At 72.5% G+C, this 48,098-nt stretch carries 60 protein-coding genes and 2 pseudogenes; 16 read left to right on the plus strand and 46 right to left on the minus strand.

Annotated features, from left to right (window positions below):
• Positions 1-117: 117 nt before the first annotated feature.
• Together ACZDWJ_RS13950 and ACZDWJ_RS13955 are read right to left on the minus strand one after the other, a co-directional pair.
• Positions 118-609 (minus strand): SigE family RNA polymerase sigma factor, encoded by a 492-nt coding sequence (locus ACZDWJ_RS13950; protein ID WP_463521672.1) that lies wholly within the window; start codon positions 607-609, stop codon positions 118-120.
• Between the two features lie 43 nt (positions 610-652).
• Positions 653-1,693, minus strand: a complete 1,041-nt coding sequence (locus tag ACZDWJ_RS13955; protein WP_463521674.1) for a cation diffusion facilitator family transporter — start codon at positions 1,691-1,693, stop codon at positions 653-655.
• A gap of 60 nt (positions 1,694-1,753) precedes the next feature.
• Between ACZDWJ_RS13955 and ACZDWJ_RS13960 the strand changes: the two genes are divergently transcribed.
• Positions 1,754-2,104 carry an ArsR/SmtB family transcription factor gene (locus ACZDWJ_RS13960; protein WP_463521676.1) on the plus strand — a complete coding sequence of 117 codons (351 nt, stop codon included), beginning with the start codon at positions 1,754-1,756 and terminating at the stop codon, positions 2,102-2,104.
• A gap of 9 nt (positions 2,105-2,113) precedes the next feature.
• Here the strand turns inward: ACZDWJ_RS13960 and ACZDWJ_RS13965 are convergent, their stop codons facing one another.
• On the minus strand, positions 2,114-2,701 hold the full coding sequence (locus ACZDWJ_RS13965; RefSeq protein WP_463521678.1) for a TetR/AcrR family transcriptional regulator: 588 nt from the start codon (positions 2,699-2,701) through the stop codon (positions 2,114-2,116).
• Positions 2,702-2,768: 67 nt separating this feature from the next.
• Here ACZDWJ_RS13965 and ACZDWJ_RS13970 point away from each other — a divergent pair, with 67 nt between their 5' ends.
• Genes ACZDWJ_RS13970 through ACZDWJ_RS13980 form a run of 3 tightly spaced genes read left to right on the plus strand, consistent with a single transcriptional unit; the run spans position 2,769 to position 6,051 of the window.
• Entirely contained in the window at positions 2,769-3,713 is a 945-nt protein-coding gene (locus ACZDWJ_RS13970; RefSeq protein ID WP_463521680.1) for a patatin-like phospholipase family protein, read from the plus strand.
• The gene (locus ACZDWJ_RS13975; protein ID WP_463521682.1) at positions 3,710-5,215 is read left to right on the plus strand and encodes a flavin-containing monooxygenase; all 1,506 of its coding nucleotides are present in this window, start codon (positions 3,710-3,712) and stop codon (positions 5,213-5,215) included. The genes ACZDWJ_RS13970 and ACZDWJ_RS13975 overlap by 4 nt, the downstream gene beginning before the upstream one ends.
• On the plus strand, positions 5,212-6,051 hold the full coding sequence (locus ACZDWJ_RS13980) for an SDR family oxidoreductase (protein WP_463521684.1): 840 nt from the start codon (positions 5,212-5,214) through the stop codon (positions 6,049-6,051). The genes ACZDWJ_RS13975 and ACZDWJ_RS13980 overlap by 4 nt, the downstream gene beginning before the upstream one ends.
• A 44-nt stretch (positions 6,052-6,095) precedes the next feature.
• Here ACZDWJ_RS13980 and ACZDWJ_RS13985 read toward each other — a convergent pair whose 3' ends face one another.
• The 3 genes from ACZDWJ_RS13985 to ACZDWJ_RS13995 all read right to left on the minus strand — a co-directional run bounded on the left by ACZDWJ_RS13985 (position 6,096) and on the right by ACZDWJ_RS13995 (position 7,629).
• On the minus strand, positions 6,096-6,566 hold the full coding sequence (locus ACZDWJ_RS13985; RefSeq protein ID WP_463521686.1) for a phage tail protein: 471 nt from the start codon (positions 6,564-6,566) through the stop codon (positions 6,096-6,098).
• A gap of 80 nt (positions 6,567-6,646) precedes the next feature.
• The gene (locus tag ACZDWJ_RS13990; protein WP_463521688.1) at positions 6,647-7,063 is read right to left on the minus strand and encodes a hypothetical protein; all 417 of its coding nucleotides are present in this window, start codon (positions 7,061-7,063) and stop codon (positions 6,647-6,649) included.
• Positions 7,064-7,134: 71 nt separating this feature from the next.
• Positions 7,135-7,629, minus strand: coding sequence for a GNAT family N-acetyltransferase (locus ACZDWJ_RS13995; RefSeq protein ID WP_463521690.1), 495 nt, complete (start codon positions 7,627-7,629; stop codon positions 7,135-7,137).
• Positions 7,630-7,699: 70 nt separating this feature from the next.
• Between ACZDWJ_RS13995 and ACZDWJ_RS14000 the strand changes: the two genes are divergently transcribed.
• Positions 7,700-8,239, plus strand: a complete 540-nt coding sequence (locus ACZDWJ_RS14000) for a DUF805 domain-containing protein (RefSeq protein WP_463521692.1) — start codon at positions 7,700-7,702, stop codon at positions 8,237-8,239.
• A gap of 4 nt (positions 8,240-8,243) precedes the next feature.
• Here ACZDWJ_RS14000 and ACZDWJ_RS14005 read toward each other — a convergent pair whose 3' ends face one another.
• The 3 genes from ACZDWJ_RS14005 to nrdR form a co-directional block, all read right to left on the minus strand.
• Positions 8,244-9,638, minus strand: coding sequence for an NAD(P)/FAD-dependent oxidoreductase (locus ACZDWJ_RS14005; protein ID WP_463521694.1), 1,395 nt, complete (start codon positions 9,636-9,638; stop codon positions 8,244-8,246).
• Positions 9,639-9,731: 93 nt separating this feature from the next.
• Positions 9,732-12,605, minus strand: coding sequence for a vitamin B12-dependent ribonucleotide reductase (locus ACZDWJ_RS14010; protein ID WP_463521696.1), 2,874 nt, complete (start codon positions 12,603-12,605; stop codon positions 9,732-9,734).
• A gap of 212 nt (positions 12,606-12,817) precedes the next feature.
• Entirely contained in the window at positions 12,818-13,315 is a 498-nt protein-coding gene (gene nrdR / locus ACZDWJ_RS14015; protein ID WP_463521698.1) for a transcriptional regulator NrdR, read from the minus strand.
• 405 nt (positions 13,316-13,720) lie between these two features.
• Between nrdR and ACZDWJ_RS14020 the strand changes: the two genes are divergently transcribed.
• The 3 genes from ACZDWJ_RS14020 (at position 13,721) to ACZDWJ_RS14030 (ending at position 16,584) form a co-directional block, all read left to right on the plus strand.
• Positions 13,721-14,113 carry a hypothetical protein gene (locus ACZDWJ_RS14020; RefSeq protein WP_463521700.1) on the plus strand — a complete coding sequence of 131 codons (393 nt, stop codon included), beginning with the start codon at positions 13,721-13,723 and terminating at the stop codon, positions 14,111-14,113.
• A gap of 148 nt (positions 14,114-14,261) precedes the next feature.
• Complete coding sequence (locus ACZDWJ_RS14025; protein ID WP_463521702.1) at positions 14,262-15,413, plus strand: acyl-CoA dehydrogenase family protein; 1,152 nt, start codon at positions 14,262-14,264, stop codon at positions 15,411-15,413.
• Positions 15,414-15,441: 28 nt separating this feature from the next.
• A complete protein-coding gene (locus ACZDWJ_RS14030) occupies positions 15,442-16,584 on the plus strand; it encodes an acyl-CoA dehydrogenase family protein (RefSeq protein ID WP_463521704.1) in 1,143 nt (380 codons plus the stop codon).
• Positions 16,585-16,664: 80 nt separating this feature from the next.
• On the opposite strand, the gene ACZDWJ_RS14035 is transcribed toward ACZDWJ_RS14030, so the two are convergent.
• Positions 16,665-17,264: a class I SAM-dependent methyltransferase gene (locus ACZDWJ_RS14035; protein WP_463521706.1), complete on the minus strand. Its 600-nt coding sequence runs from the start codon at positions 17,262-17,264 to the stop codon at positions 16,665-16,667.
• On the minus strand, positions 17,261-18,082 hold the full coding sequence (gene truA / locus ACZDWJ_RS14040; RefSeq protein WP_463521708.1) for a tRNA pseudouridine(38-40) synthase TruA: 822 nt from the start codon (positions 18,080-18,082) through the stop codon (positions 17,261-17,263). Before truA ends, ACZDWJ_RS14035 begins: the two co-directional genes overlap by 4 nt.
• Positions 18,083-18,110: 28 nt before the next feature.
• Here truA and ACZDWJ_RS14045 point away from each other — a divergent pair, with 28 nt between their 5' ends.
• Positions 18,111-19,787 (plus strand): NAD(P)/FAD-dependent oxidoreductase, encoded by a 1,677-nt coding sequence (locus tag ACZDWJ_RS14045; RefSeq protein WP_463521710.1) that lies wholly within the window; start codon positions 18,111-18,113, stop codon positions 19,785-19,787.
• Between the two features lie 21 nt (positions 19,788-19,808).
• Here ACZDWJ_RS14045 and ACZDWJ_RS14050 read toward each other — a convergent pair whose 3' ends face one another.
• From ACZDWJ_RS14050 to rpsJ, 34 genes and pseudogenes are all read right to left on the minus strand, one after another.
• A complete protein-coding gene (locus ACZDWJ_RS14050; RefSeq protein WP_463521712.1) occupies positions 19,809-20,714 on the minus strand; it encodes a PfkB family carbohydrate kinase in 906 nt (301 codons plus the stop codon).
• 97 nt (positions 20,715-20,811) lie between these two features.
• On the minus strand, positions 20,812-21,405 hold the full coding sequence (gene rplQ, locus ACZDWJ_RS14055; protein ID WP_463521714.1) for a 50S ribosomal protein L17: 594 nt from the start codon (positions 21,403-21,405) through the stop codon (positions 20,812-20,814).
• A gap of 150 nt (positions 21,406-21,555) precedes the next feature.
• Complete coding sequence (locus tag ACZDWJ_RS14060; RefSeq protein WP_463521716.1) at positions 21,556-22,572, minus strand: DNA-directed RNA polymerase subunit alpha; 1,017 nt, start codon at positions 22,570-22,572, stop codon at positions 21,556-21,558.
• A 134-nt stretch (positions 22,573-22,706) separates the two neighbouring features.
• Positions 22,707-23,315, minus strand: coding sequence for a 30S ribosomal protein S4 (gene rpsD, locus ACZDWJ_RS14065; protein WP_463521718.1), 609 nt, complete (start codon positions 23,313-23,315; stop codon positions 22,707-22,709).
• Positions 23,316-23,344: 29 nt separating this feature from the next.
• Entirely contained in the window at positions 23,345-23,752 is a 408-nt protein-coding gene (rpsK, locus tag ACZDWJ_RS14070; RefSeq protein WP_179531991.1) for a 30S ribosomal protein S11, read from the minus strand.
• A gap of 76 nt (positions 23,753-23,828) precedes the next feature.
• The gene (gene rpsM / locus ACZDWJ_RS14075) at positions 23,829-24,203 is read right to left on the minus strand and encodes a 30S ribosomal protein S13 (protein WP_224128348.1); all 375 of its coding nucleotides are present in this window, start codon (positions 24,201-24,203) and stop codon (positions 23,829-23,831) included.
• A gap of 177 nt (positions 24,204-24,380) precedes the next feature.
• Complete coding sequence (gene rpmJ / locus ACZDWJ_RS14080) at positions 24,381-24,494, minus strand: 50S ribosomal protein L36 (protein ID WP_008361054.1); 114 nt, start codon at positions 24,492-24,494, stop codon at positions 24,381-24,383.
• 26 nt (positions 24,495-24,520) lie between these two features.
• A complete protein-coding gene (gene infA / locus ACZDWJ_RS14085; protein ID WP_026145687.1) occupies positions 24,521-24,742 on the minus strand; it encodes a translation initiation factor IF-1 in 222 nt (73 codons plus the stop codon).
• A gap of 303 nt (positions 24,743-25,045) precedes the next feature.
• Complete coding sequence (locus ACZDWJ_RS14090) at positions 25,046-26,089, minus strand: LLM class flavin-dependent oxidoreductase (protein ID WP_463521724.1); 1,044 nt, start codon at positions 26,087-26,089, stop codon at positions 25,046-25,048.
• A 69-nt stretch (positions 26,090-26,158) separates the two neighbouring features.
• On the minus strand, positions 26,159-27,148 hold the full coding sequence (locus tag ACZDWJ_RS14095; RefSeq protein ID WP_463521726.1) for a TerC family protein: 990 nt from the start codon (positions 27,146-27,148) through the stop codon (positions 26,159-26,161).
• A 122-nt stretch (positions 27,149-27,270) separates the two neighbouring features.
• Positions 27,271-28,095 carry a type I methionyl aminopeptidase gene (gene map, locus ACZDWJ_RS14100; protein ID WP_463521728.1) on the minus strand — a complete coding sequence of 275 codons (825 nt, stop codon included), beginning with the start codon at positions 28,093-28,095 and terminating at the stop codon, positions 27,271-27,273.
• Between the two features lie 6 nt (positions 28,096-28,101).
• Positions 28,102-28,677, minus strand: a complete 576-nt coding sequence (locus ACZDWJ_RS14105) for an adenylate kinase (RefSeq protein WP_463521730.1) — start codon at positions 28,675-28,677, stop codon at positions 28,102-28,104.
• A 2-nt stretch (positions 28,678-28,679) separates the two neighbouring features.
• On the minus strand, positions 28,680-29,993 hold the full coding sequence (secY, locus tag ACZDWJ_RS14110) for a preprotein translocase subunit SecY (RefSeq protein WP_463521732.1): 1,314 nt from the start codon (positions 29,991-29,993) through the stop codon (positions 28,680-28,682).
• Positions 29,994-30,209: 216 nt separating this feature from the next.
• Positions 30,210-30,650: a 50S ribosomal protein L15 gene (gene rplO, locus ACZDWJ_RS14115; protein WP_463521734.1), complete on the minus strand. Its 441-nt coding sequence runs from the start codon at positions 30,648-30,650 to the stop codon at positions 30,210-30,212.
• A gap of 1 nt (position 30,651) precedes the next feature.
• Positions 30,652-30,834, minus strand: a complete 183-nt coding sequence (rpmD, locus tag ACZDWJ_RS14120) for a 50S ribosomal protein L30 (protein ID WP_463521736.1) — start codon at positions 30,832-30,834, stop codon at positions 30,652-30,654.
• Positions 30,834-31,448, minus strand: coding sequence for a 30S ribosomal protein S5 (gene rpsE, locus ACZDWJ_RS14125; protein ID WP_463521738.1), 615 nt, complete (start codon positions 31,446-31,448; stop codon positions 30,834-30,836). Before rpsE ends, rpmD begins: the two co-directional genes overlap by 1 nt.
• A gap of 37 nt (positions 31,449-31,485) precedes the next feature.
• Positions 31,486-31,869, minus strand: a complete 384-nt coding sequence (gene rplR / locus ACZDWJ_RS14130; RefSeq protein WP_463521740.1) for a 50S ribosomal protein L18 — start codon at positions 31,867-31,869, stop codon at positions 31,486-31,488.
• On the minus strand, positions 31,869-32,408 hold the full coding sequence (gene rplF, locus ACZDWJ_RS14135) for a 50S ribosomal protein L6 (RefSeq protein ID WP_463521742.1): 540 nt from the start codon (positions 32,406-32,408) through the stop codon (positions 31,869-31,871). Before rplF ends, rplR begins: the two co-directional genes overlap by 1 nt.
• Positions 32,409-32,433: 25 nt before the next feature.
• Positions 32,434-32,841 carry a 30S ribosomal protein S8 gene (gene rpsH, locus ACZDWJ_RS14140; protein WP_463521744.1) on the minus strand — a complete coding sequence of 136 codons (408 nt, stop codon included), beginning with the start codon at positions 32,839-32,841 and terminating at the stop codon, positions 32,434-32,436.
• 78 nt (positions 32,842-32,919) lie between these two features.
• Positions 32,920-33,105: a type Z 30S ribosomal protein S14 gene (locus ACZDWJ_RS14145; RefSeq protein ID WP_224128370.1), complete on the minus strand. Its 186-nt coding sequence runs from the start codon at positions 33,103-33,105 to the stop codon at positions 32,920-32,922.
• 1 nt (position 33,106) lies between these two features.
• Positions 33,107-33,673 carry a 50S ribosomal protein L5 gene (gene rplE / locus ACZDWJ_RS14150; RefSeq protein ID WP_463521746.1) on the minus strand — a complete coding sequence of 189 codons (567 nt, stop codon included), beginning with the start codon at positions 33,671-33,673 and terminating at the stop codon, positions 33,107-33,109.
• The gene (gene rplX, locus ACZDWJ_RS14155; RefSeq protein WP_463521748.1) at positions 33,673-34,038 is read right to left on the minus strand and encodes a 50S ribosomal protein L24; all 366 of its coding nucleotides are present in this window, start codon (positions 34,036-34,038) and stop codon (positions 33,673-33,675) included. The genes rplE and rplX overlap by 1 nt, the downstream gene beginning before the upstream one ends.
• Positions 34,038-34,406 carry a 50S ribosomal protein L14 gene (rplN, locus tag ACZDWJ_RS14160; RefSeq protein WP_011757324.1) on the minus strand — a complete coding sequence of 123 codons (369 nt, stop codon included), beginning with the start codon at positions 34,404-34,406 and terminating at the stop codon, positions 34,038-34,040. The genes rplX and rplN overlap by 1 nt, the downstream gene beginning before the upstream one ends.
• Positions 34,407-34,520: 114 nt before the next feature.
• Positions 34,521-34,799, minus strand: coding sequence for a 30S ribosomal protein S17 (gene rpsQ / locus ACZDWJ_RS14165; RefSeq protein ID WP_463521751.1), 279 nt, complete (start codon positions 34,797-34,799; stop codon positions 34,521-34,523).
• Entirely contained in the window at positions 34,796-35,041 is a 246-nt protein-coding gene (gene rpmC / locus ACZDWJ_RS14170) for a 50S ribosomal protein L29 (protein ID WP_463521753.1), read from the minus strand. Before rpmC ends, rpsQ begins: the two co-directional genes overlap by 4 nt.
• Complete coding sequence (gene rplP / locus ACZDWJ_RS14175) at positions 35,041-35,460, minus strand: 50S ribosomal protein L16 (protein WP_463521755.1); 420 nt, start codon at positions 35,458-35,460, stop codon at positions 35,041-35,043. Before rplP ends, rpmC begins: the two co-directional genes overlap by 1 nt.
• A gap of 2 nt (positions 35,461-35,462) precedes the next feature.
• Positions 35,463-36,290 (minus strand): 30S ribosomal protein S3, encoded by an 828-nt coding sequence (gene rpsC, locus ACZDWJ_RS14180; protein ID WP_463521757.1) that lies wholly within the window; start codon positions 36,288-36,290, stop codon positions 35,463-35,465.
• Positions 36,290-36,715, minus strand: a complete 426-nt coding sequence (gene rplV / locus ACZDWJ_RS14185) for a 50S ribosomal protein L22 (RefSeq protein ID WP_463521759.1) — start codon at positions 36,713-36,715, stop codon at positions 36,290-36,292. The genes rpsC and rplV overlap by 1 nt, the downstream gene beginning before the upstream one ends.
• Positions 36,712-36,993, minus strand: a complete 282-nt coding sequence (rpsS, locus tag ACZDWJ_RS14190) for a 30S ribosomal protein S19 (RefSeq protein WP_224128385.1) — start codon at positions 36,991-36,993, stop codon at positions 36,712-36,714. Before rpsS ends, rplV begins: the two co-directional genes overlap by 4 nt.
• Positions 36,993-37,829 carry a 50S ribosomal protein L2 gene (rplB, locus tag ACZDWJ_RS14195; protein ID WP_463521761.1) on the minus strand — a complete coding sequence of 279 codons (837 nt, stop codon included), beginning with the start codon at positions 37,827-37,829 and terminating at the stop codon, positions 36,993-36,995. Before rplB ends, rpsS begins: the two co-directional genes overlap by 1 nt.
• Before the next feature lie 24 nt (positions 37,830-37,853).
• The gene (gene rplW / locus ACZDWJ_RS14200) at positions 37,854-38,159 is read right to left on the minus strand and encodes a 50S ribosomal protein L23 (RefSeq protein ID WP_463521763.1); all 306 of its coding nucleotides are present in this window, start codon (positions 38,157-38,159) and stop codon (positions 37,854-37,856) included.
• A gap of 2 nt (positions 38,160-38,161) precedes the next feature.
• Positions 38,162-38,767, minus strand: a pseudogene (rplD, locus tag ACZDWJ_RS14205) (50S ribosomal protein L4); the annotation flags it as partial.
• Positions 38,768-38,769: 2 nt separating this feature from the next.
• The gene (gene rplC, locus ACZDWJ_RS14210; protein WP_463521765.1) at positions 38,770-39,432 is read right to left on the minus strand and encodes a 50S ribosomal protein L3; all 663 of its coding nucleotides are present in this window, start codon (positions 39,430-39,432) and stop codon (positions 38,770-38,772) included.
• A 10-nt stretch (positions 39,433-39,442) separates the two neighbouring features.
• Positions 39,443-39,751 carry a 30S ribosomal protein S10 gene (rpsJ, locus tag ACZDWJ_RS14215; protein WP_008360994.1) on the minus strand — a complete coding sequence of 103 codons (309 nt, stop codon included), beginning with the start codon at positions 39,749-39,751 and terminating at the stop codon, positions 39,443-39,445.
• Between the two features lie 465 nt (positions 39,752-40,216).
• On the opposite strand from rpsJ, the gene ACZDWJ_RS14220 reads away from it, so the two are divergent.
• The 5 genes from ACZDWJ_RS14220 to ACZDWJ_RS14240 are packed head-to-tail and all read left to right on the plus strand — an operon-like array spanning position 40,217 to position 45,442.
• Positions 40,217-41,419 (plus strand): hypothetical protein, encoded by a 1,203-nt coding sequence (locus ACZDWJ_RS14220; protein ID WP_463521767.1) that lies wholly within the window; start codon positions 40,217-40,219, stop codon positions 41,417-41,419.
• A gap of 3 nt (positions 41,420-41,422) precedes the next feature.
• Positions 41,423-42,040: a DUF4129 domain-containing protein gene (locus ACZDWJ_RS14225; RefSeq protein WP_463521769.1), complete on the plus strand. Its 618-nt coding sequence runs from the start codon at positions 41,423-41,425 to the stop codon at positions 42,038-42,040.
• Entirely contained in the window at positions 42,037-43,137 is a 1,101-nt protein-coding gene (locus ACZDWJ_RS14230) for a DUF4350 domain-containing protein (protein ID WP_463521771.1), read from the plus strand. Before ACZDWJ_RS14225 ends, ACZDWJ_RS14230 begins: the two co-directional genes overlap by 4 nt.
• The gene (locus ACZDWJ_RS14235; protein WP_463521773.1) at positions 43,134-44,141 is read left to right on the plus strand and encodes an AAA family ATPase; all 1,008 of its coding nucleotides are present in this window, start codon (positions 43,134-43,136) and stop codon (positions 44,139-44,141) included. Before ACZDWJ_RS14230 ends, ACZDWJ_RS14235 begins: the two co-directional genes overlap by 4 nt.
• Before the next feature lie 8 nt (positions 44,142-44,149).
• Positions 44,150-45,442 carry a DUF58 domain-containing protein gene (locus ACZDWJ_RS14240; protein ID WP_463521775.1) on the plus strand — a complete coding sequence of 431 codons (1,293 nt, stop codon included), beginning with the start codon at positions 44,150-44,152 and terminating at the stop codon, positions 45,440-45,442.
• Between the two features lie 19 nt (positions 45,443-45,461).
• Here the strand turns inward: ACZDWJ_RS14240 and ACZDWJ_RS14245 are convergent, their stop codons facing one another.
• A complete protein-coding gene (locus ACZDWJ_RS14245; RefSeq protein ID WP_463521777.1) occupies positions 45,462-46,457 on the minus strand; it encodes a stage II sporulation protein M in 996 nt (331 codons plus the stop codon).
• Positions 46,458-46,479: 22 nt separating this feature from the next.
• Here ACZDWJ_RS14245 and ACZDWJ_RS14250 point away from each other — a divergent pair, with 22 nt between their 5' ends.
• Together ACZDWJ_RS14250 and ACZDWJ_RS14255 are read left to right on the plus strand one after the other, a co-directional pair.
• Complete coding sequence (locus ACZDWJ_RS14250; RefSeq protein ID WP_463521779.1) at positions 46,480-47,298, plus strand: RDD family protein; 819 nt, start codon at positions 46,480-46,482, stop codon at positions 47,296-47,298.
• A gap of 116 nt (positions 47,299-47,414) precedes the next feature.
• Positions 47,415-48,098: pseudogene (locus ACZDWJ_RS14255) on the plus strand (dihydrodipicolinate reductase); the annotation flags it as partial.

A 48,098-nucleotide genomic window follows, 5' to 3' on the forward strand; every position in this document is an offset into this window, starting at 1 on the left:
GGCGCCGACGCGCGGCTCCGGCGCGCAGGGCGTCGATGGGCGCCGGCGCGACGCCGGTGCGCGCGGCGGCCGACTCCAGGATCTCCTCCAGCACCTGCTCGTCCATGCTCTCCACGGTCATCGCCTCGCTCGCATCTCGATCAGTCCTGGGTCCTGCTCCAGCGCCCGCATCGCCCGCGAGAGCCGGCTCTTGACGGTGCCCGCCGCCACCCCGAGCGCGGCGGCGGTCTGCTGCTCGCTGAGGTGGGCGTAGTAGCGCAGCACGACGACGCGTCGCTGATCGGCGCCGAGCCGGGCCAGGGCCCGGGTGACGGCGTCGAGGTCGTCGACCCGTGCCGTGGCGTCGGCGTCGGCCTGCTCGGGCAGGTGCTCGGTGGGCCGCTCCCCGTGCCAGCGGCGACGCCGGCTGGAGGCGAGGGCGTTGACGAGCATGCGGTGCACGTAGGCGTCGCGGTCGTCGGCGGCGCGCACGCGGCCCCACTTCAGCAGGCAGCGCTCGAGCGTCGTCTGGACGACGTCCTCGGCCTCGGCCGGGGTGCAGCCCAGCAGCACCGCCGAGCGCACGAGCCGCGGCCAGCGGGCCTCGACGTACTCGCTGAAGTCGTCCACGCCCTCCTGACGCCGATGCCCCGCCGTTCGGTTCCGTGGAACCTCAGCGGGCGGACGCGGCATGCACCGCATCCTGCACGCCCGCGGGGCACACGTGCACCGAGACGGCCTCGAGCTGCGGCAGCGCGGCGTGCAGCGCGGTCTCGACGTCGGCGGCCACGCGGTGGGCGGCGGCGAGGTCGAGGGAGGCCGAGGCGGTGACGCCGACCTCCGCGCGCAGCCGGTGGCCAAGCCACCGCAGCCGCACCGGCTCCTGCGCCAGAACGCCCGGCACGCTCAGGATCGCGGTCTCGGCACGCGCCACCAGGGCGGGGTCGACGCCGTCGAGCAGTCGACGTCCGACGTCACGGGCGGCGCCGCGCAGCACCGCGAGGATCGCGACGGTGATGAGCAGGCCGACCACCGGGTCGGCCCACTCCAGGCCGGCCATCGCGCCGAGGGCGCCGAGCACCACGGCGAGCGAGGTGAACCCGTCGGCGCGGGCGTGCTGGCCGTCGGCCACCAGCGCGGCCGAGCCGATGCGGCGTCCGACGCGGATGCGGAAGCCGGCGACGAGCTCGTTGCCGGCGAAGCCGATGACGCCGGCGAGGATCACCGCGAGCGGGTGGCTCAGCGGCTGCGGGTCGGCGAGGCGACGGATCGACTCGTAGCCGGCCACCACCGCCGAGAGCGCGATCATCGCGACGATGAAGACGCCCGCGAGGTCCTCGGCGCGCCCGAGGCCGTAGGTGTAGCGCCGCGAGGCGCCGCGCCGCGCGAGCACGAAGGCCAGCCACAGCGGCAGCGCGGTGAGGGCGTCGGAGAGGTTGTGCACGGTGTCGGCCAGCAGCGCCACCGAGCCGGTGAGCACGACGACGACCGCCTGCAGCGCCGCCGTGGCCAGCAGCACGACCAGGCTGATCTTGAGCGCCCGCACGCCCTCCTCGCTGGCCTCGAGCGCGGAGTCGATCGCGTCGGCGGCGTCGTGGCCGTGCGGGCGCACCGCGTGGAGCACGGCGTGCCGGACCCGCGACACCAGTCCCCCGGGATGACCGTGCTCGTGGTGGTGCTCGTGGTCGTGGCCGTCCTCGTGTTGCTCGCCCATGACCTCAGCGTAGACACATGAACATATGTTCATCCAATTGCGAGCAGGTAGCCTGCCCTCATGGGTCACGGGGGCGAGGGCGGCGACCGCGCCGTCCGCACGCGCCTCGACCTCGCCACCGCACGCCAGGTGGCCACCACACTGCAGGCCCTGGCCACGCCGAGCCGGCTGCTGATCCTCTCCACGCTGCAGGAGGGCCCGCACTCGGTGGGCGACCTCGCGGTCGCGGTCGGCATGGAGCAGTCGGCGGTCTCCCACCAGCTGCGCCTGCTGCGCAACCTCGGCCTGGTCGACGGCGAGCGCAAGGGCCGCACCATCGAGTACCGCCTCTTCGACGACCACGTCGCCGAGCTGCTCGAGCAGGCGCTCTTCCACGCCGAGCACGTGCGCCTGGGCCAGTCCGACCGCTGACGCGCGGGCTCACGACGGCAGCAGCCGTCGCACCTCCTCGACGAGCAGCCGCACCGGCAGCTCGGGGTCGAAGGCCCGCTGGACGCCGAGGCCCACGCCCAGCGCGAGCAGCCGCGTGGCGACGTCGAGGGCGGGGGCCGGCAGCTCCACGCCGTGCTCGGCGGCCTGGTCGGCGAGCAGGTCGGCCAGCGCCTGGGTGACCATCCGGCGCCGCTGCGCCAGCGCCTCGCGGATCTCCTCGGAGTGCCGCGCCGAGGTGGCGAACTCCACCTCGAAGGCGGTCCAGCCGACGTCGCCGATGTTCTCCTCGGCCCAGCGGCCGAACGCCTCGACGCGCGCGCCGAGCCCGTCCGCGGTCACCAGCGCCTCGATCAGGGCGCCGACTCGCTGGTCCTGCAGCGACTCCAGCACCGCGAGTCCGAGCTCGTGCTTGGTGGCGAAGTTGGAGTAGACCGCGCCCTTGGTGAAGCCCGCGGCCTGGGCCACCTGCAGCAGCGAGGTGGCGTTGTAGCCCTCGGCCAGGAAGAGCCGCTCGGCGGTGGCGACGAGGGCGGCCCGGGTGCGGGCCTGCGTCTCGGTGCGCGTCAGCCGGGCCATGGACAGCGACCCTATCAGTCCGATACCGTCGGAATCCGGATACCACTGGTCTTTCGACGGGAGCGCCATGACGACCACCCGCGGCCTCGCGATCGGCTGCGGCGGCACGCTGGGCCTGGCCTGGACCGCCGTCGCCCTCGCCGCCGTCGAGCGCGCGCTCGACTGGGACGTCCGCACCGCCGACGTCCTGCTCGGCACCTCGGCCGGCGCCGAGGCGGTGGCGATCCTCGGCTCCGGGCGCACCCCCAGCGCCCTCCTCGCCGCGCTCGACGACGCACCGGGCGCCGACCCGCTCCTGCGCCAACACCTGCACCACCCACCCCGCGCGCTGCCGCCGCTGCCGCGTCCGGCCCTGCCGGCGGCCGGCCTGGTGCGCGCCGGCCTGCGCGAGCGCAGCGCCTACACCGCCTTGGCGGGCCTGCTCCCCCGCGGCACCGGCGACGCCGCGTGGCTGCGCGACCTCGGCGCCGGCCTCGCCGACCCGCACGGCTGGGTCGCGCACCCGCGCACCTGGATCGTCGCCACCGACCTCGCCTCCGGGCAGCGTCTGGCCCTCGGCTCGCAGGACGCGCCCCGCGTCGACCTCGGCACCGCGATCGCGGCGTCGTGGGCCATCCCGGGCTGGCTCCCGCCGGTCACGGTGGCCGGACGACGCCTCGTCGACGGCGGCACCTCCTCCTCGGTCTCCGCCGACCTGCTGCTCCCCCTCGGTCTCGACGAGCTGGTCGTCGTCGCGCCCATGACCGGGGCCGGCGGACGTCCGGCCCGCGGCGCCGCGCGGCTCGAGCGGCTGCTGCGCGGCCAGATGACCCGCGGCCTCGACCGCGAGATCGCCGCGCTCGAGGCCGCCGGCACCCGCGTCGTGCGCCTCGAGCCCACGCCCGCGGACCTCGACGCCATGGGCTCGAACCTCATGGACGCCCGCCGGCGCCCCACCACCCTCGCCACCGCCCGCCGCACCCTGCCCGCCACCGTGGCGGCAGCCCTCGACCACGCAGGAGCCCGCGCATGAGCCCCTCCCCCCAGCCGTCCGCCGACCATCACGAGGTCGTCGTCATCGGCGCCGGCGTGTCCGGCATCGCCGCGGCCATCCGGCTGCGCGAGGCCGGCGTCGAGGTGGTCGTCCTCGAGAAGGCCGACGCCTTCGGCGGCACCTGGCGCGCCAACACCTATCCCGGCTGCGCCTGCGACGTGCCCTCCGGGCTCTACTCCTTCTCCTTCGCGCCCAACCCCGACTGGTCGCGCCTGTTCGCCACGCAGCCGGAGATCCTGGCCTACGTCGAGCGGGTCGCCCGCGAGCACGGGCTCGAGGACGTCACGCGCTTCGGCGTCGAGATGACCTCGGCCCGCTGGACCGGCGAGCACTGGCGCCTGGAGACCAGCGACGGGCCGCTCACCGCCCGGTTCGTCGTCGGCGCCGCCGGGCCGTGGAACGAGCCGGCCGTGCCCGACCTGCCCGGCCTCGCCGACTTCCCGAGCACCGTCTTCCACTCCGCCCGCTGGCGTCACGACCACGACCTCGCAGGACGACGCGTGGCCGTCGTCGGCACCGGCGCCTCGGCGGTGCAGTTCGTGCCGAAGATCGTGCCCGACGTCGCCGCGCTCCACCTCTTTCAGCGCACCGCGCAGTGGGTGCTGCCCAAGCCCGACCACGCCGTCCCGCGCGCGGAGCGCTGGGCGATGCGACTGCCGCTGGCGCAGCGCCTGCTGCGCGGCGTCGAGTACGGGCTGATGGAGGCGCTCGGTGTCGGGTTCCGCCACCCCCGCCCGCTGATGGACGCCGTCCAGGCCGTCGGCCGCGCCCACCTGCGCGCCGCCGTGCGCGACCCCGACCTGCGGGCCCGCCTGACCCCCGACTACACCATCGGCTGCAAGCGGATCCTCTTCTCCAACTCCTACCTGCCGGCCCTGACCCGCGAGCACGTCGAGGTGCATGCCACCGCGGTCGAGCGCATCGAGGGCAGCACGGTCGTGGGCGCCGACGGCAGCCGCGCCGAGGTCGACACGATCATCCTCGGCACCGGCTTCCACATCCTCGACATGCCGGTGGCCGACCTCATCCGCGGCGCCGACGGCCGCTCCCTCGCCGAGGTCTGGCAGGGCTCGCCGGAGGCCTACCTCGGCACCGTCGTCACCGGCTTCCCGAACGCCTTCCTCGTCCTCGGCCCCAGCCTCGGCACCGGTCACTCCTCGGCCTTCGCGATCCTGGAGTCGCAGGTGGCCTACCTCGTCGACGCCGTGCTCCACGCGCGGCGCAGCGGCACCGTGCTCGACGTGCGCGCCGGCGCCCAGGCCGCCTACGTCGCCCAGGTGCAGCACGCCCTGGCGGGCACCGTCTACGAGGCCGGCGGCTGCGCGAGCTACTACCGCGACGTCAACGGCCGCAACAGCTTCAGCTGGCCGTGGTCCACCGGCGCCCTGCGGCGTCGGGTCAGCCGCTTCGACCCCGCCGTGTTCCGCAGCACCTCCCCCTCCCGCCCCGACCGCCCGACCCCTCAGGAGATCCCCGCATGAGCCGCTACCCCTCGATCGAGCTCGACGGCGCCCTCGTCGCCATCACCGGAGCCGCGCGCGGCATCGGCCGCGAGACCGCGCGGGCCTTCGTCGCCCGCGGCGCCCGGGTGGCCATCGGCGACCTGGACGCCGAGCTGGCCGCCACCACCGCCGCCGAGCTCGGCGAGCGCGTCACCGCCCACGCCCTCGACGTCACCGACCGCGCCTCCTTCGAGGCCTTCCTCGCCGCCGCGGAGCAGGCCCACGGCCGTCCCCTCGACGTGCTGGTCAACAACGCCGGCGTCATGCCCAACGGCGCGTTCCTCGCCCAGTCCGACGCCCTCGACGAGCTGACGATGCAGGTCAACGTCTTCGGCGTCATCCACGGCATGCGCAGCGCGGTGCCCGGCATGGTCGAGCGTGGACGCGGCCACGTCGTCAACGTCTGCTCGCTGGCCGGCAAGGTGCCGCTGAAGGGCCTGGCGGTCTACAACGCCAGCAAGTTCGCCTCCGTCGGCCTCACCGCCGCCACCCGGCTCGAGCTCGACCGCACCGGCGTCAGCGTCACCGCCGTGCTGCCCAGCGCCGTGCGCACCGAGCTCTCGTCGGGCATCGACTTCGGGATGCTGCCGGCCGTCGAGCCGCAGGAGGTGGCCGAGGCCGTGGTGCGCTCGGTTCGCACCCGGGCCGCCGAGATCGCCGTGCCCGGCTACGTCGGCCGCGCCTCGACGCTCTCGGCGCTGCTGCCCGAGCCGGTGATGCGCGGCCTGCGCCGCGCGGTGCGCGACGACCGCGCCATCACCGCCGTCGACGACGCCGTTCGCGGGCGCTACCTCGAACGGATCAGCCGCCGCTGAGCCGCGCCCGATCGGCGCCGGGTCGGTGCGCGGTCAGTGCTGGGTCAGCGCTCGTGCTCGCCCTTGATGACGAAGAACGAGCCGCGGATGGTGCCGGCGAGCTTCGAGCGCTGCCGGGCGAACTTGAACCGGTCGACGAGCTCGTCGGGCACCTCCATGCCGTCGGAGAGCTTGAACCCGACGGCCCGCTTGCCACCCGCGTCGAGGGTGTAGAGCACGTTGATGGCCAGGCCCGACTCGTAGAACACGTGGGTCCAGCGGACGCCGTCGACCTCGAGCTCGCTGACCTCCAGCGGCGTCGAGGCGATGACGAGGTCGCGCTCCTCGCGCAGCACCCGATGCACGTACTCGACGATCTCGGGGGCCTCGGCGGCCGGCGTCGTGGTGAAGGCGTGACCGTGCTTGGTGGAGAAGTAGCGCGCCTCGTTGGCCCGCAGCCCGGCCAGCGCGTCGGCCACCGGCGAGGACTCCAGCCCCACGGTCGAGACGTCCTTGAAGTCGACGACGTACGGCACGGGAACCTCCTGGCAGCGGGCGGACGGGCAGCCCCACGCTAGCGCCGCGACGCCCCCGGCGTCCCCGGTGCGCTCGGAGGTCAGACCGAGGCGCTCAGCTCGTCGGCGGCGACGACCCGCAGCTCGGAGTCGTGGGCCACGTGCACCGGCCACGGCGTGTGCGGGGCGAGGGTGCGCACCCAGGCGAGGTCGCCGTCCTCGCGCCCCGCGCCGGGCCGGGCGTAGAGGAAGACCGGCACGACGTCGGGCTCCTCGGCCAGGCTCGTGAGCAGCGGGGTGAGCCGGGCGAGGTCGTCGGCATCGGGTCGGCGCGGGAGCTCCTCGAGCTTGGCCGAGTGCTGGCAGTGGCCCTCGCGGAGGAAGAGGATCCAGATCTGCGGGGCCGCGAAGCCGAGGGGCTCCATGAGGAGGCGCCACAGGCGCTCGAGATCGGCCTGGCTGCGCACCACCGGCAGTTCCTGAGGGCTGAGGCGGGGAGTGTCGTCGTGATCGCTCATGCCCCCACCCTGCGCCGGATCGCCACCGTCCTGCAGACGCTCTCCACAGGGCCGCCGACCCAGCCTCCCGGTCAGGCCCGGAGGGCGATCCAGTACCGGCGCACCAGGCCGTGCCCGTCCTCCGCGACGACCTCCTCGAGGACGCCCCCGTGCCGCTCGATCGTCCCGATGGAGCCGAGGTTGTCGTCCAGGCACACCAGCAGGAGGCGCTTCATCCCGACGGCTCGGGCCTCGTCCAGCACCTGCCCCAGCGCCCATGTCGCGAGGCCGCGGCCCCGCGCCGAGGGTCGGACGCCGTAGCCGACGTGTCCCTGCCACAGCACGCGGTCGTCGGTGAACGGGCGCAGCACGATGGCCCCGAGCACCTCGTCGTCCTCGACGATCCACCAGAACCGGGCCGGGCGGTCACGCAGGCGCTCGATCCAGGCCGCGAAGCCGGCAGCGCTCTCCACCTCGTCGTCGGGGCCGATCCCGAAGCCGTCCTCGTGCAGACCCGGACCCCACTCGGCGTGGGACTCGCCCCAGGCGCGGTGGAGCGCGACGTCGGGCTCGACGAGCTCGGGCACTGCCCACCCCTCCTCCCCGACTCGACGTCAGGCTCTCGCGCTCGGGCGCGGTCGAGGCCAGAATCTGGCCATGGACATCTCGGGACCGCAGCCGACCAGCCGTGGCTGGTACGCCCTGGCTGATCGCCAACGCTACTTCGACGGCGCTCGATGGACCGAGCACGCGGCACCGCTGACCCCGCGCGCCGCCGGGATCAGCAAGGCGCCGGTGACTCCGCGCCCCTCGAACCCCGTGCAGGCGCTCGCGATCGCCTTCAGCCGCTACGCGGACTTCGAGGGACGCGCGACCCGACCGGAGTTCTGGTGGTACACCGTCATCCAGGCCGCGGTGCTCGTGCCCATCGCCCTCAGCGTCAAGATCGACCCCGCCACCGGCGGACCGACCAACCTCCTCTGGGTCGTGATCCCGGTGGTGATGATCGCGACGCTCGTCCCATCCGTCGCGATCACCGTGCGACGGCTCCACGATGCCGACCTGAGCGGGAGGTGGATCCTGCTCTGCGCGATGCCCGCCGTCGGCACCCTCGTCCTCACCGTCCCGATGCTCCTGCCGAGCACCCGGACCTTCAACCGCTTCGGTCCCCCGCCGACCCCGCACAAGGCCCGCTGAGGGATCAGATGCGATCGGGCGCGGCGCTCCAGCCGGTGAGCCGATCGATCGCCGCGTCGCGGTGCCGGGCGATCCGCGCGAGGGCGTCCTCGCACGCGGGCGTGCGGTCGGCGTCGGTGACCCGCGCCGGGTTGATCGCGACGCCTGAGGCCCACGCGGCGATGTCGGGCTCGGCGCCCCAGGCGGCCGCCGAGCGCAGCCCGCGGACCTGCATGGCGGCCCAGTCCTCGAGGCGGTCGCCGAAGGGCACCGGGTGGCACAGCGCGTTGCGGGTCGCGTCGTCGGTGCGCGTGGCCTCGACGTAGCCCACCAGCGCGGCGCTGAAGCACGGGAAGCCGGAGCGCACGGGCTGCAGCGTGATCCGCTCCGGCGACCACACCGGCACCAGGGGACGGTGCCGCAGGCCGTCGGCGGCGCAGTGCACCACCAGCGCGTCCGGGCCGACGTCGACGGTGCCGTCGTCGCAGACCAGGCGACCCTCCTCGACCCGCCGCACGTGCCCGAGCCGCACGACGTCGGCGATGCTGCGCAGCAGGTCCAGCTCCCAGCGACCCAGCGTGGGGGCCTTGGCCATCGTCGGACGGCGCGCGGGATCGAGGCGGAGCAGGACGCCGGCGTCCTCGAGGCGCAGCATCAGGTCGTCGAGCGAGTCGGCGCTCGCCGCGCCCTCGACGATCTCGGCGACCATGCCCTGGAAGGCCTCCGGCTCCGGCTGCACCCGGGCCCGGTCGAGCATCCACGGCTCGCGCGGGCGCACCCAGGTGATCGCGCCGGGGTCGACGCCGTGCTGCAGCAGCCACACGCACGCGTCGGTGGCGGTCTTGCCCGAGCCCACCACCACGTGACGCCGCGCGGGCCCGGCGTCCGGAAGGTCGTTGACGGCCACCACTCGCGCCCCCGGCCCCACCTCGAACGGCGGCGGCACCTGGCTGGGGATCCGCGGCGCGAGATAGCGCGCATCGACCACTCGCGCCGACGGCGCGACCGCCAGCTCGACGCCGTCCTCGAGGCGCCGCACCCGCAGGCCCGCGTCGTCGTCGAGCACCTCGTGGCCGCCGAGGAACTGCACCCGCCCCGTGGCCTCGAGCCGTCGCAGCACGCGCTGGTAGTACTCGGTGATCTCGGCGGCATCCGAGCGCACCTGCAGCCCCGCCTCGGGCCCCTCGGTCTGCAGCGCTCCCCCGCCCAGGACCTCGGAGGCGACGCCGTAGAAGCAGGCGGCCTGATGCAGCCGCACGAACGGATACGCCTGCAGCCAGTGCCCGCCCGGGGCGTGCTGCCGGTCGACGAGCACGACGCTGCCCTCGCCGTGGTCGACCAAGGTGTCGACGAAGGCCATCGCTGAGGCCCCCGCCCCGATGACCAGGTGGTCGGCCGTGATCGTCTCCCGAGCGCTCATGGCTCGATCGAACCATCCGGCCGGTGGCCACAACGCGGCCGGGCCGGCCTCCCCGAGGGGAGACCGGCCCGGTCTCGGTGACTGCGCTGAGGATCAGCTGCAGCCGGAGGTGCTGCCGCAGCCCTCGCAGACGTAGCAGGAGCCGGCGGGGCGCATCTTGGTGCCGCAGGTGAAGCACAGCGGGCTGTCGACGGCGGTGCCGGTGATCTTCTCCAGCAGCTCGGCGGAGGTGTGGGCCTCCTTGACCTCGGCCTCGGCGGCGGGCTCGGAGACCGGGAGGGCCTCCATGCGCACCTCGGGCTGCACCGGGGTGACGTCGATCAGCTCGGCGGCCGAGCCGGTCTCCTCCAGCGGCTCGTAGGAGCCGGTCTCGAGGTAGCGCTGGCGCTCCTCGGCGGAGTAGATGCCCAGCGCCTGACGCTGGTCGTAGGGCAGGTAGTCCAGCGCGAGGCGACGGAAGACGTAGTCCATGAGGGACTGCGACATGCGCACGTCGGGGTCGTCGGTGAGGCCGGCGGGCTCGAAGCGCAGGTTGGTGAACTTCGAGACGTAGGTCTCCAGCGGGACGCCGTACTGCAGGCCGATCGAGACGGCGATCGAGAAGGCGTCCATCACGCCGGCCAGGGTCGAGCCCTGCTTGCCGAGCTTGAGGAAGATCTCGCCCAGGGTGCCGTCGTCGTGGGCGCCGGAGGTCATGTAGCCCTCGGCACCGCCCACGGTGAAGGAGGTCGTGCGGGAGACGCGCGACTTCGGCAGGCGCTTGCGGGTGGGGGCGTAGACGACCTTCTCGACGACCTTGGTCTCGACCTCGGCGGAGTCGGCCGCGGCCTTGTCGGCGGCGTCCTTCTTGGCCTTGCCGCCACCGTCGGCGAGAGGCTGGCCGACCTTGCAGTTGTCGCGGTAGATCGCGGTGGCCTTGAGGCCGAGCTTCCACGACTGCAGGTAGACCTCCTCGATCTCCTCGATCGTGGCGTCCTCGGGCAGGTTGACGGTCTTGGAGATGGCGCCGGAGAGGAACGGCTGGCAGGCCGCCATCATCCGCACGTGGCCCATGGGCTTGAGCGAGCGCTGGCCCATCGCGGTGTCGAAGACCTCGTAGTGCTCGCGGCGCAGGCCGGGGGCGTCGACGACGTGGCCGTTCTCGGCGATGTAGGAGACGATCGCCTCGACCTGCTCCTCGACGTAGCCGAGCTTGCGCAGGGCCCGCGGGATGGTCTGGTTGACGATCTGCATGGAGCCGCCGCCGACGAGCTTCTTGAACTTCACCAGGGAGAAGTCGGGCTCGATGCCGGTGGTGTCGCAGTCCATCATGAAGCCGATGGTGCCGGTGGGCGCGAGCACCGAGGCCTGGGCGTTGCGGAAGCCGTTGATCTTGCCGAGCTCGACGACCTTGGCCCACTCGACGGTGGCCAGGCGGTGGGTCTGGGCGTCGGCGATCGCCAGCGGACGCACGGCGTCGTTGGCGGCCTGGTGCTTGCGCATGACGCGCTGGTGGGCCTCGGCGTTGCGGCCGTAGCCGGCGTAGGGGCCGACGATGCCCGCGAGCTCGGCGGAGCGGCGGTAGGAGGTGCCGGTCATCAGCGAGGTGATGGTGGCCGCCATCGCCCGGCCGCCCTCGGAGTCGTAGCCCAGGCCCATGGCCATGAGCAGCGCGCCGAGGTTGGCGTAGCCGATGCCGAGCTGGCGGTAGTCGCGGGTGGTCTGGCCGATGGGCTCGGTCGGGAAGTCCGCGAAGCAGATGGAGATGTCCATCGCGGTGATGATGAGCTCCACGGCCTTGGCGAAGAGCTCGGCGTCGAAGGTGTCGTCGTCCTTGAGGAACTTCAGCAGGTTCAGCGACGCCAGGTTGCACGAGGAGTTGTCGAGCGACATGTACTCCGAGCACGGGTTGGACGCGGTGATGCGGCCGGTCTCGGGGTTGGTGTGCCAGTCGTTGATGGTGTCGTCGTACTGCAGGCCCGGGTCGGCGCACTCCCACGCGGCGGTGGCGATCTTGCGGAAGAGGTCGCGGGCGTCGACGCGCTCGATGACCTCGCCGGTCTTGCGGGCGCGCAGGCCGAAGTCGGTGCCCTCCTCGACGGCGCGCATGAACTCGTCGCTCACGCGCACGGAGTTGTTGGCGTTCTGGTACTGCACCGAGGTGATGTCGGCGCCGCCGAGGTCCATGTCGAAGCCGGCGTCGCGCAGGGCGCGGATCTTGTCCTCCTCCCGCGCCTTGGTCATGACGAACTCCTCGATGTCGGGGTGGTCGACGTCGAGGACGACCATCTTGGCCGCGCGACGCGTGGCGCCGCCGGACTTGATGGTGCCGGCCGAGGCGTCGGCGCCGCGCATGAAGGAGACCGGGCCCGAGGCGGTGCCGCCGGAGGAGAGCAGCTCCTTGGAGGAGCGGATGCGGGAGAGGTTCAGGCCGGCGCCGGAGCCGCCCTTGAAGATGAAGCCCTCCTCCTTGTACCAGTTGAGGATCGAGTCCATCGAGTCGTCGACGGAGAGGATGAAGCAGGCCGAGACCTGCTGCGGGCTGGGCGTGCCCACGTTGAACCAGACGGGGCTGTTGAACGAGAAGTACTGGTGGACCAGCAGCCAGGTGAGCTCGTGCTCGAAGATCTCGACGTCGGCCTCGGTGGCGAAGTAGCCGTGCTCGCGGCCGGCCACCGTGTAGGTGCTCACGACGCGGTCGATGATCTGGCGCAGGCTCCACTCGCGGGCCTCGGAGCCGACCGCGCCGCGGAAGTACTTGGTGGTGACGATCGTGGAGGCGTTGACCGACCAGAAGTCGGGGTACTCCACGCCGCGCTGCTCGAAGACGGTCTCGCCGGTCTTCCAGTTCGTCTGGACGACGTCGCGGCGCTCCCAGGTGATCTCGTCGTAGGGGTGGACGCCCTCGGTGCTGAAGACCCGCTCGAGGCTCAGTCCGCCGGCGCGCTCGCCTGCGTCGGCCTGGCCGCCGTTCACCGTCTCGGTCATGCGCTGCTCTCCTTGGTCCCGGGGTGGGGTTGCTCGTGTGCTCGTCTGGTGGCTGGTGCTGCTGGCTGCTGCCAGGTGGTGCGGGTCGTGCTGGTGATGCTTCCTCGGAGCGCCGACATTTCTCGGGGATGACGACGTCGCGAGGGTGGCGGATGGGGAGAGGGTGGTGCGCCCGGCAGGCCGCTTCCCCACGACCTGCCGGGCGGTTCGGGTCAGCCGCCGGAGGCGGCCGAGGGGGCGAGGGCGCCCGAGGGCTCCTCGGCGGGGCGCTCCGCGCGCATCGAGGCGATCTCGGCCTCGAAGTCGGCGGCGGAGCCGAACGCGCGATAGACGCTGGCGAAGCGCAGGTAGGCGACCTCGTCGAGCGTGCGCAGCGGGCCGAGGATGGCCAGGCCGACCTCGTGGGCCGGGAGCTCGGCGCAGCCGGCCAGCCGCAGGGCGTCCTCGACCTCCTGGCCCAGGCGGGCCAGCTGGTCCTCGGTGACCGGGCGGCCCTTGCAGGCCTTGCGGACGCCGGCGACGGCCTTGTCGCGGACGAAGGGCTCGGTGGCCCCCGACCGCTTGACGACGGTCAGCTGCATCATCTCGACGGTGGTGAACCGCTTCGCGCAGGTGGAGCAGGTGCGCCGGCGGCGGATCGAGCCGCCGTCCTCGGAGACCCGGGAGTCGACGACCCGGGTGTCGGTGCCGCGGCAGTACGGGCAGTGCATCGTGGGTCCTCCTCCGGGGCGTCTGAGCGGGCGGGCGGGGTGCTGCGGGCGCGTTCGTGCCAGGCTGCGGGCGCGGGCGCTCGGACGAGCCCCGAGGGGAGCGTCCTTGTGGAGCGAGAGGCCTTCACCTGTGGACAACCAGCAGTTCGCTGTGGGTCATCCCGCATCCGATGTGAACTAGATGTGGATAACTACATCGTTGTAACTACTAGATGTTGTGCCAACCGTACGCCCGGCCCCGAGGTCGACGCAAGACGACAGACCCACTGTTTCGAGACCTGGATCACATCCGCGTAAACCCGCAGGTCAGAGCGGTCCGGACCACCACGCACACCTCCGAATCACCTCCCCGGGGGTGCGCGCGTCGGCGTGTCGGCACGACCACCGAGGGGTCACACTGGGGCGATGGGAGCGCACGGAGGACGTCGGGCCGCACCCCGGCGCGCCGTCGGCTCCCCCGCCGAGCGCCTGCGGGCGTGGGGCCCGCGGCTGGGCCTGAGCGCCGGCGTCACCGTGCTCCTCGTCGCCTGGGGCTACCTCGTCGTCCTCGCCGTCCAGCTCGGCGGCCGGGCCCGCGACGGCGCGGGGCTCGCGTGGCTGCTCCTCGCGCTCACCACCCTGGGCGCGGTCGCCTGCCTGTTCCTCTGCCTGCTGCTCGGCACCCGGCTGTGGCGCGAGCTCACCGGGCCGACGCCGAGGCCGCCGGCGCCTCCGTCCGGCACCGGGGCGAGCACCGGATCCGACGGGGACGCTCCCCCGCCTCCCCGCCCGCCCGGCGGACGCCGCGCGGCCCGCTGATCCCCGCGCGTGATCCCCGCGTGATCGCCTCGCGCGGGCGCGCGCCCGCGCTCATCTGACAGACCCCCCTGTCGAGCCTTGGGCCGACGTGGTGTGATCGAGGGTGACACCCCGATCACCCCCACCCAGGCCCGAGCCAGGAGGACGCATGCGTCTGCAGTTGTCCGAGGAGGACCGCGCGCTCCGCGACGAGCTGCGCGACTTCTTCACCACGAAGGTGCCCCAGGAGATCCGCTCCGCGGTCCTCGAGGGCCGCGAGCTCACCCGCGACCAGATCGTGGAGAGCATGCAGATCCTCAACGCCGCCGGCCTGGCGGTGCCGCACTGGCCCGTTGAGTGGGGCGGCAAGGACTGGACCGAGCTCCAGCGCCACCTGTGGCACGAGGAGCTCCAGGCCGCGGGCGTCCCGGTGCCGCTGGCGTTCAACGCCACGATGATCGGCCCGGTCATCGCGCACTTCGCCAGCCAGGAGATGAAGGAGCGCTTCCTCCCGGCCACCGCCAACCTCGACATCTGGTGGAGCCAGGGCTTCTCCGAGCCCGACGCCGGCTCCGACCTCGCCTCCCTGCGCACCACCGCGGTACGCGACGGCGACCACTTCGTCGTCAACGGCCAGAAGACCTGGACCACGCTGGGTCAGTACGGCGACTGGATCTTCACCCTGGTGCGCACCGACCCCGACGTGAAGAAGCAGGCCGGCATCTCGATGCTCCTCATCGACATGACCTCGCCGGGCCTGGAGGTGCGGCCCATCGAGCTCATCGACGGCGGCCACGAGGTCAACGAGGTCTGGTTCACCGACGTCCGCGTGCCCGCGGAGAACCTCGTCGGCGAGCTCAACCAGGGCTGGACGATGGCCAAGTTCCTCCTCGGCAACGAGCGCGTGGGCGTGGCCCCCGTCGGCGCCACCAAGCGCAACCTCGCGCGCGCCAAGGAGCTCGCCGGCGAGCAGCTCTCCGACCCGCTGGTCGCGGCCCGCTTCGCCGAGCTCGAGAACGAGCTGCTGGCCCTCGAGCTCACCGCGCTGCGCGTGGTCGCCGACTCCACCGACGGCGCCCCGCACCCGGCGTCCTCGGTGCTCAAGCTCAAGGGCACCGAGCTCCAGCAGGCCGTGGCCGAGCTGACGATGGACCTCGCGGGTCCCGCCGCGCTCGCCTCGGGCGCCGACGAGGCCAGCGCGCTGCCGGAGTGGACCCACCTGGCGACGCCCACCTACCTCAACCTGCGCAAGGCGTCGATCTACGGCGGCTCCAACGAGGTGCAGCGCCAGATCATCGCCAAGACCATCCTCGGGCTCTGAGCCCGGCGCGAGACGAGACGAGACACCCATGGACTTCACCTACGACGACGAGCAGGACGCGCTGCGCGAGGCCGTGCGCGGCCTGGTCGGCAAGGCCTACTCCGACTTCGAGAAGCGACGCCAGACCGTCGCCGCCGAGCCCGGCTACAGCGAGGACCTCTGGCGCCAGCTGGCCGAGATGGGCATCCTCGGGCTGCCCTTCGCCGAGGCCGACGGCGGCTCCGGCGCCGGCCCCACCGAGGTCGCGATCGTGGCCCAGGAGCTCGGCCGGGTCATCGCCCCCGAGCCGTTCCTGGCCAGCATCGTGCTGGCCGGCGGCCTGGTCTCCGCGGTCGGCACCGCCGAGCAGCGCGCCGAGGTACTCGGCGCCCTCTCGGCCGGCGAGCGCCTCGTGGTGCTGGCCCACGCCGAGCCCGGAGCCCTGCGCAGCGACGCCGCCACCGACGTCACCGCCACCGACGACGGCGGCTCCTGGACGCTCACCGGCGTCAAGGAGCCGGTGCCGCACGGCGCCCGCGCCGACCAGCTCGTCGTCAGCGCCGCCCTCCCCGGCGGCGGCACCGGCCTGTTCCTGGTCGACGGCGACGCCTCCGGCCTGACCCGCACCGGCTACGCCGTCTTCGACGGCACCCGCGCCGCGAAGGTCGCCTTCGAGGGCACCCCGGCGACGCCGCTCGGCGAGGCCGGGCTCGACGTCGAGACCAGCATCGCCACCATCCACGACCTCGCCCGGATCATCGCCGGCAACCAGGCCGTGGGCGCGCTCGAGACGGCCCTGCGCACCACCACGGGCTACCTCACCAGCCGCAAGCAGTTCGGCGTCACCCTCAACACCTTCCAGGCCCTGACCTTCCGCGCGGCCGACATGTACGTCTCGCTGGAGCTCACGACCTCGCTGGTCACCTGGGCCACGATGGTGCTCGCCGAGGGCGACCAGGACGCCGTCCACCAGGCCGCCGCCCGCGCCGGCCTGGGCGTGGCGCGGGCCAGCCGCCACATCGGCCAGGAGGCCATCCAGCTGCACGGCGGCATCGGCATGACCGCGGAGTACTCCATCGGCTCCTACACCGCGCACCTGCAGGCGCTGGAGCTGCTGCTCGGCGACGCCACCCACCACCTGCGGACGCTCTCGGCGAGCGTCGGCGACCACGGGGTGCTCGAGCCGGCCTGAGTCCGGTCCGACAGCACTCGGCCCCCGTCGCGCTCCGGCGCGGCGGGGGTCTGCTGCGTCCGGCCCGTCCGGGGAGCGGGTCAGCCCCGACGCACCTCGAGCACCCGGAACCCCTTGGCGCTGGCGATCCGGGTGGCGGGGTGACCCTGCTCCCCCAGCCACCGCTGGAGGGAGTCGGCGCCGAGGTTCTTGCCGACCACCAGCACCGCGCGGCCCTCGGGCGTCAGCCGCGGCAGCCAGCGCAGCAGCAGCGCGTGCAGCGCCTCCTTGCCGATGCGGATCGGCGGGTTGGACCAGATCTCGTCGAAGAGGGCGTCGTCGTCGACCTCGTCGGGCAGGCAGGCCGTGAGGCGGTCCTCGACGCCCAGGCGCGCCGCGTTCTCCCGCGTCAGCAGGAGCGCGCGCTCGTTGACGTCGACCGAGGTCACCCGGGCCGCGGGGTCGTGGGCCGCGATCGCCAGGCCGATGACGCCGTAGCCGCAGCCGAGGTCGAGCACCCGGTCGGCGCGGGGCGGAGGCGTCTCGCGGAACAGCACGGCCGTGCCGACGTCGAGGCGTCCCTGGGCGAAGACGCCCGAGCCGGAGACCAGCTCGAGCTCGAGGTCCCACACCCGCGCGGTGAGCGGGGCGCGGGTGAAGGCCACCGACGGGTCGGCGGTGAAGTAGTGCTCGTCGCTCATCGGACGACCTCCTCGGCAGTGCGGCGGGCGCGGGTCTGCACCGAGCGGGCGGCGAGGTCGGCGTCGTCGGGATAGGCGACCTCCTCCAGCGTCAGCCCGTGGGCGTGGACGACGCCGATCGCCGAGGACCGCTCGGTGACCGTGAGCATCTCCCCCGCCCAGGGCACCGGCTTGCGGCCCTCGCCGATCGCCAGCAGGCAGCCCACCAGCGAGCGCACCATCGAGTGGCAGAAGGCGTCGGCGCGCACGCGGCCCACCAGCAGGCCGTCGTCCTCGCGGGTCCAGTGGAGCTCCTCGAGGGTGCGGATCGTGGTGGCGCCCTCGCGGCGCTTGCAGAACGCCGCGAAGTCGTGGCGCCCGCGCAGCAGCGCGGAGGCCTCGTTCATCGCCGCGACGTCGAGCGGGCGCGGCCAGGCGAGCACGTGGCTGCGGCGCAGCGGATCGAGCGCGGCGGGGTCGTCGGCGACCCGGTAGGCGTAGCGGCGCCAGAGCGCGGAGAAGCGGGCGTCGAAGTCGGCCGGGGCGGCGCGCAGGCCGCGCAGCCGCACGTCGTCGGGCAGGATCCCGTTGAGCTGACGCAGCAGGGACTCCAGCGGCAGGTCGCCGAGCACGGCGTCCTCGACGTCGAGGTGCACCACCTGGCCGCGGGCGTGGACGCCGGCGTCGGTGCGGCCGGCGCACACGGTGGAGGGCGCCTCGGCGCGCAGGGCCGTGGCCAACGCGTCCTCGAGGGTGCCCTGCACCGTCCGCAGGCCGGGCTGGGAGGCCCAGCCGCGGAAGTCGGTGCCGTCATAGGCGAGGTCGATCCGGAGCCGCACGCACCCATCCTCCCGTACCGTGGCGGTCGTGAGTGCGGCCCCCGTCCCCGGCAGCGCGCCGGCCCTCGTCCTGGTCTCCGCCGAGCACGGCGAGGAGCTCGCCGGAGCCTTCGCCCGCTACGCCGCGGAGTACACCCTCCTGCACGCCTCCTCGTGCGCCGAGGCCACCGAGGTGGCCCGGGCGCAGCGCGCCGCCGGCGTCCACGTCGCCCTGTTCGTCACCACCTCGACGCTGCCCGACGCCCACGTCCTCGAGGCGTTCGGCCACTGGCGCACCCTGGTGCCGACCGCGCGCCGCGTCATCGCCGCCCACTGGGACCGCTTCCTCGCCGACGCCCCCGGCCTGCGCCCGGGCATGGCCTCGGGCAAGTACGACGCCTACCTGCTGCTGCCGCGCGGCGTGCGCGACGAGGAGTTCCACAACGCCATCAGCGACCTGCTCTCCGACTGGGGCTCCACCGTGCCCGACCCCGAGGTCGTGGCGGTGAAGATCGTCAGCCCCCACCGCGACGGCCAGGTGCTCGCGATCCGCGACTACCTCGACCGCATGGGCATGCCGCACCGCGTCTACGACCCCGACTCCGAGGCCGGCGTGGCCGTGCGCTCGCACTTCCCCGACGACCCCGTCTACCCGCTGGTGTGGTCGCCCACCCGCGCATCGATCCAGAACGCCACCGTGCGCGACGTCGCCACCTCGCTCTACGGCGTCCCCGGCGAGATCAGGGTCGACGGCGTCGTCGACGTGTGCGTCGTGGGCGCAGGTCCGGCGGGGCTCGCAGCGGCCGTCTACGCCGCCTCCGAGGGCGTCTCGTGCGTGGTGCTGGAGTCCGAGGCGATCGGCGGCCAGGCCGGCACCAGCTCGATGATCCGCAACTACCTCGGCTTCCCGCGCGGGATCTCCGGCATGCGGCTGGCGATGCGCGCCCGCAACCAGGCGCTGCGCTTCGGCACCGAGTTCAGCACCGGCTGGCCCGTCGCGGGCCTCACCACCCAGCCCGACGGCACCCACGTCGTGCACACCGACGGCGGCGACGTGCCGGCCCGCGCGGTCGTCATCGCCGCAGGCGCCGCCTACCGCTCGCTCGGCGTCGATCGCATCGACGACCTCGTCGGCGCGGGCGTGCACTACGGCGCCGCGCTCACCGCGGCCCGCGAGATGGAGGGCCAGGACGTCTACGTCGTCGGCGGCGGCAACTCCGCCGGCCAGGCCGCCGTGCACCTCGCGCGGTTCGCCCGCTCGGTCACCGTCGTCGTGCGCCGCTCGGGCCTGGAGGCGACGATGTCGACCTACCTCATCACCGAGATCGAGCACAGCCCCCGCATCCACGTGCGTCCGGGCACCGTCGTCGCCGACGGCGGCAGCGAGGGCGGCCGGCTGGCCTGGCTCGACCTCGCCCCGGTCGGCGGCGGGGAGCCCGAGCGCGTCCCCGCCGGCGGCCTGTTCCTGCTGCTCGGCGCCGACCCCTGCTCGGCGTGGCTGCCCGACGCCGTCGCCCGCGACGACGACGGCTTCGTGCTCACCGGCCGCGACGTCCCCCGCGACCACTGGAGCGGGGGCCTGCCCCCGGAGAGCCTGGCCACCAGCGTCCCGGGCATCTTCGCCGTCGGCGACGTCCGCGCCGGCTCGATGAAGCGGGTCGCCGCGGCCGCCGGCGAGGGCGCCTCGGTCGTCTCGCTCATCCACGCCCACCTCGCGCCGGAGTGAGCGGCGAGGCCTGACCCCGCCTCACAGCTCCCGGCGGTAGGGCGGGTCGGCGCCGGGACGGGAGACGGTGACGGCGGCGGCGCGGGCCGCGTGAGCCAGCAGCGACTCCACGGCGGCGGGGTCGAGCGCAGGGGCGGCGTCCCAGGGGGCGCCGAGGAGGCCGGCGTCCCAGAGGCCGTCGAGGAGCGCGGCGCCGAAGGTGTCGCCGGCGCCGATGGTGTCGGCCACCTGCACGGGGCGCGAGGCGACGTCGACGCGTCCCTCCGGGGCGTACCAGGTGGCGCCCGATCCGCCCCGGGTGACGACCACCGCGCGCGGCCCGAGGGCCAGCAGGTGGGCGGCCGCGCCGTCGACGCCGAGGTCGGGCCACAGCGCCTCGAGGTCCTCGTCGCTCGCCTTCACCAGGTGCGCCAGGCGAGCGATCCGCTCGACCGCGGCCACGGTGTCGGGGCCGGTGCCGGTGACCGCCGGGCGCGCGTTGACGTCGTAGCTCACGGTGGTGAGGGTCCGCGCGCGCTCCAGGACGGCGGCCACCTGGGCCGCGCCGGGCTCGACGACCGCTCCCAGCGAGCAGGCGTGGACGACGACGGGCGCGGGGTCGAGGGAGACCTCGCCCAGGCGCCACTCCAGGTCGAAGACGTAGCTGGCCGCGCCGTCGGGGCCGATCGTGGCGGTGGCGCTGGAGGTGCGCGCGACGACGCGGGGGTCGCTGCCCGACGCGACGGCGTCGGCGGCGAGGTGGGCGGCGATCAGGCGCCCGTAGGCGTCCTCGGCGTAGGCGCTGGCCAAGCGCACCGGCCGCTCGAGCCGCGCCAGGGCGACCGCGACGTTGGCCGCGCTGCCGCCGGGGTGCTCGCGCACCGAGCCGTCCGCGGCATGGACGACGTCGACGAGGGCCTCACCGACCACGAGCGCGTACGACTGCATGCGCAGGGTCTACCACACCGCGAGCGGGCCCGGACGCGGACGACCGGCGCCGCCCCGAAGGGCGACGCCGGTCGTCGACGTGCGGAGGGGCCTGCGATCAGGCCTTGTCCTCGGTGCTGTCCTCGGTGCTCTCCTCGGCCGGGGCCTCGGCGTCCTCGGCGGCCTCGACCACGGGGGCCTCGGTCTCGAGGGTCTCCTCGGCGTCGGCCTCGGTGGTGACGTCGGCCTCGGTGGCGACCTCGGTCTCCTCGGCGGCCGGCTCCTCGACGGGAGCGGCGGCCGGGGCGGACTTCGCCGGGCGGGCCGGCTTCGGCGCGTAGGCCTCGGTGACGAGCTCGATGACGGCCATGGGGGCGTTGTCGCCCTTGCGGGGGCCGATCTTGGTGATGCGGGTGTAGCCGCCGGGACGCTCCGCGAAGGTGGGGGCGATCTCGGTGAAGAGCGTGTGGACGACGCTCTTGTCGCGCACGACCTTGAGGACCTCGCGGCGGTTGTGCAGCGGGGCCTCGCCGTTGTGGGCGTTCTTGGCCTTGGTGATCAGCTTCTCCGCCAGCGGGCGCAGGGTGCGGGCCTTGGCCTCGGTCGTGGTGATGCGACCGTGCTCGAACAGCGACGTGGCGAGGTTCGAGAGGATGAGGCGCTGGTGCGCCGGGCTGCCGCCGAGGCGGGCGCCCTTCTTGGGAGTGGGCATGCTGCTTCTCTTCTCTCCGGCCGTGTCAGGTACCGGGGTAGACGACCCGTGCGGGCCGATTTGTCAGCCCCCGAGGCGATCTCGCGGCGGGGGGGTTCGTCCGCCGCGGGCGCTCAGGCCCGCGGCGGACGGGGATGCATCAGGGGTGGATCAGTACTGCTCGTCCTCGACGAACGCGTCGTCGTCGTCGTCGCCGTAGGCGGCGAGGGCGGCGTGCGGGTCGAAGCCCGGAGCGGAGTCCTTCAGCGAGAGGCCCATCTCGTGGAGCTTGGCCTTGACCTCGTCGATGGACTTCGCACCGAAGTTGCGGATGTCGAGGAGGTCCTGCTCGGAGCGGCTGATGAGCTCGCCCACGGTGTGGATGCCCTCGCGCTTGAGGCAGTTGTAGGAGCGGACCGTCAGCTGGAGGTCCTCGACCGGCAGGGCGAGGTCCGCGGCGAGCTGCTCGTCGACCGGCGAGGGGCCGATGTCGATGCCCTCGGCCTCGACGTTGAGCTCACGGGCCAGGCCGAAGAGCTCGACGAGGGTCTTGCCCGCCGAGGCGAGCGCGTCGCGGGGCTGGATCGACGGCTTGGTCTCGACGTCGATGATCAGCTTGTCGAAGTCGGTGCGCTGCTCGACTCGGGTCGCCTCGACCTTGTAGGTCACCTTCAGCACGGGGCTGTAGATGGAGTCGACCGGGATGCGGCCGATCTCGTTGTCGGCGCCCTTGTTCTGGACCGCGGAGACGTAGCCGCGGCCACGCTCGACGACGAGCTCCATCTCGAGCTTGCCGTTCTCCGAGAGGGTCGCGATGACCAGGTCGGGGTTGTGCACCTCGACGCCGGCCGGCGGCGCGATGTCGGCGGCGGTGACGTCGCCGGCACCGGACTTGCGCAGGTACATGGTGACCGGCTCGTCGTGCTCGGAGGACACGACCAGGCCCTTGAGGTTGAGGATGATCTCGGTGACATCCTCCTTGACGCCCTCGATGGTCGAGAACTCGTGGAGCACGCCGTCGATCTTGATGCTGGTGACCGAGGCGCCGGGGATGGAGCTGAGGAGCGTGCGGCGCAGGGAGTTGCCCAGCGTGTAGCCGAAGCCAGGCTCGAGCGGCTCGATGACGAACCGCGAGCGGTAGGTGTCGACGGACTCTTCCGAGAGGGTGGGGCGCTGTGCGATGAGCACTGGTGGTGTCCTTTCCGGGCCCGACCGCTATTTGAGGGACCCGAACTGCGAGGTGGTGGAAAGGGAGGTGCTGCAGGCCGTGCGAGTCGACGTCGTCCCCGGCCTGCGCACAGGCCGAGGACGACGTCGTCAGATCACTTCTTCGAGTAGTACTCGACGATGAGCTGCTCCTGGACCGGGATGTCGATCTGGGCCCGGACGGGGAGCTGGTGGATCAGGATGCGCATGCGGTTGGGCAGCGCCTCGATCCAGGCGGGGACGACGCGCTCGCCGTGGGTCTCGCGAGCCACGATGAAGGGGGTCATCTCCAGGGACTTCTCGCGCACGTCGATGATGTCGTGCGCCGCGACCTGGTACGACGGGATGTCGACCTTGTGGCCGTTGACCAGGAAGTGGCCGTGGACCACGAGCTGGCGGGCGTGACGACGCGTGCGGGCGAAGCCGGCACGGTAGACGACGTTGTCGAGACGGGTCTCGAGCAGCTGGAGCAGGTTGTCACCGGTCTTGCCGGAGCGGCGGGCCGCCTCGACGTAGTAGCGGTGGAACTGCTTCTCCAGGACGCCGTAGGTGAAGCGGGCCTTCTGCTTCTCCTGCAGCTGGTTGCGGTACTCGCTCTCCTTGACCCGCGCGCGGCCGTGCTGGCCGGGAGGGTAGGGGCGCTTCTCGAAGGCGGCGTCGCCACCCACCAGGTCGACGCCGAGACGGCGCGACTTGCGGGTCATGGGGCCGGTGTAACGGGCCATTTCTCAAGTCTCCTGTTCTGGGTGCCGGGTCAGACGCGGCGGCGCTTGGGCGGGCGGCAGCCGTTGTGGGGCGTGGGCGTGACGTCCTGGATGGTGCCGACCTCGAGGCCGATGGCACCCAGGGAGCGGATCGCGGTCTCGCGGCCCGAGCCCGGGCCCTTCACGAAGACGTCGATCTTCTTCATGCCGTGCTCCATCGCCCGGCGACCGGCGGCCTCAGCGGCCATCTGCGCGGCGAACGGGGTGGACTTGCGCGAGCCCTTGAAGCCGACGGTGCCGGCGGAGGCCCACGAGATCACCGCACCGGTGGGGTCGGTGATGGTGACGATGGTGTTGTTGAACGTGCTCTTGATGTGGGCTTCGCCCTGCGCGACGTTCTTCTTCTCCTTGCGGCGCACCTTCTTGGCGCCGGCCGCGGAGCGGCTCTTGGGAGGCATCAGTGAACTCCTGAATCAGCTGGTCTGTGAGTGAGATCGAGAGGCGGTGATCAACGGCTCGCCGGGTGGCGAGGGATCACTTGGCCTTCTTCTTGCCGGCGACCGTGCGCTTGGGGCCCTTGCGGGTGCGCGCGTTGGTCTTGGTGCGCTGACCGCGGACCGGGAGGCCCATGCGGTGGCGGCGACCCTGGTAGCTGCCGATCTCGATCTTGCGACGGATGTCAGCCTGGACCTCGCGACGGAGGTCGCCCTCGATCTTGTAGGAGGCTTCGATGGCGTCGCGGAGCTTGACCAGCTCGTCGTCGCCCAGCTGGTGGACGCGGAGGTCCGGGCTGACGCCGGTCTCGGCGAGCAGCTTCTGGGCGGTGGTACGGCCGATGCCGTAGATGTAGGTGAGTGCGATCTCGATGCGCTTGTCGCGCGGGAGGTCGACACCGACGAGGCGTGCCATGGTAGGTGGCCTTTCCGGGAGGGCGGCTGCCCTCCGAGTCGTTCACAGAGGTGTCGGTCGTGTCGCGTCCCGACGACGTCGGGCTCCGGCCTCTGCTCCGGAGGTGCTCACCGCCGCGGCGGTGAAGCGATCACGATGTGGAGGTGTTCAGTTGTGCGGGCCTGGCGGCCCGGGCGATCAGCCCTGACGCTGCTTGTGGCGCGGGTTCTCGCAGATCACCATGACGCGGCCGTGGCGACGGATCACCTTGCACTTGTCACAGATCTTCTTGACGCTGGGGTTGACCTTCACGAAGGTCCCCTCTCTGCTGGTGTCGGCTACTTGTAGCGGTAGACGATGCGACCTCGGGTGAGGTCGTACGGCGAGAGCTCCACCACCACGCGGTCCTCGGGGAGGATCCGGATGTAGTGCTGGCGCATCTTGCCGCTGATGTGGGCGAGCACCTTGTGGCCGTTGCTCAGCTCGACGCGGAACATGGCGTTGGGGAGGGCCTCCGTGATGGTGCCCTCGAGCTCGATCACGCCTTCTTTCTTCGGCATGTCCTCCACAATCTGTTCGTTCGGTGTCTACCGTGGTGCGACCGGGGCACGGCGTGCTCCGGGTGGCCCGGGAACCTCCGGCGACGGGTGTCGCCGGTGGACCTCGAGGATCCGTGCGGACGTCTCGCCCGACCCGGGAGCGGTCCTCGCACGGGGCGAGGACGTCGTCGGGGCGGGCAGCCGTGAGGCGACGCGCGACAGACCCACGTTGGGCCGACACGCCAGTCTATGGCGGGGACGGCGCGGAAGACGAATCGACGTCCTCCCCGGTGCCGCCGTGGGGGTGCCTGGCGGGCCCGGCGCTCAGGCGGCGAGCAGCTCGAGGGTGCGCTGACGCGCCGGCGCGGTGGCTGGCTCGGTGCCGACGAACGCGCCGGCCACCGGGTTGATCATCACCTCGTCGACGCCGAAGCGCGAGGCCAGCTCGGCGACGGCGGCGCGCCCCTCGGTGGCGTCGCCGATGATCCAGCGCTGGGCCATCCGGGCGACGATCTCGCGCTGCCCCTCCCCCAGCTCGACCTTCTCGGCCTCCTCGACCAGGCGCCCGGGGCCCAGCGGGGCGCCGGTGCGCAGGGCCAGCATGGTGAGCAGCTGCGGGAGCGCGAGGCGGCGAGCCTCGTCGTGGGTGTCCGCGACGACGGCGTTGACCGTCAGCAGGGTGCGCGGCTCGGCGAGCTCGGCCGAGGGCTGGAAGCTCGAGCGGTACAGCTCGAGGGCCTCCGCGGTGCCCTGGCCGGAGAAGTGGTGGGCGAAGACGTACGGGGTGCCGGTCTCGGCGGCCAGCCGCGCGGAGTAGTCCGAGGAGCCGAGGAGCCAGACCTGCGGGACGCCGGCGGCCTGCGGGGTGGCGCGCAGCGCCTGGCTGCGGCCGTGCACGCTCACCGCGACGCCCTCGGGCGAGAGCATCGCGCGGACCTCGTCGACGTACTGCGGGAAGCGGGCGACGAGGTCGTCGGGGACCCCGCCCGCCCCGTGGCGCAGCGCCATCGAGGTGATCGGGTCGGTGCCCGGCGCCCGCCCGATGCCCAGGTCGATGCGGCCGGGGAAGGCCGCCTCGAGCAGCGCGAACTGCTCGGCGACGACGAGCGGCGCGTGGTTGGGCAGCATGACGCCGCCGGAGCCGACGCGGATGCGCTCGGTGGCCGAGGCGAGCATGCCGATGAGGACCGGCGGGTTGGTGGCGGCGACGGCCGGCATGTTGTGGTGCTCGGCGACCCAGTAGCGGTGGTAGCCGTGGGCGTCGGCGGTGCGGGCGAGCGAGGTGCTGGCGGTGAGCGCGTCACCGCTGGTCTGGTCGCTGCGGACCGGCACCAGGTCGAGGACGGAGAGCTGTGGCGTGCGAGTCATCACCGTCTCCAACGCCACGGGCCGACGCCGGATTCCCGACGTCGGCCCGTGGTGCACGAGGCGCGGCTCTCAGGCCGCGGCGCCCTTGCGCCGATCGGCGCGGTCCTTGGCCAGGCTCGCGACGGCCGTGATCACCAGCGTGCCGATGATGACCACCAGCGAGAGCCAGATCGGGACGTCCGGCGCCCAGCCCACGTGCTCGCCGCCGTTGATGAAGGGCAGCTCGTTCTCGTGGAGCGCGTGGAGGATCAGCTTGACGCCGATGAAGGCCAGCAGGAACGCCAGGCCGTAGGAGAGGTAGACCAGGCGCTGGAGCAGGTCGCCGATGAGGAAGTAGAGCTGGCGCAGGCCCATGAGCGCGAAGACGTTCGCGGTGAAGACGAGGTACGGCTCGCTGGTGAGGCCGTAGATGGCCGGGATCGAGTCGAGCGCGAAGAGCAGGTCGGTCAGGCCGAGCGAGAGCACGACGACGAACATCGGCGTCAGCACCCGCTTGCCGGCCTCCTTGGCCGTCAGCCTGACGCCGTTCCACTCCTCGGTGAGCGGCAGGTGCTTGCGGGCGTAGCGCACCAGGCGCGGCTCGTCGTAGGACTCGCCGTCCTCGTCGTCGTCGCGGGCCAGCTTCACCGCGGTGTAGATGAGGAAGAGGCCGAAGAGGTAGAAGACCCAGCTGAACTGCTCGATGGCCGCCGCGCCGACGCCGATGAAGATGCCGCGCAGCACCAGGGCGATGACGATGCCGACGAGCAGCGCCGTCTGCTGGTACTGCCGTGGGACCCCGAGCTTGGTCATGATCACGATGAAGATGAACAGGTTGTCGACCGAGAGCGAGTACTCGGTGAGCCAGCCCGCGAAGAACTCGCCGCCGTAGCGGCCGCCGGCGAAGATCCACACGCCGATGCCGAAGACCACCGCCAGGCCCAGGTAGAGCGCCAGGTAGCGCGTGGTCTCGGCGGTGCTGGGCTCGTGCGGACGGCGTCCGATGACGAACACGTCGAAGAGCAGGACGGCGGTGGTGACCAGCACGGTGGTCCACCACAACCAGGGGGCGACGTCCACGGGGATCCTCTCGAGGGGGTCGGTCGGTGAGGCCGCACCAACCTATCCGGCGTCGCCGTGCCCGACCGAACCCGCGGGCCCGCTCCCCCACGCGCGGGTGGGGCCGCGGCGCACGACCGAGGTCAGTCGGCGAGCGGCCCGAAGGGCACGCCGAGGGCGGTCAGCCGCTCCTCGCCGCCGTCGAGCGCGGTCATCACCCAGGCGCCGGCGTCGGTGAGCACGAAGGTGTGCTCGCTGTGGGCGGCCCAGGAGCCGTCGGTGGTGACGACCGTCCAGTCGTCCTCGAGGGTGTCGGTGTGCTTGGTGCCGAGGGTGACCATCGGCTCGACGGCGAGCGCGAGGCCCTGCACCAGGCGCGGGCCGCGGCCCGGCTTGCCGTAGTTGGGCACCGACGGCTCGAGGTGCATCGCGGTGCCGATGCCGTGGCCGGTGTAGTCCTCGAGGATGCCGTACTCGCCGCGGCCGCGGACGTGGGTCTCGACGGCGTGGCCGATGTCGGTGACCCGGCCGCCGACGCGCGCGGCGGCGATGCCGTGCCACAGGGCGTCCTCGGTGACCTCGATGAGCGTGGCGACCTCGGGGCGCACCTCGCCGACGCCGACGGTGATGGCGGCGTCGCCGTGGTAGCCCTCGACGATCGCGCCGCAGTCGATGGAGATGACGTCGCCCGGCTCGAGCACGCGTCCGCCGGGGATGCCGTGGACGACCTCGTCGTTGACCGAGGCGCAGATGCTCGCCGGGAAGCCGTGGTAGCCGAGGAAGGAGGGCGTCGCGCCCGAGGAGCGGATCGACTCCTCGGCGAGGGCGTCGAGCTCGGCGGTGCTGACGCCGGCCCGCACCTGCCCGCGCAGGAGCTCGAGGGTGCGGCCCACGACGAGGCCGGCGCGCCGCATCAGCAGCAGCTGGTCGGGAGACTTGATCTCCAGACCGCGGTCACGCCAGCCCACGTCGGGTCAGCTCTCCGAGAGTCCGTCGAGCGCGTCGAAGATGCGCTGGCTGACCTCGGCGACCTCGCCGAGGCCGTCGACCTCGTGGAGGAGGCCGCGCTCGCGGTAGACCTCGATGAGCGGCTCGGTCTGCTCGGCGTAGATCTCCTGGCGCCGGCGGATGACGTCCTCGGTGTCGTCAGCGCGACCCTCGGTGACGGCGCGCTGCAGCAGACGCTGGACGATGGCGTCCTCGTCGACCGTCAGCACGACGACGGCGTCGAGACGGTGGCCGGTGAAGGCGATCATCCCGTCCAGCTCCTCGACCTGCGCGAGGGTGCGCGGGTAGCCGTCGAGGAGGAAGCCCTTCTCGGCGTCGGGCTCGTCGATGCGGTTGCGGACCATGCGGTTGGTGACCTCGTCGGGCACGTACTCGCCGGCGTCCATGTAGCGCTGGGCCTCGATGCCCAGCGGCGTTCCCTGCCCGACGTTGGCACGGAAGATGTCGCCGGTGGAGATCGCGGGGATGCCGAAGTGCTCGGCGACGAAGGTGGCCTGGGTGCCCTTGCCCGCGCCAGGCGGGCCCATGAAGATCAGTCTCATTGTCAGCGAAGGAATCCTTCGTAGTTGCGCTGCTGGAGCTGGCTCTCGACCTGCTTCACGGTGTCGAGTGCGACACCGACCATGATCAGGATGGAGGTGCCGCCGAACGGGAAGTTCTGGTTGGCACCGACCAGCACGAACGCGATGAGGGGGATCAGCGCGATGATGCCGAGGTAGAGCGATCCGGGCAGCGTGATGCGGGACAGGACGTAGGACAGGTAGTCCTCGGTCGGCTTGCCCGCCCGGATCCCGGGGATGAAGCCGCCGTACTTCTTCATGTTGTCTGCCACCTCTTGCGGGTTGAAGGTGATCGACACGTAGAAGTAGGAGAAGAACACGATCAGCAGGAAGAAGGCGATCATGTAGAGCGGGTGGTCGCCGCGCACGAAGTACTTGCTGATCCAGTCGACCCAGCCCGGCGGGTTGGTCGAGCTCTGGTTGAACTGCACCGCCATCGCCGGCAGGTACAGCAGCGAGCTGGCGAAGATGACCGGGATGACGCCGGCCTGGTTGACCTTGAGCGGGATGTAGGTGGAGCTGCCGCCGAACATGCGGCGCCCGACCATGCGGCGGGCGTACTGCACCGGGATGCGGCGCTGGGCCTGCTCGATGAAGATGACCGCGCCGATGATGACCAGGCCGATGGCGATGACGACGCCGAAGGTCCACCAGCCCTCCTGCTGGGCCACCTGCCACATGGCGGAGGGGAAGGTCGCGACGACCTGGGTGAAGATCAGCAGCGACATGCCGTTGCCGATGCCGCGCTCGGTGATGAGCTCGCCGAGCCACATGATCACGGCGGTGCCGGCGGTCATGGTGACGACCATGACGAGGAAGGTCTCGGTGCCCTCGGAGTGCAGCAGAGGGCGGTCGCAGCCCTGCAGCAGGCGTCCGGGGACGCGAGCGAGCGCGACGATGCCCGTGGCCTGCAGGAGCGCGAGGCCGAGGGTGAGGTAGCGGGTGTACTGCGTGATCTTGGTCTGACCGGCCTGGCCCTCGTTCTTCAGGGCCTCCAGGCGCGGGATCACGACCACCAGCAGCTGCAGGATGATGCTCGCGGTGATGTACGGCATGATGCCGAGCGCGAAGATCGTCAGCTGGAGCAGAGCGCCGCCGGAGAACAGGTTCACCAGGTTGTAGAGCCCGGCGTTGTCGCCGTTCTTGGTGATGTCGAGACACGCCTGGACGTTGCCGACGTTCACGCCGGGCGCGGGGATCTGCGAGCCCGCCCGGAAGATGACGATGATCAGCAGGACGAACAGCAGCTTGCGCCGCAGGTCGGGCGTCCGGAAAGCGTTGGCGAAGGCGCCTAGCACGAGCAGATCCTCTTTCTCCACACGAGTGAGAAGCCCCCTGGGTCTTGCCCGGCTGGGAGCCTCGGGAAGCCTAACAGGAGCGACGCTGCAGGTTCGCTGCGCGGTGCTCCGAGAGGCCGGGCCACACGACGACGACCGGGTCCCGGTGACGCGAAGGGCGCGGGGGCCCGCCTCTCGGCGGCGCTCCCGCGCCCTTCACTCGTCGTTCGACTGGCCTCAGACCAGGGTGACCGAGCCGCCGGCGGCCTCGATCTTCTCCTTGGCGGCGTTCGAGACCGCGTTCGCGGACACGTCGACCTTCACGGAGAGCTCGCCCTGGGCGAGCACCTTGACCGGCTGGTTCTTGCGGACCGCGCCCCGGGCGACGAGCTCGTCGACGGTGACGGAGCCACCCTCGGGGAAGAGCTCGCCGATCTTGTCCAGGTTCACGACCTGGAACTCGACCTTGAACGGGTTCTTGAAGCCCTTGAGCTTCGGCAGCCGCATGTGGATCGGCATCTGGCCACCCTCGAAGGCGACCGGGACCTGGTAGCGAGCCTTGGTTCCCTTGGTACCGCGGCCCGCGGTCTTGCCCTTGGAGCCCTCACCGCGACCCACGCGGGTCTTGGCGGTCTTGGCGCCCGGGGCGGGACGCAGGTGGTGGAGCTTGAGCGTCATGTCAGTCGACCTCCTCGACCGTCACGAGGTGACGGACGGTGTGGACCATGCCGCGGATCTCCGGGCGGTCCTCCTTCACGACGACGTCGCCGATCCGCTTGAGACCGAGGCTGCGCACGGTCTCGCGCTGGTTCGCCTTGCAGCCGATCGTGGACTTCGTCTGCTGGACCTTGAGCTGACCCATCAGGAGCTCACCTCCTGCGACACGCCGGCCGGGACCTCGGCCCGGGCCTTGAGGAGCGCCGCCGGGGCGACGTCCTCGACCGGGAGGCCACGACGCGCGGCGACGGCCTCGGGCTGCTCGAGCAGCCGCAGGGCCTCCACCGTGGCGTGCACGATGTTGATCTGGTTGGACGACCCGAGCGACTTGCTCAGGATGTCGTGGATGCCGGCGCACTCCAGGACGGCGCGCACCGGGCCACCCGCGATCACACCGGTACCGGGGGCAGCGGGGCGCAGCATGACCACGCCGGCCGCCTTCTCGCCCTGGACCGGGTGCGGGATGGTGCCCTGGATGCGGGGCACGCGGAAGAAGTGCTTCTTGGCCTCCTCGACGCCCTTGGCGATCGCCGCGGGCACCTCCTTGGCCTTGCCGTAGCCGACACCGACGAGTCCGTCGCCGTCACCGACGACCACGAGGGCGGTGAAGCTGAAGCGACGACCGCCCTTCACGACCTTGGCGACACGGTTGATCGCAACGACCCGCTCGATGTAGGCGGTCTTGTCCGCGCCCTGGTTGCGACCGTTGTCGCGACCTCGGCGCTCGCCACCGCGCTGTCCGCGCTGGGCTCCGCTCATGAGACTGTTCCTCTTCTCTCTTCTGCAGCTCTTGCGATCAGAAGCTCAGGCCGCCCGCGCGGGCGCCGTCGGCCAGGGCCGCGACGCGACCGTGGTACTTGTTGCCGGCCCGGTCGAAGACGACCGACTCGACACCCTGCTCCTTGGCGCGGGAGGCGACGAGCTCGCCGACCTTCTTCGCCTTGGCGGTCTTGTCGCCCTCGGCACCGCGCAGGTCGGCCTCCATGGTGGAGGCGGAGACCAGCGTCTTGCCGACCAGGTCGTCGACGACCTGGGCGGTGATGTGCTTGGACGAGCGGGTGACGACCAGACGAGGCCGCTCCGCGGTGCCCGCGATCTTCTTGCGGCCACGAGCCTGACGACGCAGGCGCGAGCGCACGCGCGACGCGGTGTGCTTGTTGTTCGACAGCGAGATGGCCATCACTTACCAGCCTTTCCGACCTTCTTGCGAACGATCTCGCCCGCGTAGCGAACGCCCTTGCCCTTGTACGGCTCGGGCTTGCGCAGCTTGCGGATGTTCGCGGCGACCTCGCCGACGAGCTGCTTGTCGATGCCCTGGACGCCGAACTTCGTGGGGCTCTCCACCGCGAAGGTGATGCCCGACGGAGCGTCGATGACGACCGGGTGCGAGAAGCCGAGCTGGAACTCCAGCTGGGTCGGGCCCTTGGACAGGACGCGGTAGCCGACGCCCACGATCTCGAGCTTCTTCTCGTAGCCGTCGGTGACGCCGACGACCATGTTGTTGACCAGCGTGCGGGTCAGACCGTGGAGCGACTTGCTCACACGCTCGTCATCGGGCCGGTTGACGTTCAGGACGCCGTCCGTCTGCTCGACCGTGATCGGTGCGGCGACGGTGTGGCTCAGGGTGCCCTTGGGCCCCTTGACGGTCACCGTGGCGCCGTCGATGTCGACGTTCACACCGGACGGGACCGGGACGGGGAGCTTGCCAATGCGCGACATTACTCGTTCTCCTCTCGGTCTCTGATCACCAGACGTAGGCGAGGACTTCCCCACCCACGCCCTTCGAGTTGGCCTGACGGTCGGTCAGCAGGCCCTGGCTGGTGGAGATGATCGCGACGCCGAGGCCACCGAGGACCTTGGGCAGGCCGGTGTGCTTGGCGTACACGCGCAGACCGGGCTTGCTGATGCGGCGGACGCCGGCGATCGAGCGCTCGCGGTTGCGGCCGTACTTGAGGGTGATGGTGAGCGTCTTGCCCACCTGGCCCTCGGCCGGCTCGGCGACCGCGAAGGAGGTGATGTAGCCCTCCTGCTGAAGGATCTCGGCCACGCCCTGCTTGAGCTTGCTGTAGGGCATCGACACCGAGTCGTGGTACGCCTGGTTGGCGTTGCGCAGACGCGTGAGCATGTCTGCGATCGGGTCAGTCATCGTCATGAGTGGGTGTTCTCTCTCTTCTGCGGTTTCCCGTGGCGCGAGGCCGTCGGGACCTTCAGCGGTTGGAATCGGGGCTGGTCACCAGCTGGACTTGGTGACGCCGGGCAGCTCACCGCGGTGAGCCATCTCGCGCAGGCAGATCCGGCACAGGCCGAACTTGCGGTAGACGGCCTTGGGCCGGCCACAGCGCTGGCAGCGGGTGTAGGCCCGGACCGCGTACTTGGGCTTGCGCGCGGCCTTGACCTTCAGAGCGGTCTTCGCCATGTCAGTTCTCCTTGAACGGGAAGCCGAGCTGCTTGAGCAGCGCGCGGCCCTGGTCGTCGGTGGTGGCCGTGGTCACGATGGTGATGTCCATGCCCCGCGAGCGGTCGATCTTGTCCTGGTCGATCTCGTGGAACATGACCTGCTCGGTCAGACCGAAGGTGTAGTTGCCCTGGCCGTCGAACTGCTTGGGCGAGAGGCCCCGGAAGTCGCGGATGCGCGGAAGCGCCAGCGAGAGCAGACGGTCGAGGAACTCCCACATGCGGTCGCCGCGCAGGGTGACGTGCGCGCCGATCGGCATGCCCTCGCGCAGCTTGAACTGCGCGATGGACTTGCGGGCCTTGGTGACGGTGGGCTTCTGGCCGGTGATCGCGGTGAGGTCGCGGACCGCGCCCTCGATCAGCTTGGAGTCGCGAGCCGCCTCGCCGACGCCCATGTTGACCACGATCTTGGTCAGGCCGGGCACCTGCATGACGTTGGCGATCTCGAACTCCGACCGGAGCGCGGGGAGGATCTCCTCGCGGTAGCGGGTCTTGAGCCGCGGGACGGCGGGGAGCTGGGTCTCGGTCATCAGATGTCCTTACCGGTCTTGCGCGAGATGCGGACGCTGCGCTCCGCGGTGTACTCCGAGCCGTCGGGGCGACGCTTGGTGACCTCCTCGCGGCGGAAGCCGACGCGGGTGACGCCGTCGCCGTCGACCAGCATCACGTTCGAGACGTGGATGGGCGCCTCGGCGGTGATGATGCCGCCGGTGTTGCCCTGGCCCTGGTTGACGACCTTGGTGTGCTTCTTGATGCGGTTGACGCCCTCGACGACCACCCGCTGCTCCTCACGGAGCACCTGGATGACCTTACCCTCGGCGCCCTTGTCCTTGCCGGCGATGACCTTGACGGTGTCGCCCTTCTTGATGTTCACCGACGGGTTCTTCTTCGACATCACAGCACCTCCGGGGCGAGCGAGATGATCTTCATGAACTTCTTCTCGCGCAGCTCGCGGCCGACGGGGCCGAAGATGCGGGTACCGCGCGGCTCGCCGTCGTTCTTGAGGATCACCGCGGCGTTCTCGTCGAAGCGGATGTACGAGCCGTCGGGACGACGGCGCTCCTTGACGGTGCGCACGACGACCGCCTTGACGACGTCACCCTTCTTGACGTTGCCGCCGGGGATCGCGTCCTTCACGGTGGCGACGATGACGTCGCCGATGCCGGCGTAGCGCCGACCCGAGCCACCGAGCACGCGGATGCAGAGGATCTCCTTCGCACCGGTGTTGTCGGCGACCTTGAGTCGCGACTCCTGCTGGATCATTGAATATCTCCTGGTTGTCGAGCCGGTTCTCGTCGTCTCAGCGGACGGCGAGCCTGGCCGAACTGGTGGTGGACTCCCCTGAGGCCCCGGCGGACCGGGGCCTCAGGGAGGGTGCTACTTGGCCTTCTCGAGGATCTCGACGACGCGCCAGCGCTTGGTGGCCGACAGCGGACGCGTCTCCATGATCAGGACGCGGTCGCCGATGCCGCACGAGTTCTGCTCGTCGTGGGCCTTGAGCTTGCTGGTGCGACGCAGGACCTTGCCGTAGAGCGGGTGCTTCACGCGGTCCTCGACGCTCACGACGATGGTCTTGTCCATCTTGTCGCTCACGACCAGGCCCTCGCGGGTCTTGCGAGCGTTGCGCTCGTCGGTGGTCTCGACCTGCTCGCTCATGCGGCACCGTCCTCGTTGCTCTGGCCCGGGGCGGTCCGGATGCCGAGCTCGCGCTCACGCACCACGGTGTAGATCCGGGCGATGTCCTTCTTGACCGAGCTCAGTCGGCCGTGGCTCTCCAGCTGACCCGTGGCGGCCTGGAAGCGGAGGTTGAACAGCTCCTCCTTGGCCTCACGGAGCTTGGACTCCAGGTCGACGTCGTTCAGATCGTCGAGCTCGTGGGCGGGGGTACCCGTCGCCATCAGAACTCACCCGCCTCTCGCGTGACGAACCGGCACTTCATGGGGAGCTTGTGCATCGCACGGCGCATCGCCTCACGGGCGATGTCCTCCGGGACGCCGGACAGCTCGAACATGACGCGACCGGGCTTGACGTTGGCGACCCACCACTCCGGCGAGCCCTTGCCCGAGCCCATGCGGGTCTCGGCGGGCTTCTTCGTGAGCGGACGGTCGGGGTAGATGTTGATCCAGACCTTGCCGCCACGCTTGATGTGACGGGTCATGGCGATACGAGCGGACTCGATCTGGCGGTTGGTCACGTAGTGACCCTCCACCGCCTGGATGCCGAAGTCACCGAAGGCCAGCTTGGTGCCACCCTTGGCAGCGCCGGTGCGCTTGGGGTGGTGCTGCTTGCGGTGCTTGACGCGACGAGGCATCAGCATGGTCAGGCCTCCGATCCTGCGGTGTTCTCAGCGGGGGCCGCCGCGGTGGCCTCGGCCGGAGCCTCGGTGGCCTCGGTGCGGTCGGCACGACCGGGACGCTCGCCGCGCGAGGAGCGACCGGGACGGTCGCCACCGCGGGTCGGGCGACCCGAGCGGCCGGGGACGCCGGCGCGGGCAGCGGCCTGGGCCTGACGCTCGGCACGGGAGCCGGCGACCTCGCCCTTGTAGATCCAGACCTTCACGCCGATGCGGCCGAAGGTGGTCTTGGCCTCGTAGAAGCCGTAGTCGATGTCGGCACGCAGCGTGTGCAGCGGGACGCGGCCCTCGCGGTAGAACTCGGTGCGCGACATCTCGGCGCCGTTGAGGCGGCCCGAGCACTGGATCCGGATGCCCTTGGCACCCGAGCGCATCGTGGTCTGCATGGCCTTGCGCATCGCGCGACGGAACTGCACGCGACCGGCGAGCTGCTCCGCGACGCCCTGGGCGACGAGCTGGGCGTCGACCTCGGGGCTCTTGACCTCGAGGATGTTCAGCTGGACCTGCTTGCCGGTCAGCTTCTCGAGCTCGGTGCGGATGCGGTCGGCCTCGGCGCCGCGGCGGCCGATGACGATGCCCGGACGCGCGGTGTGGATGTCGACGCGGACGCGGTCACGCGTGCGCTCGATCTCCACCTTCGAGATGCCGGCCCGCTCCATGCCCTTGGAGAGCAGCTTGCGGATCGCGACGTCCTCGCCGACGTAGGACTTGTACAGCTTGTCGGCGTACCAGCGCGACTTGTGGTCGGTGGAGATGCCGAGACGGAAGCCGTTCGGGTTGATCTTCTGGCCCATCAGGCACCCTTCCCCTTCTTGGCGGCCACGACGGAGGCCGGCTGGACGGCCAGCGTGATGTGGCTCGTGCGCTTGTTGATGCGGGTCGCGCGACCCTGCGCACGCGGACGCCACCGCTTCATCGTCGGACCCTCGTCGACCATGGCGACGCTGACGACGAGGTCGTCGCGGCCCAGGCCCTCGGTGGTCTCGGCGTTGGCGATCGCGCTCTCGAGGATCTTGTAGACGGTCTCGGAGGCGGCCTGCGGGGCGAACTGCAGCAGGGCGAGGGCGTCGTCCACGGGCAGGCCGCGGACGAGGTCGACGACCCGGCGGGCCTTCATCGGCGTGATGCGGACGAAGCGCGCGCTGGCGAACGCACCCGGCTGGTCGCCGAGCAGCGACTCGCGACGGGCGCTGACGCGCTGACGCTCGGTGGTGCTCATCGACGACGTCCCTTCCGGTCTTCCTTCACGTGCCCGCGGTAGGTGCGGGTGGGGGCGAACTCGCCCAGCTTGTGGCCGACCATGGAGTCGGACACGAAGACCGGGACGTGCTTGCGACCGTCGTGCACCGCGATGGTGTGGCCGATCATGTCGGGCACGATCATCGAGCGGCGCGACCAGGTCTTGATGACGTTGTGGGTGCCCTTCTCGTTCTCCGCGTCCACCTTCTTCTGCAGGTGGTCGTCGACGAAGGGGCCCTTCTTCAGGCTGCGAGGCATTACTTACGGCCCTTTCCGGACTTGCGGCGACGGATGATCTGGGCGTCCGAGGCCTTGCGCTTGCGCGTGCGACCCTCGGGCTTGCCCCACGGGGAGACCGGGTGGCGACCACCGGAGGTCTTGCCCTCTCCACCACCGTGCGGGTGGTCGACCGGGTTCATGACGACACCGCGGACGGTCGGGCGCTTGCCCTTCCAGCGCATGCGGCCGGCCTTGCCCCAGTTGATGTTCGACTGCTCGGCGTTGCCGACCTCGCCGATCGTGGCGCGGCAGCGCACGTCGACGAAGCGCATCTCGCCGGAGGGCAGACGCAGCGTGGCGCGCGAGCCCTCGCGGGCGACGAGCTGGGCGCTGTTGCCGGCCGAGCGGGCCAGCTTGGCGCCGCCGCCCGGACGCAGCTCCACGCAGTGGATCGTGGTGCCGACGGGGATGTTGCGCAGCGGCAGGTTGTTGCCGACCTTGATGTCGGCGCCGACGCCGGACTCCACCGGAGTGCCCTGGGTCAGACCCTTGGGCGCCACGATGTAGCGCTTCTCGCCGTCGGCGTAGTGCAGCAGCGCGATGCGGGCGGTGCGGTTGGGGTCGTACTCGATGTGAGCGACCTTGGCCGGCACGCCGTCCTTGTCATAGCGACGGAAGTCGATGATGCGGTACGCACGCTTGTGACCGCCGCCCTGGTGACGGGTGGTGATCCGGCCCTGGTTGTTGCGGCCGCCCTTCTTGGGCAGCGGCACCGTCAGGGACTTCTCCGGCGTGGTGCGGGTGATCTCGACGAAGTCGGCGACCGACGCGCCACGACGCCCGGGCGTCGTCGGCTTGTACTTGCGGATAGCCATCAGTTCAGTCCTCTACTCGCCCGGTCAGGAGACCGGACCTCCGAAGATGTCGATGCGGTGACCCTCGGCCAGGCTGACGATCGCGCGCTTGGTGTCCTTGCGCTTGCCGATGCCGTTGCGGGTGCGACGGGCCTTGCCCTGGCGGTTCAGGGTGTTCACCGAGGTGACCTTGACGCCGAAGATCTTCTCGACCGCGATCTTGATCTCGGTCTTGTTCGCGTCCGGGCGCACGATGAACGTGTACTTGTTGGCGTCGAGGAGGCCGTAGCTCTTCTCCGACACGACCGGCGCGAGCAGGACGTCGCGGTGGTCCTTGTGCAGGGTGCTCACTGGGCGGCCTCCTTGCTGCTCACGAACGCGTCGAACGCGCCCTTGCTGAAGACGATGTCGTCGGCGGCGAGCACGTCGTAGGTGTTGACCTGGTCGACGGCGACCAGGTGCACCTGCGGCGCGTTGCGCAGCGACAGCCAGGTGACGACGTCCGAGCGCTCGAGCACGACCAGGAAGTTGGCGCGGTCGGCGACGAGCGTGGCCAGCGAGGCCAGGGCGGCCTTGGTGGAGGGAGCGTCGCCCTCGACCAGGCCCTCGACGACGTGGATGCGACCGTTGGCGGCCCGGTCGGAGAGGGCACCGCGCAGGGCGGCGGCCTTCATCTTCTTGGGGGTGCGCTGGTCGTAGCTGCGCGGCTGCGGGCCGTGGACGGTGCCACCGCCGGCGAACTGCGGGGCGCGGGTCGAGCCCTGACGGGCGCGGCCGGTGCCCTTCTGCTTGTAGGGCTTCTTGCCACCACCGCGGACCTCGCCGCGGGTCTTGGTGGCGTGGGTGCCCTGGCGGGCGGCAGCCTGCTGGGCGACGACGACCTGGTGGATCAGCGGGACGTTGACCTTCGCCTCGAAGATCTCCGCGGGCAGGTCGACCTTGACGGTCTTGACAGCCATGGTCAGGCCTCCTTGCCGGTGAGCTTGGCGGCCGAGCGCAGGACCACGAGACCACCCTTGGGGCCGGGGACGGCGCCCTTGATGAGGATCAGGCCCTTCTCGGCGTCGACGGCGTGCACCGTGACGTTCTGGGTGGTGACGGTGTCGGTGCCCATCCGGCCGGCCATCCGCACGCCCTTGAAGACGCGACCGGGGGTGGCGCAGGCGCCGATCGAGCCCGGCTTGCGGTGGTTGCGGTGCGCACCGTGGGAGGCGGAGACGCCGGCGAAGCCGTGACGCTTCATCGTTCCGGCGAAGCCCTTGCCCTTGCTGGTGCCCGTGACGTCGATCTGCTCGCCGGCGGCGAAGGTCTCGACGGAGAGCTCCTGGCCGACGGTGTAGTCGGCGGCGGCGGCGGTGCGGATCTCGACGACGTGGCGACGCGGGGTGACGCCGGCCTTGGCGAAGTGCCCGGCCTCCGGCTTGTTCACCTTGCGGGCCTCGATCTCGCCGAAGCCGATCTGCACGGCGTTGTAGCCGTCGACGTCCGGGGTGCGGACCTGGGTGACGACGTTGGTCGCGGCGGCGACCACGGTCACGGGGACGACGCGGTTGTTCTCGTCCCAGAGCTGGGTCATGCCGAGCTTGGTGCCCAGCAGGCCCTTGGCGTTGCGTTCGAAAGTCATCTCTCCAACCTCAGAGCTTGATCTCGATGTCCACGCCCGCGGGAAGGTCGAGGCGCATGAGCGAGTCGACGGTCTTCGGGGTGGGGTCGATGATGTCGATGAGGCGCTTGTGGGTGCGCATCTCGAAGTGCTCGCGGGAGTCCTTGTACTTGTGGGGCGAGCGAATGACGCAGTACACGTTCTTCTCGGTCGGCAGCGGCACCGGGCCGGCGACCTTGGCACCCGTGCGGGTGACCGTGTCCACGATCTTGCGCGCCGAGGTGTCGATCACCTCGTGGTCATAGGCCTTGAGCCTGATGCGGATCTTCTGTCCCGCCATAGGTCTCTCTCGTCCTCACTTGTCGTACCGCCTGCGTGTTCGGCTCGTCCTCGGGCTTGAGTCGGATCCGTCCTGCTGCCCACCCCCGGAGCCAGCGACCCCCGCGGTCGGGCGTGTCGCCTGTGTGGCACACGCTGAGACCAGGGGTCCATGCCGGCTGCCTCGGTGGCGCCCGACGGTTCGTCGGGCTGATCGGGTCCCCCTCCGCGCTCGGACGGAGCCGAGGCGGAGCTGGCGCGGCGCACGCCGACCACCGAGCTCACGGGAGACGCGATTCAGGAGTCAAGATGTGCCGCACCCCGGCGGACCCGCCGGAGCAACCTGGCTATCTTGGCAGACCTGCCGGTGCTCGCCAAATTCGGGACGGCCGCGGCCGGGCGCCTCGCCCCGGACGCTCCCGGGACGGCAGGATGTGCGCCACCGGACGCTCCGGGATCCGGGCCAGCAGCGAGAGGAGGGGCCGCGATGTCGACCCCTGACGAGGACCGCACCCCTGAGCAGGGCGCGCCGCCCCCGCCGCCCTCCTATCCGGCCCCGGGCTCCGCGATGCCCCCGAGCCCGGCGCCGCCGTCCTACCCGACGACGCCCTACCCGGCCGACCCCGGCGCGGCCCCCGGCCAGCAGCCCGGATGGCCGGGACAGCAGCAGGGCTGGCAGAAGGGCCCGCAGCAGGGCTGGCCGGGCCAGCCGGCGCCCGGCTACGAGGCGCCGCCGCCGGGCTGGCGTCCGCCGGCCCTGCAGCCGGGCGCCGTCCCGCTGCGCCCCCTCGGCCTGGGCGACCTCTACAACGGCGCCTTCGCCGTGCTCCGACGCAACCTCGGCGCCACCGTCGGCGCCTCGGTGATGGTCTCCGCGGCGGCCGGGGTGCTGCCCCTCCTCGCGGCGCTGATCCTCGGCGGCACCCTCTCCGGCATCGACCTGGAGTCCTCCGACGCCCCCAGCGACTCCCAGCTGATCGCCCTGGGGGTCCTCGGCGTCACCGTGCTCGTCGGCCTGCTCGTCCAGGGCATCGGCGCCGCGTTCGTCACCGGCATGATCGCGCGGGTCAGCGTGGGCGCCGCCCGCGGCGAGGTGTTCCGGCTGCCGCAGGCGTGGGCGGCCACCCGGGGTCGACGCTGGCGCGTGGTGGGCCTGCTGCTCCTGCTGACCCTGGCGCTGATCCTCGCCATCACGCTGCTCATCGTCGTCGTGGTGGTGCTGGCCTCGGCGTCCACCGGGCTGGGGGTGCTGGCCGGCGTCGTGCTCGTGCCGACCTTCATCGTCGCCTGGATCTACGTCTACACCCGGGTCTACCTGCTGGCGGTCCCCGCGCTCGTCGTCGAGGGCCTCGGCGTGCTCGCCGCCCTGCGCCGCTCCCACGCGCTGTCGAAGGGCTCGTTCTGGCGGCTGTTCGGCATCGCGCTGCTCACCGGCATCGTGGCCGGGATCGCCTCGGGCGTCATCGCCTCGCCGTTCTCCATCGGCTCCCAGGTCGTCGCGGGCCTCTCCCCCGAGAACGCCATCGTCGCGCTCGTCATCGGCCAGGTCGGCAGCCAGCTGGTGTCCTCGGCGCTCGCGGCCCCCTTCACCGGGGCGGTGCGCAGCCTGCAGTACGTCGACCAGCGGATCCGTCGCGAGGCCTACGACGTCGAGCTGCTCGCGGGGCTGCCGGGCGCGCCCGGGGCCTGAGGCATGAGGCTCCTGCCCCTCGACGGACCGCCGCTGGTCCCGAGCCCCGAGCGCGCCCACGAGCTGCTGCGTCGCGAGCTGCTGCGCCCGGAGTACCAGGAGCAGAACCCGATCCGCCGGCTCCTGGACTGGCTGGACCGGACGCTGAGCTCCGCGGCCCAGGCCGCCGGCGGGCTCAGCGTGGTCAGCCTCGTGGCCGTCGCGGTGATCGTCCTCCTGCTGCTCCTCGCGATCGGCTGGCTGCTCTCCCGGCTGCGCCGCGACCCGCGCGAGGTGCGAGCGCGCGCGATGGTCGGGGACGCCGCCGCCGAGGACCCCCGCGAGGTGCGACGCCGCGCCGAGGCCGCCTACGCCGAGGGCCGCCACGACGACGCCGTCGTCGAGGGCTTCCGCGCCCTCGCGCTGCGCGAGGCCCGCGAGGGGCGCGTCGACGCCGTCGCCTCGGCCACTGCGGCCGAGGTGGCCACGGCGCTCGGCCAGGCCCACCCGACGCTCGTCGCCGCGATCGACGACGCCGCCCGCCGCTTCGAGGCCGTGCTCTACGGCCACCGCCCGGCCACCGCCGAGCAGGCCCGCGCCGTGCTCGACCTCGACCTGCGCCTGGCCGGAGCCCGCCGATGAGCGGGGTGCGTCCCGGGCGGGTGCGGCGCTGGCGGCTGCCGGCGACCCTCGGCCTGGTGCTGGCGGCCCTCGTCGCGGTGATGGTCTGGCTCTCCCCCGCGCCCGGCGACGACGGCCCCCTCGACCCCGGCAGCGCCTCGCCGACCGGCGGCCGCGCGGTGGCGCGGGTGCTGGCTGCGCAGGGCGTCGACGTCACGGTCGCCCGCTCCTCGGCCGCCCTCCGCGAGGCCGTCCCCGACGGCACCGGCCCCCGCACCACCATCGTCGTCGTGCAGCCCTCGGGGCTGGGCCGCGCCACGGCCACCGACCTGCTGCGCCTGCGGGCGTCGATCGTCGTCGTCGACGCCGGCCCCAGCGTGCTGCGGCTGCTCGGGGTCGAGGCCGACCCCGAGCGGCGCAGCGACGACGGCCCGATCGACGCCGGCTGCTCGGACTCCCTCGTGAGCGACCTCGAGCTCGACGTCGACGAGCGCCTCGCCTACCAGGGCGGCCGCTGCTTCGACAGCTCGCTGCTGCGCCGCACCGACCTCGCGCTCCTCGGCGCCGGACAGGCGCTCTCCAACCGCGACGTCCTGCGCGGCGACAACGCCGGCCTCGCCCTGCGGCTGCTCGGCGGCCGCGAGCGGCTGGTCTGGTACGTCCCCGACCCCGCCGAGCAGGGCGCCGACGACGCCGTCACGCTGCGCTCGCTGCTGCCGCCGTGGCTGCTGCCCTCGCTCGCGCTCGGCGCGCTGGCCGTCGTCGCCCTCGTGGTCTGGCGCGCCCGGCGCCTCGGGCCGCTCGTGCGCGAGCCGCTGCCGGTCTCGGTGCGTGCCGCGGAGTCGGTGGAGAGCCTGGGGCGGCTCTACCAGCGCGCGGGCGACCGCGGCCACGCCGCGGCGGCCCTGCGCTCCGCCGGACGACGCCGCTGGCGCAGCCGGCTCTCGGTGGGCCCCGAGGTGCCCGACGCGACGCTCGTCGAGCTCGTCGCCGCGCACGCCCAGCGCCCCGTCGCGGAGGTCGCCGACCTCCTCCTCGACGCACCCCCGCCCGACGACCACGCCCTCGTGACCCTGGCCGCCGACCTGGCCGCCCTCGACGAAGCAGGTGACCTGTGACCGACCGTCCCGACCACGCCCCCGCCCCGCCGCAGCGGCCCGACCCCGCCGCCGTCGAGGCCGCCCGCACCCGGCTGGCCGCGGTGCGCACCGAGGTCGCCAAGGCCGTCGTCGGCCAGGACGCTGCCGTCTCGGGCCTCCTCGTCGCGCTCCTGTGCCGCGGGCACGTCCTGCTCGAGGGCGTGCCCGGCACGGCCAAGACCCTGCTGGTGCGCTCGCTGGCCGCCGCGCTCAGCGTCGAGAGCCGCCGCGTGCAGTTCACCCCCGACCTCATGCCCGGCGACCTCACAGGCTCGCTGGTGCTCGACCCCGGCGCCGGCGCGCTCGCCTTCCGGCCCGGACCGGTCTTCACCGGCCTCCTGCTCGCCGACGAGATCAACCGCACGCCCCCGAAGACCCAGTCGGCGCTCCTGGAGGCCATGGAGGAGGGCCAGGTGTCGGTCGACGGCACCACCCACCGGCTCCCCGACCCGTTCCTCGTGGCCGCGACGCAGAACCCCGTCGAGATGGAGGGCACCTACCCGCTGCCCGAGGCGCAGCTCGACCGGTTCCTGCTCAAGGTGATCCTCCCGGTGCCCGACCGGGACGCCGAGCTGGAGATCCTGCGCCGCCACGCCGCGGGCTTCGACCCCCGCGACGTCGCCGGCGCCGGCGTCACCCCGGTGGCCGGGGCCGAGGACGTCCTGGTGGCGCGGGCCGCGGTCGGCGGCGTCGAGGTCTCGGCCGAGGTGGCCGGCTACGTCGTCGACCTGGCGCGGGCCACCCGCACCGCGCCCTCGCTCTCCATGGGCGCCAGCCCCCGTGCCGCGACCGCGCTGCTGCGCACCGCTCGCGCCTGGGCCTGGCTCTCGGGCCGCGACTTCGTGACGCCCGACGACGTCAAGGCGCTGGTCACCTCCACCTTCGCGCACCGCCTGGGCCTGCGTCCCGAGGCCGAGCTCGAGGGCACGCGCGTCGAGGCGGTGCTGGCGGCCGCGGTCGCCAGCGTCCCCGTGCCCCGCTGAGGCCGACCATGGTGCTCACCGGGCGCGTCCCGCTGTTCCTGCTGGCCGGGGTGGCGCTGGTCGTGCTGCGCCCGCAGGCCTCGACGGTGCTGGTGTGGACGCTGGTGGTGCTGCTCGCCGTCGGCGTCGACTGGCTGGTGGCGCCGCGGCCCGAGCGGCTCGCCCTGCAGCGCGATCCCGCCCGGCTGGAGCCGGTGCGGCTCGGGGAGCCCACGCACACGACGGTCCGCGTCACCTGCGCCCGCTCGGCCCGGGGCCTGCTGCGCGACGCCTGGCAGCCCACCGCCGGCGCCACCGGCGAGCGGCACCGCCTGAGGCTGGCCGCGGGACGTCCCCAGGTCGTCGTCACCGCGCTCGCGCCGCAGCGGCGCGGCGACCTCACCACCGCCGGGCTCACCGTCCGGCTGCGCGGCCCCCTCGGTCTGGCGGCCCGCCAGCGCACCCTCGCCCTGCCCGGCGTCGTCCGCGTGCTGCCGGCCTTCCCGTCGCGGCGCGCGCTGCCCTCCCGCCTGGCGCGGCTGCGCGACCTCGACGGCCGCGCCGCGGTGCGGGTGCGCGGAGCCGGCACCGAGTTCGACTCCCTGCGCGAGTACGTGCGCGGCGACGACGTCCGCTCGATCGACTGGCGCGCCACCGCGCGCACGCGCAACCCGGTGGTGCGCACCTGGCAGCCCGAGCGCGACCGCCGCGTCGTCCTCGTCGTCGACACCGGACGCACCAGCGCCGCGCGCGTGGCCGACGCGCCGCGGCTGGACTCCTCGCTGGACGCCGCGCTCTTCCTCACCGCGCTCGCCAGCCGGGCCGGCGACCGCGTCGACCTGCTCGCCGGAGACCGCCTGGTGCGCGCCCGCGGACGCAGCGGCTCGGCGCGCGACGTCGTCGGCCGCTTCGACGACCTGCTCGCCGGCGTCGAGCCGGTGCTGGCCGAGGCCGACTGGCCGCTGCTCGCGGGCGCCGTCGCCGACCTCGGCCGTCAGCGGGCGCTGCTCGTGCTGCTGACCTCCCTCGACGAGGCCCCGCTCGAGGAGGGCCTGCTGCCGCTGCTGCCCGCGCTCACCGCACGTCACCGGGTCGTGCTGGCCGGCGTCCGCGAGCCCGAGCTGACCGCGCTGGCCGGGCGGCGCGAGAGCCTCGTCGACGCCTACGCCGCGGCGGCCGCCGAGCAGGCGCTCGAGCGCCGCCGGGCCACGGCCGCCCTGCTGCGCGGCCTGGGGGTCGACGTGGTGGACGCCGAGCCCGGTGGGCTGGCGGTCGCCCTCGGCGACCACTACCTGGCGCTCAAGGCCGCCGGGCTGCTCTGAGGCGCGGGTCAGGCGCGGGTCAGGCGCTGGTGGCGACGCGGTCGCCGAGGAGGGCGGCGTCGACGTCGCCGGTCGCGCCGCGGGCGTGCGCCGCCCGGCCGAGCACGAAGACGTAGGCGAAGAACGCCGCCTCGGCGAGCACGCCGATGCCGACCCGCGCCCAGGTGGGCAGGCCCGACGGCGTCACGAAGCCCTCGATGGCTCCCGAGATCGCGAGCACCAGCACCAGGCCGATCGCCACCGTGCCGGCGGTGCGACCCTCCTGCCCGAGCGACTGCGAGCGCGTCAGGCGTCCGGGCTCGATCCACGACCAGAACAGCCGCAGGCCCACCCCGCCGGCCACGAAGACCGCCGTCAGCTCCAGCAGCCCGTGCGGGAGGATCAGCCCCCAGAAGAGCCCGCCGCGGTCGTGCCGGATCATCAGCGAGCCGATGATCGCCAGGTTCGCGATGTTGCTGAACAGCAGCAGCACCACCGGGACGCCGAGCACGCCGAGGGCCAGGCACAGCGCGCTGACCCAGGAGTTGTTGACCCACACCTGCGTGGCGAAGTGGCTCGCCGCCGCCTCGTGGTAGTAGCCCTCGACGTCGGAGGAGACCAGCCGGTCGACCTCGCGCTCGCCGAGCAGGCTCTGCTCGACCGCCGGGTTGCGCAGCAGCCAGACCATCATGATCCCCGTGACGGCGACGTTGGCGGCCAGCGTCGCCAGCCACCAGCGGCGCAGCCGGTAGAGCGCGGCCGGGAAGCGCTCGAGGACGAAGCCCCGCACCCCGGCCCAGGTCGAGGGGCGCGGCGCGCCCGCGCGGGTGCGGGCCCGGCCCAGCAGCCAGGAGAGGTACTGCACCAGCTGCGGGTCGGGCGCCGAGGAGCGCAGCACCGAGAGGTGCGTGGCGGTGCGACGGTAGAGGTCGAGCAGCTCGTCGGCGGCCGCGCCGTCGAGGCGCGAGCGACCGACGAGCTCGCGCAGGCGGTCCCACTCCTCGCGATGGGCCGCGGCGTAGGCGTCGACGTCCACGCGCACACCCTAGGCTGCTCCCGTGTCCGCGACGAGCTCCTACGCCCACGGCGGTGCCGCCGCGACCGCCGAGGTCGTCACCGGCGAGGCCGTCGTGCTCGACCTGCCGCCGGCCTCGATGCCGTTGCGGGCCGTCGGCACGCTGGTGGACCTCGTCACCACCTACCTGGCGCTGATCGCGCTGTTCCTGCTGGTCGTGCTGACCTCCTCGCTCCTCGACGACGCCCTCGGGCAGGCCGTCGCGATCCTCGCGACCGCCGCCGTGCTAATCGGCCTGCCGACGACCGTCGAGACCCTCACCCGCGGCAAGAGCCTCGGCAAGCTCCTCACCGGGCTGCGGGTGGTGCGCGAGGACGGCGGCACGATCTCCTTCCAGCACGCCTTCGTGCGCTCGCTGGTGGGCGTGGTGGAGATCTACGCCCTCAGCGGGACGCCGGCCGCGATCGCCGCGTCGCTCGACGGCCGGGGTCGACGCCTGGGCGACCACGCCGCCGGCACCTACGTCGTGCGCGACCGGGTGTCGTGGGACCCCTCCCCGCCGCCTGCGATGCCGCCGGGGATGGGCGCCTGGGCCGCGAGCATCGACCTGCGTCCGCTGACCGCCGACCTCGCCCTGGCGATGCGGCACTACGTCGAGCGCGGCCACACCCTGGTGCCGGCCACCGCCCGGATCGTCGGCGAGCGCCTGCTCGGCTCGCTCGCCGACCACGTCGCGCCCCCGCCGCCGCCCGGCGCACCGCCGGTCGTCGTCCTGGCGGCGGTGCTGGCCGAGCGGAACACCCGCGAGAGCGCGCGCCTGGCCCGCCAGGGCGAGCTGCGACGGCGGCTGACCGGCCGCTGAGGGCCGCTGAGGGCCACTGGGGGCCACTGGGGGCCACTGAGGGCACCGCCTGTGGACCGGACCGCGACGCCCGGGCCATAGGCAGGGGCGCCGTCGGTCGACTAGGGTGCCCGTCCATGCCCGACGAGAACACGTTCTCATCCGGCGCGGCACTGCCGGTGATCGTCTGGGGCACGGGCAACGTGGGCCGCGCCGCCCTGCGCGCCGTCGCCGCCCACCCCGGGCTCGCCCTCGCCGCGGTGCTGGTCTCCGACCCCGCCAAGGTCGGGCTCGACGCCGGCGACCTCGCCGGGCTCGACCGCGAGCTCGGCGTCCGGGCCACCGACGACGTCGCCGGCGTGCTGGCCCAGGCGGCCGGACACGGCCTGGTCTACGCGGCGTCCGGCGACCTGCGTCCCGCCGAGGCGCGCGCCGACGTCGAGCGGGCGCTGCGGGCCGGGGCCGACGTCGTCACCCCCGCGCTCTACGACCTCTACGACCCCCGCGGCGCGAGTCCCGCCAGCCGCGAGCCGATGGAGGCGGCCTGCCGCGCCGGCGGGTCGTCGCTGCTGGTCACCGGCATCGACCCCGGATGGGCCAACGACGTGCTGCCCTACCTGCTCTCCGGCCTGGTCGGCGAGCTGCGCGAGGTGCGCTGCCAGGAGATCTTCGACTACTCCGACTACGACGCCGAGGCCACCGTGCGACGCCTGGTCGGCATGGGCGAGCCGATGGACGCCGTGCCGCCGATGGTGGCCCCGGGCGTGCCGACGAGCGTGTGGGGCGGGCAGGTGCGGCTGCTGGCCCGGGCGCGGGGGGGG

This window comes from Nocardioides sp. B129/18 (genome assembly GCF_055282735.1).

What these genes read in the sequence shown, in the direction of transcription:
- ACZDWJ_RS13955 (WP_463521674.1), bottom strand. Translation starts at nt 1,693, where the DNA reads ATGGGCGAGCAACACGAGGACGGCCACGACCACGAGCACCACCACGAG.
- ACZDWJ_RS13960 (WP_463521676.1), top strand. Translation starts at nt 1,754, where the DNA reads ATGGGTCACGGGGGCGAGGGCGGCGACCGCGCCGTCCGCACGCGCCTC.
- ACZDWJ_RS13965 (WP_463521678.1), bottom strand. Translation starts at nt 2,701, where the DNA reads ATGGCCCGGCTGACGCGCACCGAGACGCAGGCCCGCACCCGGGCCGCC.
- ACZDWJ_RS13970 (WP_463521680.1), top strand. Translation starts at nt 2,769, where the DNA reads ATGACGACCACCCGCGGCCTCGCGATCGGCTGCGGCGGCACGCTGGGC.
- ACZDWJ_RS13975 (WP_463521682.1), top strand. Translation starts at nt 3,710, where the DNA reads ATGAGCCCCTCCCCCCAGCCGTCCGCCGACCATCACGAGGTCGTCGTC.
- ACZDWJ_RS13980 (WP_463521684.1), top strand. Translation starts at nt 5,212, where the DNA reads ATGAGCCGCTACCCCTCGATCGAGCTCGACGGCGCCCTCGTCGCCATC.
- ACZDWJ_RS13990 (WP_463521688.1), bottom strand. Translation starts at nt 7,063, where the DNA reads ATGAGCGATCACGACGACACTCCCCGCCTCAGCCCTCAGGAACTGCCG.
- ACZDWJ_RS14000 (WP_463521692.1), top strand. Translation starts at nt 7,700, where the DNA reads ATGGACATCTCGGGACCGCAGCCGACCAGCCGTGGCTGGTACGCCCTG.
- ACZDWJ_RS14005 (WP_463521694.1), bottom strand. Translation starts at nt 9,638, where the DNA reads ATGAGCGCTCGGGAGACGATCACGGCCGACCACCTGGTCATCGGGGCG.
- ACZDWJ_RS14010 (WP_463521696.1), bottom strand. Translation starts at nt 12,605, where the DNA reads ATGACCGAGACGGTGAACGGCGGCCAGGCCGACGCAGGCGAGCGCGCC.
- nrdR (WP_463521698.1), bottom strand. Translation starts at nt 13,315, where the DNA reads ATGCACTGCCCGTACTGCCGCGGCACCGACACCCGGGTCGTCGACTCC.
- ACZDWJ_RS14020 (WP_463521700.1), top strand. Translation starts at nt 13,721, where the DNA reads ATGGGAGCGCACGGAGGACGTCGGGCCGCACCCCGGCGCGCCGTCGGC.
- ACZDWJ_RS14025 (WP_463521702.1), top strand. Translation starts at nt 14,262, where the DNA reads ATGCGTCTGCAGTTGTCCGAGGAGGACCGCGCGCTCCGCGACGAGCTG.
- ACZDWJ_RS14030 (WP_463521704.1), top strand. Translation starts at nt 15,442, where the DNA reads ATGGACTTCACCTACGACGACGAGCAGGACGCGCTGCGCGAGGCCGTG.
- ACZDWJ_RS14035 (WP_463521706.1), bottom strand. Translation starts at nt 17,264, where the DNA reads ATGAGCGACGAGCACTACTTCACCGCCGACCCGTCGGTGGCCTTCACC.
- ACZDWJ_RS14050 (WP_463521712.1), bottom strand. Translation starts at nt 20,714, where the DNA reads ATGCAGTCGTACGCGCTCGTGGTCGGTGAGGCCCTCGTCGACGTCGTC.
- rplQ (WP_463521714.1), bottom strand. Translation starts at nt 21,405, where the DNA reads ATGCCCACTCCCAAGAAGGGCGCCCGCCTCGGCGGCAGCCCGGCGCAC.
- rpsD (WP_463521718.1), bottom strand. Translation starts at nt 23,315, where the DNA reads ATGGCCCGTTACACCGGCCCCATGACCCGCAAGTCGCGCCGTCTCGGC.
- rpsK (WP_179531991.1), bottom strand. Translation starts at nt 23,752, where the DNA reads ATGCCTCCCAAGAGCCGCTCCGCGGCCGGCGCCAAGAAGGTGCGCCGC.
- rpsM (WP_224128348.1), bottom strand. Translation starts at nt 24,203, where the DNA reads ATGGCACGCCTCGTCGGTGTCGACCTCCCGCGCGACAAGCGCATCGAG.
- infA (WP_026145687.1), bottom strand. Translation starts at nt 24,742, where the DNA reads ATGCCGAAGAAAGAAGGCGTGATCGAGCTCGAGGGCACCATCACGGAG.
- ACZDWJ_RS14090 (WP_463521724.1), bottom strand. Translation starts at nt 26,089, where the DNA reads ATGACTCGCACGCCACAGCTCTCCGTCCTCGACCTGGTGCCGGTCCGC.
- ACZDWJ_RS14105 (WP_463521730.1), bottom strand. Translation starts at nt 28,677, where the DNA reads ATGAGACTGATCTTCATGGGCCCGCCTGGCGCGGGCAAGGGCACCCAG.
- rplO (WP_463521734.1), bottom strand. Translation starts at nt 30,650, where the DNA reads ATGACGCTCAAGCTCCACCACCTGCGTCCCGCCCCGGGCGCCAAGACC.
- rpmD (WP_463521736.1), bottom strand. Translation starts at nt 30,834, where the DNA reads ATGGGTCAGCTCAAGGTCCAGCAGACGAAGTCCACGATCGGCTGCAAG.
- rpsE (WP_463521738.1), bottom strand. Translation starts at nt 31,448, where the DNA reads ATGAGCGGAGCCCAGCGCGGACAGCGCGGTGGCGAGCGCCGAGGTCGC.
- rplR (WP_463521740.1), bottom strand. Translation starts at nt 31,869, where the DNA reads ATGGCCATCTCGCTGTCGAACAACAAGCACACCGCGTCGCGCGTGCGC.
- rplF (WP_463521742.1), bottom strand. Translation starts at nt 32,408, where the DNA reads ATGTCGCGCATTGGCAAGCTCCCCGTCCCGGTCCCGTCCGGTGTGAAC.
- rpsH (WP_463521744.1), bottom strand. Translation starts at nt 32,841, where the DNA reads ATGACGATGACTGACCCGATCGCAGACATGCTCACGCGTCTGCGCAAC.
- ACZDWJ_RS14145 (WP_224128370.1), bottom strand. Translation starts at nt 33,105, where the DNA reads ATGGCGAAGACCGCTCTGAAGGTCAAGGCCGCGCGCAAGCCCAAGTAC.
- rplE (WP_463521746.1), bottom strand. Translation starts at nt 33,673, where the DNA reads ATGACCGAGACCCAGCTCCCCGCCGTCCCGCGGCTCAAGACCCGCTAC.
- rplX (WP_463521748.1), bottom strand. Translation starts at nt 34,038, where the DNA reads ATGTCGAAGAAGAACCCGTCGGTGAACATCAAGAAGGGCGACACCGTC.
- rplN (WP_011757324.1), bottom strand. Translation starts at nt 34,406, where the DNA reads ATGATCCAGCAGGAGTCGCGACTCAAGGTCGCCGACAACACCGGTGCG.
- rpsQ (WP_463521751.1), bottom strand. Translation starts at nt 34,799, where the DNA reads ATGAGCGAGCAGGTCGAGACCACCGACGAGCGCAACGCTCGCAAGACC.
- rpmC (WP_463521753.1), bottom strand. Translation starts at nt 35,041, where the DNA reads ATGGCGACGGGTACCCCCGCCCACGAGCTCGACGATCTGAACGACGTC.
- rplP (WP_463521755.1), bottom strand. Translation starts at nt 35,460, where the DNA reads ATGCTGATGCCTCGTCGCGTCAAGCACCGCAAGCAGCACCACCCCAAG.
- rpsC (WP_463521757.1), bottom strand. Translation starts at nt 36,290, where the DNA reads ATGGGCCAGAAGATCAACCCGAACGGCTTCCGTCTCGGCATCTCCACC.
- rplV (WP_463521759.1), bottom strand. Translation starts at nt 36,715, where the DNA reads ATGAGCACCACCGAGCGTCAGCGCGTCAGCGCCCGTCGCGAGTCGCTG.
- rpsS (WP_224128385.1), bottom strand. Translation starts at nt 36,993, where the DNA reads ATGCCTCGCAGCCTGAAGAAGGGCCCCTTCGTCGACGACCACCTGCAG.
- rplB (WP_463521761.1), bottom strand. Translation starts at nt 37,829, where the DNA reads ATGGCTATCCGCAAGTACAAGCCGACGACGCCCGGGCGTCGTGGCGCG.
- rplC (WP_463521765.1), bottom strand. Translation starts at nt 39,432, where the DNA reads ATGACTTTCGAACGCAACGCCAAGGGCCTGCTGGGCACCAAGCTCGGC.
- rpsJ (WP_008360994.1), bottom strand. Translation starts at nt 39,751, where the DNA reads ATGGCGGGACAGAAGATCCGCATCAGGCTCAAGGCCTATGACCACGAG.
- ACZDWJ_RS14220 (WP_463521767.1), top strand. Translation starts at nt 40,217, where the DNA reads ATGTCGACCCCTGACGAGGACCGCACCCCTGAGCAGGGCGCGCCGCCC.
- ACZDWJ_RS14225 (WP_463521769.1), top strand. Translation starts at nt 41,423, where the DNA reads ATGAGGCTCCTGCCCCTCGACGGACCGCCGCTGGTCCCGAGCCCCGAG.
- ACZDWJ_RS14230 (WP_463521771.1), top strand. Translation starts at nt 42,037, where the DNA reads ATGAGCGGGGTGCGTCCCGGGCGGGTGCGGCGCTGGCGGCTGCCGGCG.
- ACZDWJ_RS14240 (WP_463521775.1), top strand. Translation starts at nt 44,150, where the DNA reads ATGGTGCTCACCGGGCGCGTCCCGCTGTTCCTGCTGGCCGGGGTGGCG.